Source organism: Streptomyces sp. NPDC003248, assembly GCF_055563235.1.
This window is the reverse complement of sequence record NZ_JBVHDT010000010.1, coordinates 1-57082: the sequence shown is the minus strand read 5'-3', so window position 1 is coordinate 57082 and position 57082 is coordinate 1. Positions and strand designations below refer to the sequence as shown.

The following is a 57082-nucleotide window of genomic DNA, read 5'->3' as shown; positions in this document are numbered from 1 at the left end:
CGGCGGGCGGTCCCCGCGGGGGCGTACGGCGTCCGCGGCGCAGGACCCCCGGTCGGCGCCGCGGGGGGCCGCCGGCCCGCCATCAGCTTCCGCTCCCCCGCCCTGGCCCCCGGCTCACACCACCGCCATGACCTCCCGCTCCAGCCGGACCGCGAGGGTCAGGTAGCGGGGGCGGCGCGGTACCGGGACGAGTCCGCGGATCAGGACGTGCCACATCTCGGCCATACGGCGCGGGAGGCGTGCGTTCGGTTCGCGGGAGCGGCCCACCACGCGGGTGCCGACGAAGAAGCAGACCAGGGAGTGCGCGACCGCGTCCACGTCGACGTCCGGGTGGATGTCCGCTTCCCTGACCGCGCCCACCAGCCGTCGGGAGACCAGGTCCAGCCACTCGGCGAAGGGGTGCGGCACGGGCGGCCGGGCCGGCAGGCCTCCGGTGGCGAGCCGCAGGCCGGCGCGGGCCACGGGACCCTCCACCGACAGCCGGGCGATGGCGAAGGTGAGGCGCATCAGGGCTTCGAGGGAGGGGTAGCCCCGGCCGTCGATCTCGCCGGCCACCCTCAGGGAGGCCTGGGACTGCAACTCCATGATGGCGTGGGCGAGGTCCTCCTTGGCCGCGAAGTGGAAGTAGAGGGCTCCTTTGGTGACTTGGGCGTGCTCGACGATGTCACTCAGGCTGGTCGACTCGTAGCCGTGCCGGTCGAACAGGTCGGCCGCCGCCGTGATGATCGTCGCGCGGGTCTGTTCGGCACGTAGCTGCCTCGCCATCGACTGGATTCTCCCGGGCCGGTAAAGAACGGGTCATGCCGTTTGTTTCTTGCCCCTGGGACACAATAGCTCACCCTCACGCGGTGGCGACGAGGCATTCGAAGACGGCCGACTCGCCCTGCGTTCCGAGGACTTGCACATCCGTTCCCCGCCCTTCCTTCGCTTCGATCCATACCGGTTCGTCCAGTTCCGCGTACCGGTGGAAGTGCGCGTGGTAGGCGACCGGCGCCCGCACGGGGTCCGTTCTCAGCCGGGCCGCCTGGCGGGCGCCCTCCAGCAGCAGCATTCCGGGGACGTGATCGAGGGGGTGATCGAAGAAAACGGGGTGTGCGGTATCTACTCGCAGCTGCCAGCGGTCGGGCCGGCCGGTGGCGGACAGGACCACGTCCGAGGGCAGGGCGCGCCCGACGACGCCGGCGGGCAGGCCCGCCGGCACGGGTACGGCGGTCACGGCGTCCGGGGTGCGGCCGCCGCGGAGCCTGCGGTAGACCGGCCCGCCGACGCACATGAAGGCGACGTCGGCGGTGGCGACGCGCTCGCCCTCGCGCAGGACGTGCGCGGCGTAGCGGGCGGAGGCGGGGCGGCGGCCGCGGTACTGGACGTCGGTGAAGACGACGTCGACCTGCGGTTCCGCGGGCAGCGCGCCCACCGCCAACTTCCCCGGCACCGTGCGGATTTGGAACTCCTGGAGCACGAACTGGTGGTCCAGGGGCACGCCGTACTCGGCATGGGTGATCAGCGTGCCGCTCTGCCGGACCGTCTCGACGACGAGGAGCGGGTCGTACGCGGACCAGTCGGACGACACGTGCAGTCCGTGCGCCCGGGGCCACTGGGCGGTGACCGAGAAGCGGTCGGCCCCGGTGCGCCGCCAGCCGGTGAGGAACGTCTCGGCGACGGCGGCGCGGTGGACGAGTTGGCGTGGCACGGTTGCCGTCAGGGCGGGGGCGTCGGCAAGCTGCCGCGGTCGAGTCATGTCTCTCCCTACGGTCCCCCGAAGGCCACGGCAGACGGCGAACCGCCCGCTCCGGTGAGCGTTAGAGTACGAGGCGACCGGTTTGTTTTCAATGAGATCAGTCGACGGCATCCTATGATCGGGCTGAAACCGCGCGTGATCGCGGGAAGGTGCCGTCTCGGCGCCGTGAAGGGGCTCTTATGGCGAAACAGGAGCGCGCGATCAGGACGCGCAGGGCGATCCTGGAAGCGGCCGGCGCGGTCTTCGACGAGCACGGCTACACGTCCACCACGATCGCGATGGTCCTGGAGCGCGCCGAAGTCACCAAGGGCGCCCTGTACTTCCACTTCCCGTCGAAGGAGTCCCTCGCCCAGGCGGTGCTCGACGAGCAGGTCCCGTTCGGCGCGGTCCCGCCGCAGCCCTGCAAGTTGCAGGAGATCGTCGACATGACGTTCGTGGTGGGCCAACGACTGCTGAGCAATGCCCTGCTGCGGGGCAGCGTACGGCTGGCGGTGGACCAGGAGACACCGTCCGGCGTCGACCACGGCGAGCCGTTCCGGCAGTGGGCCGAGGCGCTGACGGAGCTGCTGGAGCTGGCCCGGGAACGCGGCGAGCTGCTGCCGACGGTGCGGCCGCGGGAGACGGTGGAACTGCTGGTGGGCGCCTTCACCGGGATCCAGTTGATGTCCCGGGCCCTGACCGACCGCGCCGACCTCGCCGGACGGCTGTCGGTCCTGTGGGCGCACATCCTTCCGAGCATCGCGGTGCCCGGTCTGCTCCCCGGCCTCGACGCCCGGGCCGACCGGGGGGAACGCGTGCTGGCCTCGCTGGAGCGGGCGGCTTCCTGAGGACGTGTCCCGGCTCCCGCGAGGGCTCATGGCGCTCAGAGGGCTCCTCACGGGGCTCACGCGGCTCACGGGGCTCGCGAGGCGGTGAACGCGCCGGGCCGGCGGGCCGTACTGCACGGCAGACCGTTCCCGCGCCGGCCGAGGAGACGTCCCCGATGCCCCGCACGACCGCACGCCGGACCGCCGCCCTGGCGGTCGCCGCCCTGACCCCGCTGCCCGCGGTGCTGTGGGGCGCGGGCCCCGCGCAGGCGCACGGCGCGCCCACCGATCCGGTCAGCCGGGTGTACGCCTGCTCCCCCGACGGCGGCGCGCCGTCCCGGTCCGCGGCCTGCCGGGCCGCCGTCGCGGCCAACGGCGCCCCCTTCACGGCCTGGGACAACCTGCGGATCGCCGACGTCGACGGCCGTGACCGGCGGGCCGTGCCCGACGGGCGGCTGTGCAGCGGCGGCCTGTCCGCCTACCGTGGCCTCGACCTCGCCCGCGCCGACTGGCCGTCGACCCGGCTGACGCCGGGCGGGACGCTGCGGATGACGTACGTCTCGACGATCCCGCACACCGGCACCTTCAAGCTGTATCTGACGACCCAGGGCTACGATCCCACGCAGCCGCTGACCTGGGCCGATCTGCCGGCGCGCCCGTTCGCCGAGGTCAGGGACCCGGCGCTGACGGACGGCGCCTACGGCATCACGGCGCGGCTGCCCTCCGACCGGACGGGGCGTCAGGTGCTGTACACGGTCTGGCAGAACAGCAGCACCCCGGACACGTACTACTCGTGCTCCGACGTGGTCTTCCCGGAGGCGCCGGCGAAGACCTCGCCGTCGGCCGCCGCACCGTCGGCCTCCACGGTGGCCGCGACGCCGGGGCGTCCGGCCGGCAGCCCGTCGGACGCCCCGGCCGCCTCCTCGGCCGTACCCGCCGGCGCCCCGGCGGCGGAGGCCGCCGGGGCGGGTGCGGGACCGTCCGCGCCGCTGCTGGCGGGCGGTGCCGGTGCGGTGCTGCTGCTCACCGGCGGTGCCGCCCTGGTGCTGCGCCTGCGGCGGCGCTGAGTCCGGCCGGACGGCGCCCGGCCCGTTCGCCGGGCGCCGGGTCCGGCCGGACGGTGCTCAGTTGACGGTGACGGCCAGGCCGCCGGTGGTCACCGGGGAGTAGTTGGCCGTGAAGTAGGCGTTGGAGAAGCAGAGCGTCGAGCCGGACAGCTTGGTGAACGGCTGGGCGCTGAAGGCGATGCTGTTGCCGCTCGCCGTGCCCGTCAGGCTGGGTCCCTCGTAGACGCAGCTGACGCTGCCCAGCAGGGTGCTCAGGACGACGGTCGTGCGGATGTTGGAGCCGGCGGGCGGGGTCACGGCGAGGGCTCCGCCGGAGGACACGGCCGCGGTGTACGGCAGGTTGTTGACCGTGATGCTGGTGACGCCGAGCACGCCGACGACGTTCGAGGTGCAGCCGGTGAAGGTCTGCGCGGTGAGCGACTCGGTGGCGGTGCCGGGCGCGGTCGGGTTGGCGGTGACGGTGGCGGAGAAGCTGGACGAGGTGCACGAGACGCCGCTGGTGCCGGTGGCGCTGGAGTAGAAGGTGGCCTTGGTGCCGCTGGCCAGGGACGCGGTCAGGACGCTGCCGACGGCGACGTCGCCGCCGGTGGTGGTGAGCACCGCGCCGGCCGCGGAGGCGGGGGTGGCCGCCGTCAGGGACAGGGCGGTGACGATACCGGCGGCGGCGAGGAGTGAGCGGATGCGCATGCGGGTGCCTCTCTTCTTGTGTGGGGTTGCGTGCGAGAGATGCGATGGCGATGAGGGCGCACAGGTGGGGGGTTCGGCGCACTGGTGAGGGTGGTGGTCCCGGGACGCGTCCCGGCGTCCGCCGGTGCCGGCCCGTGACGCCTTCTCCGTACGTGACGGGCCGACAGCGGAAACGGCGTCGGACGCGGCCGGCAGGGGGGAAGCGGCCGTGGCGGCGCCTTGGAGAGATCGGACTCGGGGCGCGTGCGGCCCGTGCTGGATGCCCGGGCTGATGTACCCGTACTGGCGGGCTGAGTACCCGTACTGGCGGGCGGCCCGGCCGCCGGCGAGCGGCGGCCGGGCCTTGGGTCCGGGAGCGCGGACGGTGTCGCCGCGCGGCGGATCCGGCGCCACGGATCCGGGCTTGAGCCACGAGAGTTGTAAACCTGATGTTTCGTCAGAGTCAAGCAGTTGAACGGAAGTTGGGGAAACGACGGACGCGTGCGACCGGGGCGGTGGCGAGTCGCCCCGCAGGTGACACAGAAGGGACACCGTTTTTCCACATCTCCCTTGACCCCTTGGTGTAACCATCGGTAACTTCCGAACTGGCTACTGCCGCGTAACGTGAAAGCCCGCGTGGCTTCCGGGAGTTGCGAGGAGACGTCCGCGGCAGCCGCTGTCCGCGCCAGGACAACGTGCCACTGATGCCCGACACGCAAGACTTTTGCCACTGGGAGCAGTTATGGCCTCGTCCCCGGACGTCACGTCGTCCGCCGACAACACCCCCGAGAACCCGGACAGCGGTTCCGCAGACAGACACGGCCGGGTCCGGCTGCGCCGGGCCGCCGTGATGGCGGTGCCGGCGGCCGTCGTCGCCGCGACGCTCGCTGTCCTCACCGCCCAGGGAGCGCTGGGCGTGCAGTTCGCGATCTCCGGCATGCCGTTCGTGGTCACCGCCGACAAGCTCGAAGGCGACGGCTTCGCACAGTTCGGCTCGCTGGACCACATGATCGAGAACAGCCCCAACCAGGGCGACACCGGCGGTCAGGTGCTCGTCGTCACCTCGGTGGTGAAGAACGGCAAGCTGACCAACCTCTGCCAGAGCGTCGACCTCGGCGGCATCCAGCTCGTCCTCACCGCCGGCGACAAGGACACCAAGGTCAGCGTGGAGAACCTGGCCATCGACTCCGACGACATCACCGGCAACGCCTCGTTCGACAACATCGAGATCGGCCGCGACGCCAGCACCTTCGACAAGGTCGACACCCGCGGCAACCCGGGCGTCTACGGCCAGCAGGCCGACAAGGTCGTCATCACCGACCTGTACCAGCACAACTACGCCGCCACCGCGGCCGTCTTCAAACTGCCCGACCTGCACATGAGGTTCGGAGGCAAGGGTTGCCCGCTGTGACCCGCTTCCGGTGGTGGAGGGGGCGGCGGCCCTTCGCCGGCGGGCTGCTGCTGGTCCTGGGCGGCGCGGAGATCCTGGTGACCATGAAGGCTCCGCTGCCGGTCATCCTGCACATAGGGATGCAGGGCCTGGCGGGATACCTCCTGCCGACCCTGATGCTGCTGGTCGGGCTGCTGATCCTGTTCAATCCGTCGCAGCGCCTCTTCTACTCGATCATCGGCGTCCTGCTCTCGCTGGGCACCTGGCTCACCTCCAACCTCGGGGGCTTCCTCATCGGCCTGCTCCTCGGGGTCGTGGGCAGTTGTCTGGCCTTCGGCTGGCTCCCCGACCAGGAATCGCGCCGGAGCCGTCGACGGCGCCGCAAGGAGGCACGGGCCGCCGCCAAGGCGCGGACCGGCACGGAGACGCTGCCGCTGCCGCGGGCGGGTCGACCCGCCTGAGCGCGCTGCCGCCGGGGCCGGGTACCGGGGCCGTACGATCCGCCGGCCGGCGATCGTCCCGCCCGGACCCGGCTCCCGGCGGCGCCCGGCGGTCACACCGCCCGGAGCCGGCGCCGGCGCCCGCGCGCATCGGGGGCCCGGAGAGCCGACGGTCCGGTGGTCCGGCGCCCGGCCGGCCCTGACGCTCGCTCACCTCACCTGCGGCGCAGGCCTCCTCACCCGCGGACGTCCTCTCGCATCACAATGCGGCAGCGGCACCTCACCCCTAGTGGTTGTTCACTTGACTACCGGCGGTCACACACGGTTGGCTCCGAGCCAGCGAAGCCTTTCACCGGTGCACCCCCTAGGGCCTGGCTCCGGCGGCGCTCGCGCCCGTCCCCCGCTCCGCCGTGCACATCGAGGTGCAGCCCCCCCCCATGAACACTCCTCTCCCCGCGCGGCTCACCGCCCTGGCCGCGGCCTGCTGTCTGCTCCTGGCCGGCTGCTCCGGCGCGTCGTCCGGGGCACGGGCGGCGGACCGGACCGGCGACCGGATCAGGATCGCCCTGGTCACCCACGGCGGGAAGGGGGACGCCTTCTGGGAACTGGTGCGCAAGGGCGCCGAGGCGGCGGCCGCCAAGGACGGGGTGGAGCTGACCTACGCGAGCGACGCCGACGCCGCCGGACAGGCCGAGCTGGTGCGGGACGCCGTCCGGGACGAGGTCGACGGCATCGCCGTGACCCTCGCCAAGCCGCAGGCGATGAAGAGCCCCGTGGCCGAGGCCGAGGCGGCGGGCATCCCCGTGGTCGGCCTGAACTCCGGGATCGACGCCTGGCGTGCGACGGGCCTGCTGGAGTACTTCGGCCAGGACGAGAGCGTCGCCGGCCGCGCCGTCGGCGACAAGCTCGACGCCCTCGGCGCACGGCACGCCCTGTGCGTGATCCACGAGCGGGGCAACGTCGCCCTGGAGGCGCGCTGCGCCGGCGTGAAGAAGTCCTTCGCCGGCACGACCGAGATGCTCTACGTCGACGGAACCGACATGACCGCGATGACCACCGCCGTGACGGCCCGCCTCCGCCAGGAGCCCGGCGTCGACGAGGTCATCACCAACGGCGCCCAGTTCGCGCTCGCCGCGGTGCGGGCGGCCGGCACGGCGGACAGCGAGGCCCAGGTCGCCACCTTCGACCTCAACGAGGACCTGGTCGACGCCGTACGCGACGGCAGCGTGCAGTTCGCGGTGGACCAGCAGCCGTACCTCCAGGGGTACCTCGCCGTGGACGCGCTCTGGCTGTACCGGACCAACGGCAACGTCAGCGGCGGCGGGGTGGCACCCGTGCTGACCGGCCCGGCCTTCGTCACGAAGACCAACGTCGCCGAGGTCGCGCGCTTCGCCGCCGCCGGAACCCGCTGAACCCGCTGAACCCGCTGACTCCGGGCGCCCGCCCCGCCCGTACCACCGAGATCCGGTCCGCCCGGATCCGCTCCCTGCCCCCGTCGCTCCCCCGCCCCCCGCTTCCCGCCCAAGGACGACCATGCCTCCACGGACAGGTGCCCGGCGCCGCCGCCGTCTCGGCTCCATACGTCTCTCCCTGATCCTCCTGGCGCTGGTGCCCGGCGTCACCCTCACCGCGATGTGGGGTGTGACGACGATCCAGATGTTCTCGGAAGGGCTGCGGCTGCGCGCGCAGACCGAACTGAGCCGGTCGACCGGCGCCATGGGCACCGAGGCGACGCTCGCGCTCCAGCAGGAGCGCAGCCTGTCGGCCGTGTGGCTGGCCGATCCCGACGGTTCCCGGGCCCCGCTGGAGGCCCAGCGCAGGAGGACGGACACGGCGGTCGCCCAACTGGTGAGCCGGGCCGACGACATCCAGCAGGCACCCGCCCGGGTGCGGGACCGGATGTACTCGGTCGTCGCCTCCGTGGGCAGTCTGGAGTACTACCGGGGCCAGGTGGACGATCCCACCGACATCACCGCCGCGCAGGCACTGGACCAGTACACGTCGATCATCGACGACCAGATCCACGCCTTCCAGGAGCTCTCCCAGGTCGACGACGGCGACCTCACCTCGCGGGCCGGACCGCTGGTCGCCCTGGAGCACGCGGCCGAACTGGTCTCCGAGGAGGACCTGTACCTCACCCTGGCCGGGCCGGAGCGGCGGATGGACGAGGAGCAGTGGGCCGCGTTCGCCGAGACGGTGCACGCGCGGCGCTGGATCGTGCGGGACCAGATCGTCCCCCTGCTCACCGGAGACGCCAAGACCCAGACCGAGAAAATTCTGGGGAGCGAGGAGTGGCAGACCCTCGAGGCCGTCGAGGACAAGGTGCTCGCGGCGCGCGCGGAACGGCGCGGGAACGGCGACATCGCCCTGCCGGACGTGCGGAAGGAGTGGCGGGCCGCGCTCATCGACGTGTCCGACCAGTACGCGGAGCTGATCCGGCGGCAGACCACGGCGCTGCTGCGGGACAGCGCCGACGAGGCGAGCGCGCTGCTGGTCACGGCCGCGTCCCTGAGCGCCGGCGGACTCGTCGCGCTGCTGCTGTGCGTCGGCATGTCCTGGCGGATCACCCGGTCGCTGCTGCGGCGGCTGCGCGGCCTGCGCAGGGCCACCCTGAGCCTGGCGCACGAACGCCTCCCGGACGTGGTGGCCCGGCTGGAGCGGGGGGAGACTGTCGACGTGGACTCGGCGACCCCTCCGCTGGACTACGGCGGCGACGAACTCGGGCAGGTGGCGGCGGCGTTCAACACGGCGCAGCGCACCGCCGTGCACACGACGGTCGAACTCGCCGACACCCGGCGCGGTTTCCAGAAGGTCATCCTGGGCATCGCCCGGCAGAGCCAGAACCTGGTCAACCTCCAGCTCAGCAAGCTCGACGCGCTCGAACGCCGGCACCAGGACCCGGAGGTCCTCCAGGGGCTCTACGAACTCGACTCCACGGCCAGCCAGTTGCGCCGCTACGAGGAGAACCTCGTCATCATCAGCGGCGGCCGGCCCGGACGCAGCTGGTCGGAGCCGGTGGCGCTCATCGACATCCTGCGCAGCGCCGTCGGCGAGGTCGCCGAGTACCGGCGGGTGGAGGTGCAGACCGAGGAGGAGGTGTCCGTCGCCCCGCCCGCCGTGGCGGACCTGATCCATCTGCTGGCCGAGCTCATCGACAACGCGACCACCTACTCGGCCGCTCCGAGCCCGGTCGTGGTGCGTGCCGTGCTGGTGGCCCGTGGGCTGGCGATCGAGGTGGAGGACCGCGGTCTGGGCCTGTCCGAGGAGGACTACGCCTCGTTCAACGCCCAGTTGGCGGTGTCCCCGCAGTTCGACGTGGTGGCGCTCGCCGACGACCTGCGGCTGGGCATGTTCGTCATCGCCCGGCTGGCCACCCGGCACGGCATCGCGGTGACCCTGCGCCCTTCCCCGTACGGCGGCACCACCGCGATCGTGCTGGTCCCGCACGACATCGTGGTCCCCGGCTGCCCCGACCCCGAACCCCCGGCGACCGGGGTCTCCCGCGCGGCGACGCCCCCGGCGACCGCCACGGCCCGGCGTCTCCCCGGACCGGACCCGGACGGCCCGGCCACCGCCCACGACTCGCCGGCCGCGCGGAACGGTGCGCGCGGCACGGCGGCGGACACGGTGACGGACAGGGAGGCGGACAGGGAGGCGGACAGGGGGGCGGCCCCGGCCGGGACGGGGCCCGACCGCCCCGGCGGTCTCGCCCCGTTGCCCCGCCGGGTGCCGCAGACCAGCCTCGCCGACGAGTTGCGCGAGGCCCCCGGGCCCCCCGAGGCGGACGGCGGCCCCGACGACGACTTCACCGCGGAGCGCGCCGCCTCCTCCCTCGCCGGGTTCCAGCGCGGCACGCTGCGGGCGCGCGACGACTGCGGCACGCCGCCGTCCGGCCCCGGGGAGACGCACCCCGGCGAGACGCCCGCCGCACCTGCCCCGGGACCGCCGGTCACCGCCACCGGCCCCTCCCCGACACCGCCCGCCGACCGCTGACCGCCGACCGCCGACCGCCGACCGCCGATGAAGGACACCGCGATGACACACCCCGCCCCCGCCACGAACACCCAGCTCGACCAGTTGCTCACCGGTCTGGTGGACCGGGTCGCCGACGTGCACCAGGCCGTCGTGCTCTCCGAGGACGGACTGGTGGTCAGCAAGTCCACCGGGTTCCCCCGCGAGGACGCCGAACGGCTGGCGGCGACCGCGTCCGGCCTGATGAGCCTCAGCAAGGGCGTCAGCATGGACTTCCGCGGCGGTCCGGTGCGCCAGGCGCTCATCGAGATGGCCCACACCTACCTCATCCTCACGTCGGCCGGGCCGGGCGCCCATCTCGTCGTGCTCACCGGTTCGAAGGCGGACGTCGGCGTGGTGGCGTACCAGATGAACATGCTGGTGAAGAAGATCGGTGAGCACCTCAGCGCGGCGCCGCGGACCGGGATCGGTCCCGCCGTGCGCACCAACGGCGGGTGAGGTGAGCGGAGAGGACGCAACGGGCCGGCTCGTCCGGCCCTTCACGCTCACCGGGGGGCGGACCCGGCCCAGCCGCGCCGACTTCACCCTCATCACGACGGTGACCGCGGTCGACCCGCCGCCCGAGCGGGCCACGCGGCCGCAGCCGGAGCACACCCGGATCCTGCGGCTGTGCGCCCGGCCGGTCGCCGTGGCGGAGCTCGCGGCCCGGCTGGACCTGCCGGTGAGCGTGGTCGTCATCATGCTCTGCGACCTGCTGGAGGCGGGTCTGATCACGGCCCGCCCGCCGCGTCCCCTCGGCACCGCCAGGGACCTGGAGCTGTTGCAGAAAGTGAGGGACGGCCTTGGCCGCATCTGACGCCACCACCGGGACGGCCGGAACGCACGGCCCGGTCGCCGCGCCCGACACGGTGAAGATCCTCGTCGCCGGCGGGTTCGGCGTCGGCAAGACCACCCTGGTCGGCTCGGTCAGCGAGATCGCGCCGCTGCGCACGGAGGAGCCGCTGACCGTCGCGGGACTGGACGTCGACGACCTGAAGGGCATCGAGGAGAAGCGGACCACCACCGTGGCCCTCGACTTCGGGCGGATCACCATCGGCGGTGACCTGGTGCTGTACCTCTTCGGCACCCCGGGCCAGCAGCGGTTCTGGTTCATGTGGAACGACCTGGCCGTCGGCGCCCTGGGGGCGGTGGTGCTGATCGACGTGCGCAGGCCGGAGTCCAGCTTCTCCGCGATCGACTTCTTCGAACGCCGCGGCATCCCCTTCGTCGTCGGGGTCAACGGCTTCCACGGCCTGCACCCCTACTCCGCGCAGGAGATCCGGGAGTCGCTGGCGCTGCCCGCGGACGTTCCCGTGCTGCTGTGCGACGCGCGGGAGCGCGACTCGTGCCGGGACGTGCTGATCGCGCTGATCGACCGGGTGATCGCCAGCGTCGCGCCCCCGCCGGGAGCGGTGGGCTGACCGCCGTCAGCGGGCTCCCGCGGCGCGCAGCACGGCGACCGTCTCCGGGTGGGGCTCCCTGCTCGCCCACTCCAGTGGCGTCATCCCCGTGCCCTGGTCCTCGCGCAGGCTCGGATCGGCGCCGTGGGCGAGGAGGGTGCGGACGGTGTCGGTGTGGCCCCAGGCGGCGGCCGCGCACAGGGGTGTTCCCTCCGCACCGGGTCCGGCGCTCTCGGCGTCGGGCGGCGCACCGGCGGCGAGCAGCCGTGCCGCGACCCCGGCGTATCCCTGGACCGACGCCAGGTACAGGGGTGTGGTGCCGTCGGCGTCCCCCGCCGCCGGGTCGGCCCCGGCCCGCAGCAGCGCGTCGACCTCGGCGGCGTCGCCGCACAGGGCCGCCGCCACGAGACGCCGCGTCAGTTTCTTCCGTCTGCGCCTGTTCACGCTCTCCTCCGCCCGTCCCTGTTCACGCGTTCACCTGTGTCCTGTCACAACTCCGCCAGCCGCGGCAGCAGTCCGGCGGCCGCCGTCACGTCCGCGGTCAGCGGGCGGTCGTCCAGTCCGTCGGGCAGGGCGGCGTCCGCCACGGTGAAGGCGGCGACCGGCGGCCGCACCGGGTGCAGCCGCAACGCCCGTACGGCGACCACGAGTTCGCAGGCCAGCACGGTGGCGTAGGCGTCGGCCGCGCGCAGCAGCTGGCGGGCGGCCTGGCCGGCGAAGCCGGCGGCCTCCTCCAGGCCGTGCGAGAGGACGGCGTGCCCCGTGGAGGCGGGGGCCGCGCACGCCCGCAGCTCCGCGAGCGCGGAGTTGGCGGTGTACTCCAGGATCATCGTGCCCGAACTGCTCGCGGGGCCCGCCGCGAGGAACGCGGGCAGACCGGTCAGCCGGGGGTCGCCGAGCGCCGCCAGGCGGGCGGCGGAGAGCTGGGCGGTCTGGAGCAGGGCGAGGCCGGCGGCCTCCACGGCCAGGCCGAGCGGTGCGGCGAAGAAGCCGCCGTGGTGGTAGGCCGCGGTGCCGTCGGGCATCACGACGGGGTTCTCCGAGGCGCAGTTGATCTCCACCTCGACGACCTCGCGCAGCCTCTCCCCGGCGTCCAGCGCACAGCCGTGGACCTGGGGGAACGCCCGGAAGCCGTACGGGTCCTGGATACGGCGGCCCGGTCCGGCCGGGCGGTCGGGCAGCCCCAGCAGCCGCCGTACCTCACCGGCGGCGCGGGCGGCGCCCGGGTAGGGCCGCAGGGCGTGCACGGGTGCGGCGTACGCCTCTGCCGCACCGGAGACCCCGGCGAGGGACAGGGCGGCCACGGCGTGCGTGGCCCGCAGCAGCACGTCGAGCGTGTGCCGGCCGAGCGCGGCCTGCGCCAGCGCCAGGGCGTTGCTGCTGAGGAGGGCGAGGGCGTCTCCGGGGCGCAGGGTGACGGGGGCGGGGAGGCCGTCCCTGCCACCGCTCTCCCCACCGCCGTCAGGTTCGTTCCCGGTGCCCGTGCCCGTGCCCGTGTCCGCCTCCCCGACCGCTTCGCCCGGGGTCCGGCCGGCCGGGTCCGGGCCCCGGCGGTCGGCCGGGCGGCTGTCCAGCCAGTCGTACAGCCCCGCGGTGGGGCGGCCGTCGAGGAGGCCGTCCGCGGCGTCCGCCGGGCCGCCGACCGGGCCGCCGGACCGCCGGCGCTCCGGTCCGCCGTCCAGCCAGGGCCGTTCGCCGATCAGGGTCAGCCCCGTCTGGGCCAGGGCCGTGAGGTCGCCGGTGCCGACGGCGCCGTACTCGTTGACGGCCGGGTGGACGCCCAGGCGCAGCGCCTCGGTGAGCGCGTCGACGAAGGAGGGGTGGATGCCGGAACCGCCGGCCAGGAGCTGGTTGGCGCGGATCGCGAGCATCGCGCGGACCTGTCGGGCGGGGAGGAGGGCGCCCGCGCCGCCGGCGTGGCTGCGCAGGAGCCGCAGGCCGTGCGCCGACTCGTCGTCGGCGTCGACGGTCACCGCGCGGTGGGCGCCGACGCCGGTGCCGCGGCCGTAGAGCCGGCCGGCGGCGGCCAGCCGCTGGGCGGCGTGCCAGGAACGGGCGGCCCGCTCGCGGGCCTCGGGGGCCACCACGGGCACGGCCGCGCCGTCGGCGAGCGCGATCAGCCCGCCGACGGTCAGGGTGCCGCCGTTCAGGACGACCCGGGTGTCCTCCGGTGCGGGAGGGACCCGGGCCGGTCCGGGTGCCGTCGTGTCCAACCTGCGTACGTCAGGCCAGGCCGACGGACTTCAGCCACGCCTTGGCGACGTCCAGCGGGTCCTTGCTCTCCATCTGCACCTGGGAGTCCAGGTCCAGCAGGGTCTTGGTGTCCAGCTTGGCGGAGACCGCGTTCAGCGCGGCGACGCCCTCGTCGGAGAGCCCGCTCTTGTAGACGAGCGGGGTCACGTTCGCGAAGCCGAAGAGGTTCTCCGGGTCCTGGAGGACGACGAACTTCTCCTTGGTGATGGTCGGGTCCGTGGTGAAGAGGTCCGCGGCCTGCACCGTGTTCTTCTTCAGCGCGGCCTGGGTCAGCGGGCCGCCGGCGTCGAGGGCCTTGAAGGACTTGAACGTCAGGCCGTACACCTCCTCCAGGCCGACCATGCCCTGCTGACGGGTCTGGAACTCGGGGGAACCGCCGAGGACCAGCTCGGGGGCGGCGTCCTTGAGGTCGGCGAGGGTCGACTCCGCCGTCAGGCCGTACTCCTCCGCGGTCTCCTGGTTGACGGTGACGGAGTCCTTGTCCTCGGCGGGCGAGGACTCCAGCAGCGTCAGCTTGGGGTCGAGCTTGGCCTTGGCGGCGGCGTTGACCGCCTCCAGCGACGTCTGCTCGGCCTTCGCGTCGAGGTAGGCCAGCAGGGAGCCGTTGTACTCCGGCAGGACGGTGATCGAACCGTTCTTGAGCAGGCCGTAGGTGGTCTCGCGGCTGCCGATGTTCGGCTTGTAGGACACCTTGATGCCCTTGGCCTTGAGGGCCTCGCCGTAGATGTCGGCGAGCAGGATGCTCTCGGCGAAGTTGTTGGAGCCGACGACGACGGTGTTGCCGTCGGCCTTCTCCTCGGCGAGCGGGTCGGACGTGTCGTCGGAGGAGGAACATCCCGCCAGCAGGACCGTCGTCGCGGCCAGCGCGACGGCCGCCGCACCGGGGTGGTTCCTGAGGGACCTGCTGCTGTGGGCGTTGGAAGTCACGGTTCCCGTTCCGGGCTCTGGAGGTCGATGGGCAAGTCTGTGGGGGATGTCGGTGGGGGGAGTCTTCGGGGGGAGTCTGTGGGGAGACGGAGGGGGAGAAGTGGAAGCCGAGCCCCCCGACTCGATCCAATCCACCCTCTTCTCGATCAGTCAAGAGCGTTCGGGTCACCGAATGGCTTCGATTCATGGCCAGTTGTGGCCCAGTCAGGCTGGGCTTCGTAATGGATTCTTGACGTGCGGCCACGCCCCTTCGCACAGAGAAGCGATAGTGTCACGGACGTCGACGCCTGCCACAGCGGCGCGCGCACGCCTTGCACGACCCCATGAAGGAGGCCCGGTGTCCACGAACACGGTGGACGCGCCCGCCGGTTCGGCACCCCCGGCGCCCCCGGCGTCCCCGGCACCCCCGGCCTCCTCGTCCGTCCGCCGAGGCCTGCGGGGTGTCACCGACCGGTGGCCCTTCCAGCGCAAGCTGAACGTCCTGGTCGGCGTTCCGCTGACGGTGATCGCCCTGCTGCTGAGCTACCTCATCGTCGACCTGGGGCAGGAGTCCCAGCGCGCCGAGACCGCCGCCCAACTGGTGCGGGACAGCTCCCAGGTCGCCGAACTGGTCGCCGCGGTGCAGGCCGAACACCAGCAGGCCGTCCTCCTGTCCGTACGGCACGAGGCGTCCTTCGACGGGGGCACGCCCTCCACCTCCGCCTACCGGGTCGCCCAGCTCGACGTCGACACCCAGATCCAGGAGGTGCGCGACACCTTCGGCGACCGGTTGCCGGCCGGTGAGGCGCAGGCCCTGAGGGAGATCGAGGGCCTCGCCGGTCTGCGGAGCACCATCGAGCAGGGCTATCTGCCCGCCGACAACATCGACCCGGCGTACGCGGGAGCCGCCGACGGACTCATCGACGGCCTCGGCCTCGACCGCAACTCCGCGCTCGCCACCACCTTCACCGGCAACCTGCTCGACTCGCTGCTGCGCGCCGACGCCGCGCACGGCGCCTTCGAGACCGGCGTCTTCTCCGCGAACACCCGCGACAGCAACGCCCTCATCGAGTTCACCGGCGCGGTCGGCTCCCAGGAGGTGTACGCCTACCAGGCCGAGCGGTTCGCCCGGTTCGCGAGCGAGGCGCAGACCGACGAGTTCGGCGGCATCGAGCACAACACCGCGATGGCGACCATCAGCCAGAACTACGCCGAGATGGCCGTCGACCCCAGCGCGCTCCAGGTCGGCTCCAAGGCGCAGATCCGCACGGCGCTGCGGGAGGTGCTGGACTCCTACCACCTCTACAACGAGCAGGCCGAGACCCGGCTGAAGGTCACCGGTTCGCTCATCCACCAGATCGCCGACCGCGCCGACGCCGCCGCCTCCGACGCACAGTGGCGGGCGGGCCTGCTGCTGAGCCTGGCGCTGCTCGGCTTCGTCGTCTGGATCGCCTTCGCGGTGCTGGTGCGCCGCTCGGTGATCCGGCCGGTGCGGGCCCTGACCGGCGCCGCGCAGGAGGTCGCCGACGTCGCCGGGCGCGAGCTCGCGCGGGTGGCGGACGACGACACCGAGGAGGGCGGGCCGCCGCGGCTGCGCGAGCTGCCGGTCACCGCCGACGACGAGATCGGCGAGCTCGCCGAGGCCTTCAACAACGTCCAGACCACGGCGGCCGCGCTGCTGGAGCGCCAGGTGCTGAGCCGGCGCAACGTCGCCGAGATGTTCGGCAACGTCGGACGCCGCGTCAGCAACCTGACGTCACGTCAGCTGTCGTTGATCGACGCCGTGGAGCGCGGTGAGACCGACCCGGCGCTGCTCGAACGCCTCTACTCCATCGACCACATCGCGGTCCGGCTGCGCCGCAACGCCGACAGCCTGATGCTGCTGGCCGGCATCCGCGAGACCGTCCTCGACTCCGGCCCGGCCGCGCTCACCAACGTGGTGCGCGCCGCGCTCGGCCAGATCGAGGGCTTCCAGCGGGTACGGCTGCACGCCGGCACCGAGGCCATGGTGGAACCGGACATCATCGGCGACCTGACGCTGATGATCGCCGAACTCCTGGAGAACGCGGTGTCGTTCTCCCCCGAGGGCAGCCCGGTCGAGGTGGGCGTCGACGCCGACGACGACGGGGCGACGGTCACCATCGCCGACCACGGCCTGGGCATGAGCGCCGAGCGCCTCGCCGAGGAGAACGCCCGCCTCGTCCGCCGTGAGCGCCTCGACCTCGTCCCGACGAAGGTGCTCGGCCTGTTCGTGGTCGGCGCCCTGGCCCGCCGTTGGGACATCGACGTCACGCTCTCCCGCACGCCCGGCGGCGGTGTGACGGTGGAGGTGGCGCTCCCGTCCCCGCTGCTGCTCACGCCGAGCGGAGCGGAGGCGGCGCCCGCGGGGGTGCCGGAGGCCGCCGTGTCCGCCACGTCCGCCGTGGAGGCGACGGACGCGCAGGAGCCGTCCGCCTCCCCGTCCACCCCCTCGTCCCCGTCCTCGTCCCCGTCCTCCTCCTCGTCCGCCGGACCGTCCCCGGCGCTCGCGGTGCCGCCCGCGTCGGCGGGCGACCGCGAACCGGGCGCCCTCCCCCGCCGGGTGCCCCGGCGCGAGGCGGCCGCGGCCGAGGAACCGCACCGGACGGCGACCGGCCCCACGGCCGGCCCCGGGCCCCACGCGGAGGAACCGCCGGTCCACGCCCGTACGGGTGCGGAACCGGGCGGGAGCGAGACCCAGGCCCGCCCCAAGACGGACACGGACGCGCCCGAGCCCGCGGCCCAAAGCCACGGCAGCCGGACCACCGCCCTCCGCACGGAGGCCACGGAGGCCACGGAGGCAGCAGAAACCGCGGAGACTCCGGAGACCGCGAGGACTGCGGAGACCGCGGAGACCGCAGAAGCCACCGGGGCTGCCGGAGGCGCGGAGACCGCCAGGGCCGGAGAAGCCGCCCGGGGCGCGGAGCCCACCGGAGCCGGAGAAGCCGCCGAGGCGGCACAAGCCCTCGATGCCACAGAGGTCACCAGGGCCGCGGAGACCGCCAAGGCCGCACAAGCCCTCAGGGCAGCAGAGACCGTCGCCGCCTCCGAGGCGCCCGCCGCCCGGCCGACGGCGGCCTCCCGCGCGGAATCCGCCGGAACCGGACGGCCCTCCGCCCAGGGCCTCGACACCGATGCCGTCGACACCGATGCCGTCGGCGGCGCGCGGCCGCTGCGGCGGCGGGTCCGGGGGGCCACGCTGCGGACGACCGTCGACGCGGCCGCGCAGCAGGCCGCGCGCCGCACCGTGCCCCTCGCCGACGCGGACGCCGTCCGCAGCGCGCTGGAGGAGTTCGAGGCGGCCGTCGAACGCGCCCACCGCGACACCGGCGGCGACACGGGGGAACGTCTCCGTCCCCCCGCCCCGCGCACCACCGAAGAGAACGACCGGGCGGCCGCCCCGAACGACCGGACCGCCTCGAACCACCGGCCCGTCCCGAACGGCCGGAGCGACCAGGCGGACCACCGCCGCACCCCCGGGCACCACCAGAACCACACTCCGGAAGGAGCCGAGCAGTGAGCACGTCGACAGGTGAGACTCCCTCCGGAGCCGCCACTCCGACCGATCTGCGGGCCGCCGCAGCCGACTTCACCTGGCTGCTCAACCGTTTCGCCACCGAGACCGCGGGAGTGGTGGACGCCATCGCGGTGTCCTCCGACGGCCTGCTGATCGCCGTGTCGGAGCTGCGTGAGCACGCCGACTCCGAGCGGCTGGCCGCGATCGTGTCCGGCATCACCAGCCTGGCGGCGGGCGCCTCCGGCAACTACGGCCTGGGCGGTCTGAACAAGGTCATCATCGACCTGGAGGGCGGCCATGTGCTGGTCTCCGCGATCGGCTCCGGCGCCGTGCTCGGCGTGGTCACCGACAAGGAGGCCAAGCTGGGCAACATCGCCTACGAGATGACGGTGTTCGCCAACCGCGCCGGCAGCGCGCTCAGCCCCCAGCTGGTCCTGGAGCTGAAGAACAGCGTCGGCGTCACCAGGTCGCGCTGACCGGCAGTCACCGCGAAGACCGCCGGTCCAGAGAGGAAGCGAAGCACCGATGGCGGACGCCCGCACTCCGCGCGGCGCCGGCGAGGACGGCGCCGTACCCGTCGGCCCCGCCCCCGCCGTCCGGCCCTTCCTGGTCACGGCCGGCCGGGTGGCGGGCGCGGGTGCGGCGTCGTCCGGGCGGACCATGCCCGTCGAGACCCAGCTGGTGGCCACCACCACCGGGCTCGACGCCCTCGGCCTGCTCTCCTTCGAACAGCACGACATCGTCGCCGCCTGCCGGGTGCCGCAGTCGATCGCCGAGATCGCGGCCCGGCTGCGGCTGCACCTGAACGTGGTGCGGGTCCTCGCCGAGGACCTGCGCGCGGCGGGGCAGCTGTCGGTGCACGTGCCCGACTCCGGCGCCATCCACGACGCTTCCGTCCTGCGCAGGCTCATCGATGGCCTCCGCGCCATCCCCGACTCCCGGGGGGTACTCCGTGACTCCGACTGAACCGCTGGTCCGGCACACCGCCGGCCAGGTCTCCGTACGGCCGCCGCTGCCGGTGAAACTGGTGATCGCGGGCGGCTTCGGCGTGGGCAAGACCACCGCCGTCGGCGCGATCTCCGAGATCGAGCCGCTGACCACCGAGGCGGCCATCACCGAGGTCGCGGCGGGCGTCGACGACCTCAGCCACACCCCGCGCAAGACGACCACCACGGTCGCGATGGACTTCGGCTGCATCACCATCGACCCGACCCTGAAGCTGTACCTGTTCGGCACGCCCGGCCAGGAGCGGTTCGGGTTCATGTGGGACGACATCGTGGAGGGCGCGGTCGGCGGACTGGTCATCGTCGACACCCGCCGCCTCGACGACTGCTACGCCGCCGTCGACTACTTCGAGCACAAGGGGATCCCGTTCGCGGTCGCCGTCAACGCCTTCGACGGCCGCGTCGAGCACGCGCTGGAGGAGGTCCGCTGGGCCCTCGACGTCTCCGACGGCGTCCCCGTCCTGGTCTTCGACGCCCGTGAACGCGGCTCGGTCCGGGACGCCCTGCTGGTGGTCCTGGAACAGGCCCTGGCGCGCACGGAGGGGTGAGACGGTCCCGGGGGAGCCCGGAGAAAGCCCGGACGGACCCGCCCGGACGGAGGAGACCGTATCGACACCGCGGGCCGTCCGGGGCCGGTCGCGCAGTTCCCCGCGCCCCTTACGGGGCGCGTCCCCCACACGGCATGCCGGCCAGGCCCCGGAACGGCCGGGCCCGGGGGCCCGATGGGTCTACTGGGCCCCCCTCCGCACCCCCGGCGACACCGCGACCCGCCCGACGGCCCAGAACACCGCGAGCGTGACCAGGGCCAGGCCCGCGACCAGGGTGGCGCCCCCCACGACCTTCTCGTAGTCGCGCTGGTAGAGGCCGTCGACGATGTAGCGGCCGAGGCCGCCGAGGCTGACGTACGCGGCGATGGTGGCCGTGGAGACGATCTGGATGGCGCCGGAGCGCAGGCCGCTGAGGATCAGGGGGAGCGCGGCGGGGAGTTCGACCTGGAAGAGGATCCCGGCCTCGCTCATGCCCATGCCCCGCGCGGCGTCCACCGGGGAGGGGTCGACGGAGCGCATGCCCTCGTAGGTGGTGACCAGGATCGGCGGGACGGCGAGGACGACCAGCGGGGTCATCACGTTCACCAGGCCGAATCCCAGCAGCAGGGTCATGAGCACCAGCAGGCCGAACGTGGGCAGCGCCCGGCCGGCGGTGGCGACCAGGGCGAGGGCGTTGCCGCCGCGCCCGTAGTGGCCGGTGACGAGGCCGACCGGCAGGGCGATCGCGGCGGCGATGGCGAGGGCCTCCAGGGTGTACTGGACGTGCTCCCCCACGCGCGTGGGGATGCCGTCGTAGCCCTGCCAGTGGGAGCCGTCGCCGAAGAAGGCGCTGATGAAGTGGAGCAGGTTCATCGGGCTGCGTCCTCCAGGGCTGCGGCGGCCGGGCCGGGCCGGTCGGCCTTCGGTGTCCTGCCCGTCTTCCGTGGCCGGCCCGCGTTCCGTGGCCGGCCCGCGCGGCGCGGCATCCACGGCGTCAGCAGCAGGCGTACGAGGACCAGCAGGCCGTCGGCGAGGATCGCGAGGAGGGCCATGCTGACCACGGCGTTCACCGCGAGTTCCGGCCGGTTGTAGATGTTGGCGTCGTTGATCAGGTTGCCGAGGGCGCCCTGGTTGCCGATGAGGGCGCCGATGCTGACCAGGCTGATGCCGGAGACGGTCGCCACCCGCAGCCCCGCGATGATCGCGGGCACCGCGATCGGCAACTGGACCTGGACGTAACGGCGTACGGGCCCGAAGCCCATGGCGGTGGCGGCGGCGAGGGTCTCCTGCGGCACCGACCGGACGGCGTCGACGATCGCGGGGACCAGGACGACGAGGCTGTAGACGGTGAGCGGGATCATCACCGTGAGCTCGGTCTGGCCGGTGTAGTCGATGAGGAGGACGAAGAACGCCAGCGAGGGGACGGCGTACAGCACCGTCGTCACCCACAGCACCGGCGGGTAGAGCCGGCGGAAGCGCACGCAGAGCTGGGCCAGCGGCAGCGAGATCACGAGCCCGGCCAGCACCGGCAGCAGGGCCTCGCGCAGATGCAGTCCGACCAGGCCGGCCCAGCTGTGCTGAAGGTCGCTGGGGATGTCGAAGACGCGGTCCCAGTTCATCCGGCGGCCTTCGTGGTCGCGCCGGTCCGGCGGCCCTCCGCGTGGGCGCCGCGGATCGCCTCGGCGATGGCCTGCTGGGAGACGACCCCGGCGGCCCGGCCCTCGGCGTCCACGGCGACGGCCCAGCCGGTGGGCGAGAGCACGGCGCAGTCCAGCGCGGACCGCAGCGAGTCCGTACCGGCCGTGAACGGCCGCCCGTACGGCAGCAGCCGGCCGGCGTCGATGCTCCCGGCGGTCAGGTCGCGCGGCTCGCCCCAGCCGAGGGGCTTGCCGTCGACGCCGGTGACGAGGAGGTAGGGCACGTCGTCCGCGGCCCCCCGGGCGGCGATCTTCTCGGCGCTCGCGTCGATCGCGACGATCGGCGCGGTGAGCAGGTCGAGGCCGGCGGAGGAGAAGAAGGACAGCCGGCGGATACCGCGGTCGGCTCCGAGGAAGTCCTCGACGAACGCGTCGGCCGGGTCGGACAGCAGCTCGGCGGGCGGGGCGTACTGGGCGAGCCGGCCGCCGGTGCGCAGGACGGCGACCATCGTGCCGAGCTTGACGGCCTCGTCGATGTCGTGGGTGACGAAGACGATGGTCTTGCCCAGCTCGTCCTGGATGCGCAGGAGTTCGTCCTGGAGTCCCTTGCGGACGACGGGGTCGACGGCCGAGAACGGCTCGTCCATCAGCAGCACCGGCGGGTCGGCGGCGAGTGCCCGCGCCACGCCGACGCGCTGCTGCTGTCCGCCGGAGAGCTGGTAGGGGTAGCGGCGGGCGAGCGAGGCGTCGAGTCCCACCCGTTCCATCAGCTCCCGCGCCCGGAACCGAGCCTTGTCCTTGCTCCAGCCGAGCAGCCGCGGCACGGTGGCGATGTTGTCGACGATCGTGCGGTGCTGGAAGAGTCCGGCGTTCTGGATGACGTATCCCATGGAGCGGCGCAGGGTGTCGACCGGCTGCTGCTGGATGTCCTGGCCGTCGATCAGGATGCGGCCCGCGCTGGGCTCGACCATCCGGTTGATCATCCGCAGGGTCGTCGTCTTGCCGCATCCGGAGGGCCCGACGAGGACGGTGATCGAACGGTCCGGGATGTCCAGGGAGAGGTGGTCGACCGCCACCGTGCCGTCCGGATACCGCTTGGTGACTGAATCTATCCGTATCAAAACGCCGAATACCCTTCGGGTCTGGCAAGTTCCGCCCGTTCTCGACCGGGTGAGGTCGGGCCGTTGCGGGGAGAGTCTAGACCTCTTGTGTTGCGGGGGTTTTGACGAGCCCGACCGGCCCCCTCTGTGACCCGCCTGTGAGTTCGCTGGTTCTCACCCTCCCCTCAGAGCCGGCTCAGGGATCCCCCAGACGCGGCACCGATCGTCACTGCCATGGGGGTGCGCGGACGCGGGAGGCGTCCGGTTCCCTCGTCCCACCGTCCTGCCCGGCCCGGGCGAACGCCTGTTTGGAGTACGCGCCATGACGACCCTCGCCCCGCCGCCCGCCCCCGCCCGGGAGGACGGTGCCCCGCACCGGGCCGGACCGCCCGCCGCCCGCGGACTCGCGGCCCGTGCGCGCCGGCTGCTCACCGGCGCCCCGGACGACCCGCGGTGGGCCCGCCCCGCCCTGTGGGCGATTCTGGTGCTGGCCACGGCCCTGTACGCCTGGAACCTGTCCTCCGTCACCGGCAACTCCTTCTACAACGCCGCCGTCTACAGCGGCACCCAGAGCTGGAAGGCGTTCTTCTTCGGCGCGTTGGACGCGGGCAGCTTCATCACCGTCGACAAACCCCCCTTCGCGCTGTGGGTGATGGGCCTGTCGGCCCGCGTGTTCGGTTACGGCACCTGGCAGTTGGCGCTGCCCATGGTCGCGGCGGGCGTGGGCTCGGTGGCGCTGCTGCACCGGATGGTGAAGCGGGACTTCGGCCCGGTCGCGGCGACGGTCGCCGCCCTGGCGCTCACCCTCACGCCCATCACGGTGGCCATCACCCGGGACACCAACCCCGACCCCGTCCTGGTCTTCCTCATGCTGCTCGGCGCGGCCGCCCTGCTGAAGGCCGTGCGCACCGGGAAGGCGGCGCCGCTGGTGTGGTCGGGCGTCGCGATCGGCTTCGCGTTCAACACGAAGATGATGCAGGCCTACGTCGTGCTGCCCGCGTTCTTCCTGGTGTACCTGTGGGCGGCGCGGGCCCCGCTGGGCAGGCGGATCCGCAACCTCGCCGCCGGCACGCTCGCCCTGGCCGTCTCCAGCGCCTGGTGGATGGTGGTCGTCGATCTGATCCCGGCGTCGTCCCGCCCCTACATCGGCGGCTCCACCGACAACACGGTCTGGGACCTGGTCGTCGGCTACAACGGCCTCGGCCGGATCTTCGGGGCGAGTTCGTCGGCGGGCTCGCAGGGCAACGGCGCGAGCTTCGGCGGCGAGGCGGGCCTGTACCGGATGTTCAACGAGACGATGGGCGGCCAGATCTCCTGGCTGATCCCGTTCGCCGCGGTCGCCCTGATCGGCGGCCTGGTGCTGCGCGGGCGCGCCCCGCGCACCGACGCCCGGCGGGCGGCCCTGATGCTCTGGGGCGGCTGGTTCGTGCTGCACTACCTGACGTTCTCGCTCGCCGAGGGCACCTTCCACCCGTACTACGTGACCGCCATGGCCCCGGGCATCGCGGCGCTGGCCGGTATCGGGGCGGTGATGCTGTTCCGGGCCTTCCGCGAGGGATCGGCGGCGCGGTGGGGATGGGTGCTGCCGGCGGCGGTCGCGGCGAGCACCGTCTGGGCGGTCGTCCTGCTCCAGCGGGTCTCCGGCTCGGGGACGGCCTACACGGTCGCCGAGGTCGTGGCCGGGGTCGCGGGCGCGGCCGCGGTGATCGGGCTGCTGGTCGGACGGTTCGCCCGGCGGCGGCTGACGGTGGTCGCCGCCCTCGCGGCGGTCGTGGCCCTGCTGGCCGGTCCGGCCGCGTACGCGGTGTCCGCGGCCGCCTCCACCCCGAACGGCACCAACCCGACGGCCGGCCCCACCACCGGTGGCGGCATGGGCGGCATGGGCGGTGGGGCCGGCGGCCGGCAGCCGGGCGGCGAGGCGCCGACGGGCACGGGCAGCGGCACGGGCGACGGGCAGCAGCCGGGTCAGCCCCCGTCGGGCGGTGCCGGTCCGTCCTCCGGCACGGAGGCCGGGTCCACCGGCGAGACCGGCTCCACGGACGAGTCCGGGTCCACCGCCGGGGCCGGATCCCCCGGCGGGAGCACGGGCGGCGGCATGGGCGGCGGCAGCCAGGTGTCGTCCGCGATGATCACGTACCTGAAGGAGCACCAGGACGGCGCCACCTGGCTCGTGGCGGTCGCCACCGACCAGACCGCGGCCTCCGTCATCCTGGAGTCCGGCGAGCCCGTGATCTCCATGGGCGGCTGGTCGGGCACCGACGAGGCCATGACCCTCGCCAAGCTCAAGAGCCTGGTGAAGGCGGGCAAGCTGCACTACGTCGTGGTCGGCGACAGCGGCCAGAACTCCGCGAGCAGCGAGATCACGGCCTGGGTGAAGAAGCACGGCACCGCCGTGAGCGACTACAGCGGGCTGTACCGGCTGGACGCCTCCGACGCCAGCTGAGGACGCGCACACGGAAAAGGGGCGGTACGGCATCCCGTACCGCCCCTTTCAGCGGTGCCGCCGGGCACACACCCGGGCGGCCACGACCGCGCCCCGCCCACCTCGCCACGGCAACCAAGGGCCACCGCCGGCACCCGCGCACCCACACGGCCACCGTCAGCACCCGAGCACCCACAGGGCCACCGCCGGCGCCCCGGCACCGGTGCTCACGCGGCGGCGGTCCCCGCCCCCGCCGCCGGGAACCCCGGCGTCCGCAGGACCCGCCGCCCCGCGTCCACCGCGTAGACCTGGCAGCCCTCCTGCCCGGCCGCCCACTCGACGCCCTCCGCGCCCAGCGCGAAGGCGGCGGTCGCCACCGCGTCCGCCACCGTCAGCGTCGGCGCGACGACCGTGACGCTGAGCAGTCCGGTCGCCGGCGCGCCCGTGCGCCCGTCGAGGATGTGGTCGCCGCGCTCGTAGCGCGCGGAGGTCGCGACCGCGCCGTCCGTCAGCTCCAGTACCGTGCAGAGCCGGTCGGCGGTCTCGGGGTGGCGTACGCCGACCCGCCACGGGCCGCCCGCGACGACCACGTCGCCGCCGGCGTTGAGGCAGAACCGGCGTACTCCGGCCGCGGTCAGCAGCTCCGCCGCCCGCTGCACCGACCAGCCCTTGACGACGGCGCAGGGGTCGAAGCCCCGGCCGGGCAGCCGGGCGTCGAAGGCGCCGCCGGTCGCCGCCCGGTACCGCTCGCACAGGCCGATCACCTCGGCCAGGTCGGCGCTGATCCGGGCGGCCGGCAGCTCGCCCCGGCCGTAGCGGGACACCTCGCTGCCGGGCTTGAACGGGCTGAACCGTTCGTCGACCTCCCGCAGCCGGGCGAAGACGGCGTCCGCCGGGCCGTCGTGGTCCCCCTCGTCGTCGATGCGCAGGGAGACCGGGAAGCCCATGACGTGTTCCACGCGGTGCACGTCAGGCGCCCTTCGCGTCGATCGCGGCCTGGAGGGACTCCCGGTAGCCGTCGCTGGTGACGGTCGCGCCGGACACCGTGTCGACGTCCGCGCTCTGCGCCCGGAGCGTCTCCTCGATCAGCGTCGGCACCGCGGCCGCCGTCTGCGGGTGGTCCGGCTGCTTCAGCATCCGCACCGCGGTGATCGTGTCGCCCTCGAAGGTCACCTCGACCTGCACGTCACCCTTCTCGGTGGCGACGGTGGACCCCGCCACGACCTGGGAGGCGTCGGCCTCCGGGGCGGATGCGGACGGGGACGCCGAGGCCGACGCCGCCTGGGCGTCGATCGCGGCCTGGAGGGACTCCCGGTAGCCGTCGCTGGTGACGGTCGCGCCGGACACCGTGTCGACGTCCGCGCTCTGCGCCTGGAGCGTCTCCTCGATCAGCGTCGGCACCGCGGCCGCCGTCTGCGGGTGGTCCGGCTGCTTCAGCATCCGCACCGCGGTGATCGTGTCACCGTCGAAGGTCACCTCGACCTGCACGTCACCCTTCTCGGTGGCGACGGTCGTGCCCTTGACGACCAGCCCCGAGGAGCCGGACGCGGGGGCCGTGGAGGACGCCGCGGGTGCCGACGCCGGTGCCTCGGCCGCCGACGTGCTCGTGGACGGCTCGTAGCGCCACACCGGGACGAGGCCGGCCACGGACAGGACCAGGACAGGTAGTGCTCGCTTCACGTCGTTCTTCCTCGTCTCCGTCATCCCGCCAGGCTGAAGCGTTCGAAATGGATCTGTTGCCGGGGCACGTCCAGCGCGCGCAGGCTGCCCAGGACCGCGTCCATCATCGGCGGCGGGCCGCACAGGAAGACGTCGCGGTCGGCGATGTCCGGCACCAGCCGGGCCAGCTCGGCCGGCGCCAGCCGGTCGGGGACGGGCGGGCCGGTCACCAGGTGCAGCTCGGCGCCCTTGGCGTGGGCGAGGTCGCGCAGTTCGTCGTAGAGGACCGCGTCCCGGTCGCTGCCCACGCGGTAGACGACGACGGCGTGCCCGTGCAGCTCCTCCAGCAGGGCCCGGATGGGGGTGACGCCGACGCCGCCGGCGATCAGCAGGGCCTCCGGGCGGGTCCGGTGCATCGCGGTGAAGGCGCCGTAGGGGCCCTCGGCGAAGACCCGGGTGCCGGGCTTGAGGTGGCGCAGGCCGGCCGAGCCGTCGCCGGCGGCCTTGGCGGTCAGGCGCAGGGTGCGGCCGTCGGGCGCGGCCGACAGGGAGAACGGGTTCGCCTGCCACCAGCGGTCCCGGGTGAGGAACCGCCACAGGAAGAACTGGCCCGCGCGGGCCGGCAGCAGGTCCAGGTCACGGCCGGTGATGTAGACGGAGACCACGGTGTCGGACTCGGCCACGACCTTCTCGACGCGCAGCCGGTGGCGCCGGTTGCGCCACAGCGGCAGCCCCACCCGGCCCACCAGGACGGACCCCAGGGCGACGGCCCACAGGGCGTACCAGTAGCCGGTCGCGGCGGGCGAGGAGGTGAAGGTGGTGCCGACGGCGACCTGGTGGGTGAAGGCCAGCACCACGGCGACGTACGTGTACAGGTGGATGAAGTGCCAGGTCTCGTAGGCCAGCCGGCGCCGGGCCCAGCGGGCGGAGACGGCGCCGATCACCAGGATCAGCCCCAGCGCGACGACCGCGCGGAACACGCCCTCGACGGTCTCGGCGAGGTCGACGAGCTGGTTCACCGGATCCAGGGAGGACGACCGGGCGTAGCCGAAGGTGATGAACACCACGTGCCCGACCAGCGTCCACAGCAGGCCGAACCCGGTCCAGCGGTGCCAGTTGGTCAGCCGGTCCATGCCGATACGGCGGTCAAGCCAGGGCAGCCGGGCCACCAGCAGCAGCTGGAAGGCCATCAGCAGGGCGGCGTAGAGCCCGGTGAAGCGGCCCAGCACCACCAGGGCGTTGGAGGCGAAGCCCGCCTGTACGGCGAAGAGGGTCACGACGGCCGCGTTCGCGGCCAGCACGGCGTACAGGCCGGTGCGGGCCACGACTTTGGGACGTATCGCCGTGGGGGGTACGGGAGGCGACTGCACGGTCGTCACGGACGGGAACTCCTTGGTCTGCTCCTAGGACGATCTGGTCCTAGGACACAGAGCTTCGCCGCCCGGAGCTGTCGATCACCTGTCGTACAACTTTCAAGTGGGTATCGATCGCCCTCCGCGCCGCACCGGGGTCTGGCGCTCGGGAGCGGGTGGCGCAGTATGTGCGGGTGGAAAAAGTACGACTGCTGGTGGTGGACGACGACCCGCCGATCGCCGATCTCGTGGCGACGGTCGCCCGCTACGAGGGCTGGGAAGCGGTCACCGCGAACTCGGGCGAGGAGGCGCTGCGCCGCGCCGCCGAGTTCCGGCCGGACATCGTGGTGCTCGACCTGATGCTGCCCGACGTCGACGGCTTCGGCGTCCTGGACCGGCTGCGCCGCTCCGGGACGATGGTGCCGGTGGTCTTCCTCACCGCCCGCGACGGGGTCGCCGACCGGGTCGCGGGTCTGACCCGGGGCGGCGACGACTACCTGGTGAAGCCGTTCGCGGTGGAGGAGCTGATGGCCCGGCTGCGCACCGTGCTGCGGCGCAGCGCGGGCCCCGCCTTCCAGCGGTCGGTGCTGCGGGTCGGCGATCTGACCATGGACGAGGACACCCGTGAGGTGCGGCGCGGCGAGAGCCTGCTGACGCTCACCCCGACCGAGTACGAGGTGCTGCGCTACCTGATGCGCAAGTCGCCGACCGTGCTCACCAAGGCGCAGATCCTCGACCACGTGTGGGAGTACGGCTTCGGCGGCCGCTCCAACGTCGTCGAGCTGGTCGTCAGCCGGCTGCGCCGCAAGCTGGACGCGACGGGCGCGCCGATGATCCACACCGTGCGCGGGTTCGGGTACGTCGTCCGGCGGGCGGCGGAGTGATCGGGCGGTTCCGGCAGGCGTACCGCAGGCTCCGGCTCGGCACCCGTCTCGCCCTGGCCCTCGGCGTGCTGTCGCTGGTGGTCTTCGCGGTCGTCGGCACGGCCCTGACGACGTACATGCGCGACTACCTGTCGCAGCAGCTCAACGAGCAGCTCCGGATCGCCCAGCTCGCCCAGTCCAAGAGCATCGCGACCTACGGCACGCTGGAGGGCAAGAAGTACTACCGCTGGTACTACGCCGTGTACGACGTGTCGGACGGCACGCCCGTGCTCCGCGCGCCCGAGGACGCCGCCGACGTGCCCGCGGACGTCGAGGACCTCACCGCGGCGGCCCGCGCGCGGGCCGCCGGAGCGTCGGAGGTGCTGCGCACCGAGTACCTGGACGGCGAGGGCCTGTACCGGCTGCGCGCCTGCGAGGTCGAGCCCGGCGTGATCCTGGTGAGCGGCGCGCCCATGGACGACATCGAGGACACCGTCCAGCACCTGATCACGATCCAGGTCGTCACCTTCGCGCTCGCGCTGCTGACCCTCGTGGTGGTCGGCCGGGCCCTGCTGCGGCGCGGGCTGAAGCCGCTGAGCGACATGGCGCACACCGCGCACGGCATCGCCTCGCACGACCTCACCGAGACGGCGGCCCGGCTGCCGCTGCGCGCCGACCGGGCCGGCGGCGGACCGGAGGTGGAGGAGCTGCGCACCGCGTTCAACACCATGCTGGAGCACATCGACGACTCCCTCGCGGTCCGGGCCCGGGCCGAGCAGCGGCTGCGCCGCTTCGTCGCGGACGCCTCGCACGAACTGCGCACCCCGCTGATGTCGGTGCGCGGCTACGCGGACCTCTTCCAGTACGCGGCCGCCAACGCGCCCGAGGAGCGCGACCGGCACCTGGCGCGGCTGCGCGCGGAGGCCGCCCGCATGGGCGTCCTCCTCGACGACCTGCTGATGCTGGCCCGGCTGGACGCGGCGGAGGTCGACACACCGCTGCGGCGGGAGGACACCGACCTGGTGGAGCTGGTCGAGCAGGCGGCCGACGCCTTCCGGGCGAGCCACCCGAACCATCCGCTGACGGTGGCGCCGGGCCCGTCGGCGGTGCGGCTGTGCCTGGACCCGCAGCGCGTCCGGCAGGTCCTGGACAACCTCCTCACCAACGCGGCCGTGCACACCCCGGCCGGCACCCCGGTCTCCGTCACGGTGTCCGCCACCCGGGACGCGGCGCGGGTCGGCGTCAGCGACGAGGGCCCCGGCATCCCGGCCGGCGACCGGGAGCGGGTCTTCGACCGCTTCTACCGCGTCGACAAGGCCCGCAGCCGCGACCGCGGCGGCAGCGGCCTCGGCCTGGCGGTGGCCCGCGCCCTCGTCGAGGCCCACGGCGGCACCCTCGACCTGGACGACGCCCCGGGCCGCACGGTCTTCGCCCTGACACTGCCCCTGCGACCGCCCGGCGACGGCTGACGCCGACGGCCGTACGACAGCTGACGGCTGACAACTGACGCTTACGGCAGACGGCAGACGGCAGACGGCTGACGGCTGACGGCTGACGGCTGGCAGCGCCGCCGGACCGGATCTCGGGCGGCGCCGACCGGACGGTGCCGGGAGCGGGATGAGCGGCGGGCGCCCCGGGCAGAACTCCCACAGCCCTACGCACCGCACCGCGCCGCATCATCGCACCACCCCACACCGCACCGCAGTCGCCCCTCCGCCCTCGCACCGTCGGCTCCCGGACACCGCACCGTCACGCCGGAGGGGAATCTCCTCCCCCGCCCCTTCCCTGCCCAGGGCCCTATTCCGTCACCCCGGCGTCCGCGGAGGTGACGCGGAAGGACGACGTGCGCCGTGTCCCTGCTGCCGCTCGACGGTCCCGCCTCCCCGCTCCCCCGCGCGGACGACCGCCACCCCGAGGACTCCCCGACCGCCCCTACCACCCCCACCGCCCCCACAACCCTCACGGCCCCCGCGGCCCCCGCGGCCCCCGCGGCCCCCGCGGCCCCCGCCGACCGTGTAGCCGCTTCGCCGGTCCGCCGCGTCCTGATGCTGTTCCCGGTCCTGCTGCTGGGGATCTGGGCGGCGATCGACTGGCGTGCCGTACGCGACGGCACCGCCCGTCTCGCCACCGCCGACCCCTGGTGGCTGCTGGCCGGGCTGGTGTTCACCTGCCTCGGCTGGGTCGCCGCCGCCTGTGTCCGCCAGGGCGCGGTCCCCGACCGGCTGCCCAAGGGCCTGCTGCTGGCCTCCCAAGTCGCCGCGGGCGCCGCGAACCACCTCCTCCCGGCGAGCATCGGCGCGCACGCGGTCACCGTCCGCTTCCTGCTGCGCCAGGGTGTCCCGCTCCCCCGGGCCACCGCCTCGATCGCGCTGTACTCCCTGGTCAGAGCGGTGGCGAAGACGCCCTTACTGCTCGTGTTCGTCCTGGCCGCCCCGGCCGCGGTGCCGCCGTCCGCGCTCCTCCCGCGGGGACGGACGCTGGTCCTGGCGGTCGTGGGCCTGCTCCTCGCCCCCGCGGCGGCCGCGGCGCTCCTGGTCCTGGTCCGCGCCTGGCGCGGCCCCGCCCTGGCGTTCGTCCGCACGGCGCTCACCGACGCCCGTCACCTGCACACCCGCCCGGGCCGGTGCCTGCCCCTGTGGTGCGGGGCGATGGCGGCACCGCTGCTCCAGGCCTGCGTGGTGGCCTCGGTCGGCACGGCGCTCGGCGTCCCGCTGTCGTGGCCGCAACTGGTGTTCGCGTTCCTCGCCGCGAGCACCGCGGCGGGCGCCGTCCCGGCCCCGGGCGGCATCGGCCCGGTCGACGCGGCCCTGGTCCTCACCCTGGCCGGCTACGGCACCCCCCTCGCCCTGGCCACGGCCACGGTCGTCGGCTACCGCGCCCTGACCGTCTGGCTGCCCCTGCTGCCCGGGATGCTGGTGCTGTCGGCGCTGGTCCAGCGGAAGGCCCTGTGAGACGGGCCGACGCGCCCGCCGCCGACCCGGAACGGGCCGGCCGGGAGGAGGGCGACGGGCGGAGCCGGGGCGGGCCGGCTCCGCCCGGGGGTCGGTTCTCGGTGGGCGTCAGTCCTCGGCGGGCGTCAGCCGCAGGGAGACGCTGTTGATGCAGTAGCGCTGGTCCGTGGGGGTCGGGTAGCCCTCGCCCTCGAAGACGTGCCCGAGGTGCGAGCCGCACCGCGCGCACCGCACCTCGGTCCGCCGCATGCCGTGCGAGCGGTCCTCCAGCAGTTCCACCGCGTCGCTGTCCTTCGGGTCGAAGAACGACGGCCAGCCGCAGTGGGACTCGAACTTGGTGTCGGAGGTGAACAGTTCGGCGCCGCAGGCCCGGCAGGAGTAGACGCCCCGCGTCTTGGTGTCGGTGTACTCACCGGTGAAGGCGGGCTCGGTCCCCGCCTGGCGCAGCACGGCGTACTCCGCCGGGGTGAGCTCCGCCCGCCACTGCTCGTCGGGCTTTTCGACGTCGTACGACATGAAGGCCAACCCCTTACTCAGATCACTGTGCGAGACGGTCCAGGATGCGCGGGCCGAGGTCGGTGACGTCGCCCGCGCCCATGGTGAGAACGAGATCACCGGGTCCGGCCATTCCCGCGATCAGGGCGGGCACCTGGTCCTTGTCGTGCACCGGCGTCACGTCGGCGCCGGCCGCGCGGGCCGCGTCGACGATCAGCTCGCTGGTGATGCCCGGGATCGGGTCCTCGCGGGCCGGGTAGATGTCGAGGACGAGGGAGCCGTCCGCGAGGGCCAGCGACCGGCCCATCTCCTGGCCCAGTTCCTGGGTCCGGGAGAAGAGGTGGGGCTGGAAGACGACCAGGATGCGGGCGTCACCGGCCGCCGCGCGCATCGCCTCCAGGTCCGCGGTCATCTCGGTCGGGTGGTGCGCGTAGGAGTCGACGACCTGGACCCCCGCCCGCTCGCCCTTCAGCTGGAGGCGCCGCTTCACCCCCGTGTACGCGGCCAGCGCCGGCGCCAGGTCCCCGGCCGGCACCCCGAGGGCCACACCCGCCGCCAGCGCGGCGACCGCGTTGTGCGCGTAGTGGCGGCCCGGCACGGAGACCGTGAAGGTGAGCTCCCGCCCGCCCAGCAGCACGGTCACCCGGCTCTTCAGCCCCTGCGCCTCGACGGCCAGCACCCGCACGTCGGCGTCCTCCGCCTCGCCGTACGTGACCACCCGCACGCCCTCGCCCCCGACCCGCCGGGTCAGCTCCCGCGCGCCCTCGTGGTCGGCGTTGACCACGAGCGTGCCGCCGGGCACGACCTTCCCGACGAACGTCTCGAAGGACTCGTAGATCTCGTCCATGGACGCGTAGTTGGCGTGGTGGTCCAGCTCCACGTTGAGGACGATCGCGACCTCGGGCGCGTACGTGTGGAAGCTGCGGTCCGATTCGTCCGCCTCGGCGACGAAGATCTCGCCCGCGCCGTGCTCGGCGTTGGAACCGGGCGCGTCCAGGTCGCCGCCGATGGCGTAGGAGGGGTCCAGCCCCAGCTCGCCCAGCGACACCGCCAGCATCGATGTCGTGGTGGTCTTGCCGTGCGTGCCGGCGACGGCGATCGGCCGCAGCCCGTCCATCAGCCGGGCCAGGGCGTCGGAGCGGTGCACCACCGGGACGCCCAGCTCGGCGGCGCGGGCCAGCTCGGGGTTGTCCGCCCGGATCGCCGACGACACCACGACACAGCTGGCGTCGTCGGCCAGGTGGCCGGCGGCGTGCCCGATGTGCACGGTCACGCCCAGCGCCCGCAGCGCCTCGGCCGTCCCCGACTCCTTCGCGTCGCTCCCCGCCACCTTGGCCCCGCGCCGGGCCAGGATCTTCGCGATGCCCGACATGCCGGCACCGCCGATGCCGATGAAGTGCGGTCGGTCCATGGCGGTAGGAAGGCCGGGTGCCATGCGAGTTCTCCCAGAGTGCGGTGCATAGGACGATGAGCGTGCCCAGCCTATTGCGTGACGGGACCACCCCCGAACGACAGGCCCTGCGCCCTGCCGAACGACAGGCCCTGCGCCTTGCCGAACGACAGGCCCTGCGCCTTGCTGTGAACGACAGGCCCTACGCCTTGCTGTGGGAGAACAGCTTGAGTACCGGCACCCCCACCTTGTGCCGCGCCCGGGAGGCCCAGTCCCGGTGGAAGAACTCCTCCACGTAGTGCGGATCGGTCAGCACGATCACCTCGTCCGCCTCCACCTCGTCGACGACCGTCTTGAGCGCGTCCAGCGGATGGTCGTCGACCAGCCGCCCCTGCGCCGTGCTGCCCGCGGCGCGCAACGCGGTCAGGGACACCTCCAGGGCTCTCTGGCCGACGCTCTTGGCCTCCTCCCCCTCGGGTGTCTCCCCCTCGCGCACGGCCTCGTCGAGCTCGCCGAGCGCGATGTCGTCGATGGCCCGCAGCAGCCGGTCGGCCTGGTCGCCGCGTGGCTGGAGGAGCACGTGGAAGGAGACCTGCTCGTCCCCGTGCAAGGTGGTGACGAACTCCACGTCGGCGGACGTCAGGGCCTTCTCGATCATCAAAACGCTTGTGAACACCAGCGCCTCATTCTCCTTAGAGGACCCGCGTGGCCCTCAGTCCTCCGTGGCCGTGACCGGCCCTGCGGAAACCATCCTGCCCCGCGCTCGCACGGGTCCTGCCGTCCTAGTCTGCCCGCCCGAAGCCAACCGGAACGGCATATTCCGCCGAATTCGGGACCAGGGCAGCCGTGCCCGCCTTCCCCGGATCCGCCGGGTCACACCTGCCTTTTTCCGTCACGTGCGACACCGGCGTTCCACCCGCCCTTTCTCCTGTCCCCCCGGTTCCGGGCCATGCCGCTCCAGGGCTCCTCGCTCCAGGACCCGTCGCTTCAGGCCCCGTCGCTTCAGGCCCCGTCGCGTCAGGCCCTGCCGTACCGCCCGTAGAGGAAGCCGTCCTCCTCCAGGAGGGACAGCAGGGTGAACCGGCGCGGGACCGCGACCGACGGACCGCCCGCGATGCGCTGCGCGTCCCCGGCGGTGAGCAGCGGCGAGACCGTCAGGCACAGTTCGTCGAGCACCTCGTCTGCGACCAGCTGGCCCAGCAGCCGCGGACCTCCCTCGGTCAGCAGCCGGGTGTGCCCGAGTCCGGCGAGGACCTGGACGGCCCGCGCGGGCTCGACGCCCGCGCCGTCCCCGGCGAGCAGCACGCGGGCGCCGGCCTTCTCCGCGGCCGCGATCCGGTCGGGGGCGGCCCCGGCGCCGGTGAGGATCAGGGTGGGCACCACCGGCGCGGTGAACAGCGGCAGCGAGAAGTCGAGGTCCAGGCTCGCGGTGACGATCGCGATGGCGGGAACGGGCGCCTGACCGGCCGCCTCCCGCCGCCCGGCGAACTCGGCCCGGACCCGGGCGGGGCGGTACCCCTCCTGGCGAACCGTTTCCGCACCGACGAGCACCACGTCGGCGAGGGCCCGCAGGGTGCCGAAGATCCGCATGTCGGTGGCGTTGGAGATGGGCTGTGAGCGCCCGTCGTGCTGGGCGGCCCCGTCGAGCGTGGAGACCATGTTGGCCCGCAGCCAGGGCGCCGGCTCCCCGGGACCGGGATCCGGGTAGGCGTAGGCGTCGGCGATCTCGTCCAGGCTCCACTCCCGGGAGCCGCGGGCCTCGCGGGCCTCGCGGGCCTCCCGAGCCTCTCGGGTGTCTCGCGCCTCTCGGGCCTCGCGCTCCTCGGCGGTGGCGGGGGACCCGGCGGCCCCACCGCCCTCGTCCGGGCTCTCGGCCACTGTCTGGTCGGTCACAGGGAACAGGCGTCGCATACGAGGCAGTCTGGCACGGCGCTTAGCATGGGGAACCGTGTCGTCCTCCACCCCCGCCCCCGGCCTCGGCCCGATAGCCGACGCGGCCCCGCTGTCCCTGTGCGCGCGTGAGCCGCACGTCCCCGCGGACCGGCTGGTCGCCGAGATGGTGCCGCCGCCGCGGTTCGACTCGGTGCGCTTCAGCACGTACATCCCGGACCCGAACCAGCCCAGCCAGACCGCGGCGGTCGGGGTGCTGGAGGGCTTCGCGGCCGGACTCGGCGGGGCGCACGCCGTCGGCGGCGCCCGACGGGGCTTCCTCGGCTTGGGCCGGGCGAAGGCGCCCAAGACCCCGCCCGGCCCGCGCGGCGTCTACCTGGACGGCGGTTACGGCGTCGGCAAGACCCACCTGCTGGCCTCCCTGTGGCACGCGACCCCGGCGGAGCCCGCGCTCAAGGCGTTCGGCACGTTCGTGGAGCTGACCAACCTGGTCGGCGCCCTCGGGTTCCAGCAGACGGTGAAGACCCTCTCCGGCCACCGCCTGCTGTGCATCGACGAGTTCGAACTGGACGACCCCGGCGACACCGTCCTCGTCTCGACCCTGCTCGGCAAGCTCGTCGAGGCGGGTGTCGCGCTCGCCGCCACCTCCAACACCCTGCCGGGCAAGCTGGGCGAGGGCCGCTTCGCCGCGGCCGACTTCCTGCGCGAGATCCAGGGACTGTCCGCGCACTTCCGCGCCCTGCGCATCGACGGCGAGGACTACCGCCACCGCGGCCTGCCGGAGGCGCCGGCGCCGTACTCCGACGAACAGGTGACGAAGACGGCGTACGCCACGGCGAGCGCTTCCCTCGACGACTTCCCGCAGCTGCTGGACCACCTCGCGCGGGTGCACCCCAGCCGCTACGGCGCCCTCACCGACGGCCTGAAGGCGGTGTGCCTCACCGACGTGCGGCCGATTCCCGACCAGTCGACGGCCCTGCGGCTCGTCGTCCTCGCCGACCGGCTCTACGACCGAGAGGTGCCCGTCCTGGCCTCGGGGCTGCCCTTCGACCGGCTGTTCAGCGAGGAGATGCTGAACGGCGGCTACCGCAAGAAGTACTTCCGGGCCATCTCCCGGCTGACCGCGCTGGCCCGCGACGCCCAGCGGCTGATCGAGTCCTGATAGTCGATCATCCCGGCCGGGTCAAGGATCAGTTCGCGCCATCCATCCCTCGCTTTTGAGGCGCACTTCATCTCGAAACGCCGAGTTAACCCTGCAAACGACTTTGCAGGGTTAACGTGTTTCTTGACCAACCGTTGACCAGCACTTGGTCCGGACTAGAGGTGCGAACTGCTCGGAGGGGGGCGCATGTTCCGAGGTGGGGCGGTCCGGACCGCCGTGTCGCTCCTCGCCGCCGTGCTCCTGGCCCTCCCGCTCTTCGCGCCCGCGCCCTCCTTCGCAGACGCGCACACCGTCCGTCAGGCCAAGGCCAAGACCCAGCCTGGAATCACACCCTCCAGCGCGACACCACGTGACGAGACCGTCACGTCCGGCGCATGCGACCGGTCCGGGGCCCCCTACGACCCCTTGCGCACCCGTGACCGCCACCGGTCGGCCTCCACGGCCGACTCGGCACCTCAGCAGCGCGAGCGCACCCTGCCCGCGCGGGATCACGCGGCCGCCCACCGACCCTGCGGGCCGGCCGCGTCGCACCACCGCCCGTCGAGATCCTCGACGGGCCACTCTCCGGCGGCGCTCCAGGTCTTCCGCTGCTGAGAGAGACGCAGACAGCAGTGCCTTCACCTGTCCTGCCCGTCCGACGCGCCCCCCACGGCGCGCCAGGAGGAATCACCACATATGCAGCCCCTCATCGACAACGCCCGTACGTTCGGACAACGCCCTGAGGAGTTCGCCCGCCTCGCGGAAGGCCAGTCCCCCCAGGTCCTCTTCATCACCTGCTCCGACTCGCGGGTCGTGCCCGCCCTGATCACGGGCGCCCGCCCCGGCGAGCTCTTCGAGCTGCGCACCGCGGGCAACATCGTGCCCCCCTACGGCTCCGAGCGCCCCACCGGCGAGGCGGCCACCATCGAGTACGCCGTGGAGGTCCTCGGCGTCCAGGACGTCGTCGTCTGCGGCCACTCCCACTGCGGTGCCGTGGGCGCGCTGGTGCGCGGCGACGACCTCGACGCCGTACCCGCCGTCCGGGACTGGCTCGCGCACTCCGCGGGCCGGCCGCCCGCCGCCGACCCCGACGACCCGACGGTGATGCGGGCGGTGCAGCACCACGTGCTCGCCCAGCTGCTGCGGCTGCGCTCCTACCCGTGCGTGGAGAAGCGGCTGGCGGACGGTCGGCTGCGGGTGCGCGGCTGGTACTACGAGGTGCACACCGGTGCCGTACGCGAACACCGTGCGGACACCGACGCGTTCGAGGCCCTGTGAGCGCCGCGATGACCTCACGGAACACCTCGCGAATATCCCGGTTCCCGCACCTGAAGGAGGACTTCGCCGCCTCCCTCGTCGTCTTCCTGGTCGCGCTCCCGCTGTGCGTGGGCGTGGCCGTGGCCTCCGGCGTGCCGGCCGAGCTCGGGCTCGTCACCGGCATCGTCGGCGGCATCGTCACCGGCCTGATGCGCGGCAGCAGCCTCCAGGTGTCCGGCCCGGCGGCCGGTCTGACCGTGCTGGTCTTCGAGGCGGTGCGGGAGTTCGGACTGCCCGCCCTCGGCGTGATCGTGCTCGCCACCGGCGTGCTCCAGGTCGGCATGGGCCTCCTCGGGCTGGGCCGCTGGTTCCGGGCCATCTCGGTCTCCGTCGTCGAGGGCATGCTGGCCGGGATCGGGCTGGTACTGATCGCCGGCCAGCTGTACTCGATGGTCGGCGCCAAGGCGCCGGACTCCGGCCCGGAGAAGATCGCCGGGCTGCCCGAGGCGCTCGTCGACGCGTTCGGCACCACCGCCGCGGCGGCCTCGCTCGCGCTCGGCGCCGGCACCATCGCGGTGCTGGTGCTGTGGAAGCGGCTGCCGGCGGCGGTGCGCGCGGTGCCCGGCCCGCTCGCCGCGGTGGGCCTGGCGACCCTGGCCGCGCTGGTGTTCTCGCTGCCCGTGGCCACCGTCGAGGTGCAGGGGCTGCTCGGCTCGGTCCAGCCGCCGTCCCTGGACTCCTTCGGTGAACTGGCGGACGTCGGCCTGCTCGCCACCGTCGTCGCCTTCACCCTGATCGCCTCCGCCGAGTCGCTGTTCAGCGCGGCGGCGGTGGACCGGCTGCACGACGGGCCGCGCACCCAGTACGACCGGGAACTGGTCGCCCAGGGCACCGGCAACGCCGTCTGCGGGGTGCTCGGCGCGCTGCCGATGACCGCGGTGATCGTGCGCAGCTCGGCCAACGTCCAGGCGGGCGCCCGCACCAAGGCGTCCCGCGTCCTGCACGGCGTCTGGCTGCTGCTGTTCGCCGCGTTCCTGCCGGACGTGCTCGCGTACATCCCCCTGCCGGCCCTCGCCGGCATCCTCGTGCACGCCGGTGCCAAGCTCGTGCCGGTGCGGGCGATTGCGGGGCTGTGGCGCGAGCACCGGGGCGAGGCGCTGATCCTGGCCGTCACGGCGGTGTCGATCGTCGTGGTCAGCATGTTCGAGGGCGTCCTGATCGGTCTCGCGCTCGCCGTGGTGAAGACGGCGTGGGAGGCCTCGCACATCAGGCTGGACGTCGTCGACCAGGGCACCGGGCCCGTCCGGGCGTCCCTGTCGGGGAACGCGACCTTCCTGCGGCTGCCGAAGATCCTCGACAGCCTGGAGTCCCTGCCGCAGGACCGCCCGGTCGAACTGGACCTGTCCGGCCTGCACCACCTCGACCACGCCTGCCGCACGGCACTGGAGACGTGGGCCGAGCGGCACAGCGCCGTCGGCATCGAGCCGGTGAAGCTGACGATGGCCGCCTAGCGGGCACGCGGTCCGCCTCGGGGTACGCGGTCCGCCTCGGGGCGGGCCGTCCGCTTCGGGGGCGGGCCGTCCGCCCGGCGGTGGGCGGTCCGCCCGGCGGTGGGCCGTCCGCTTCGGGGGCGGGCCGTCCGCCCGGCGGTGGGCCGTCCGTCTCGGGGCGGGTTCCGGGCGATGGCCCGGGACCCGCCCGCGGACATATCGTTACAGGAGCAGGCATTCCGGTCCTCTCAGGGAGGGGGGTCGTCATGCTCCAGGAACTGCTGCCGGCTGTCGCGGCGGTGGCCACCGGGGGGTTCGTGTACTTCGTGGCGGGCGCCCGCGTGGTGAAGCAGTACGAGCGCGGGGTGGTCTTCCGGCTCGGCCGGGTCGCCGGCTCCGTCCGCATGCCGGGGTTCACGATGGTGATCCCCGCCGTCGACCGGCTGCGCAAGGTGAACATGCAGATCGTGACGATGCCGGTGCCCGCCCAGGAGGGCATCACCCGCGACAACGTGACCGTGCGGGTGGACGCGGTGGTCTACTTCAAGGTCGTGGACCCGTCGGCGGCGGTCGTCAACGTCGAGGACTACCGTTTCGCCGTCTCCCAGATGGCGCAGACCTCGCTGCGGTCCATCATCGGCAAGAGCGAGCTCGACGACCTGCTGTCGAACCGGGAGAAGCTGAACCAGGGCCTGGAGCTGATGATCGACAGTCCGGCCGTGGGCTGGGGCGTGCAGATCGACCGGGTGGAGATCAAGGACGTGTCCCTGCCGGACACGATGAAGCGTTCGATGGCCCGGCAGGCCGAGGCCGACCGTGAGCGGCGGGCCCGGATCATCAACGCGGACGCCGAGCTCCAGGCGTCGAAGAAGCTGGCGGAGGCGGCCGAGCAGATGTCCGAGCAGCCGGCCGCGCTCCAGCTGCGGTTGCTCCAGACGGTGGTGGCGGTGGCCGCGGAGAAGAACTCCACGCTGGTCCTGCCCTTCCCCGTGGAACTGCTGCGCTTCCTGGAGAAGGCCCAGCAGCAGCCGCCCCCGCCGCAGGCCGACGCCCGGTGACGCGCGTTCCGTGCGTGGTTCCCGGGGCGCGCGACGGGTGATAGACACGGCGGGTCAGTGTTCCTGTCCGCCAGCAGGAAGGTCACCGCCCCATGCCGGAATTCCGCGTGCCGGAAACCCGTAGCGCCACGACCCGCCGTCAGATCCTCGCCCGCACCGGTGCCCTCGGAGCGGGCATCGTCTTCTCCGGAGCCCTGCCGGAACTCTTCGCGGACACCGCCGCCGCGGAGAACCTCGGCCACACCGGCTACGGCACCCTCGTCCCCGACCCGGACGGCCTGCTCGACCTGCCGGAGGGCTTCCGCTACCGGGTCCTCTCCCGGGAGGGCGACCCGCTGCGCTCCGGCGAGGGCCCGGTCCCCTCCCACCACGACGGCATGACGGCCCTGCCCGGTCCGCGCGGCCGGGTCCACCTGGTCCGCAACCACGAGAACCGCCCCACCGCGCCGCTCGCCGTCCCCACCGTCGAGGGCCTCACCTACGACCCGGCCGGCAAGGGCGGCTGCACGGCCCTGACGCTGGACAGCCGGGGCGAGGTGCTGTCGGAGCGGGTCGCGATCGCCGGGACGGCCGTGAACTGCGCGGGCGGGCCCACACCCTGGAACACCTGGCTGACCTGCGAGGAGACGGAGGACCGGGCCGGCACCAACGGCTACGCCAAGGACCACGGCTTCATCTTCGAGGTCGACCCGTCCGACCCGCACCGCACCGGCGCCGTGCCGCTCACCGCGATGGGCCGCTTCCAGCACGAGGCGATCGCGGTCGACCCGCGGCGCGGGGTGGTCTACGAGACGGAGGACGCGTTCGAGAAGCCCTTCGGCCTCTTCTACCGCTTCCTGCCCGAGAAGCCGCTGGGCGGCACGGGCTCGCTGCGCGCCGGCGGCCGGCTCCAGGCGATGCGCGTGCCGGGCGTGGCGGACCTGTCGTCGATCCAGGAGACGGGCGCCGCCTTCGACGGCATCGAGTGGGTCGACGTACCGGACCCGCTGGCCGCCGGGACCGCCATCCGCTTCCAGGACTTCGGCCCGGGGGGCATCACGCACGCGCAGAAGCTGGAGGGCTGCTACTGGAGCGGGCGGAGCGTGTACTTCGTGTCGTCGTTCGCGCGCGGCGCGGACGGCTCGGCGGCCGACCACTACGGCCAGATCTGGCGGTACGACCCGGAGCGGCGCCGGCTGACCCTGGTGATCGTCTTCGGGCCGGCCACGGACGTGCGGCTGCCCGGCGAGTCCCCCGACAACATCTGCCTCGCGCCCGGCGGCGGCCTGATGGTCTGCGAGGACGGCAACGGCGCGCAGCACGTCTTCGGCGTGACCCGGCACGGCGAGGTGTACGCGATGGCCAGAGGCCGGCAGAACATCGGGACCGCCGAGGAGCCGGAGTGGGGCGAGTTCGCCGGCGTCACCTTCTCCCCCGACGGCCGGACGATGTACGTCAACTGCTACACGCCGGGGACGACGTTCGCGGTGACGGGGCCCTGGCGCCGGTAGGGCAGTGGACCGGGCGGGTGACTGGATGACCGGCGCGCACATATTTACACACAATTAGGGTTCTTCCCTTATAGCGTCACAGGGTGATCGCTCCTGTACGCCGTCTCGCCGCCCTCTGCGTCCTGGGTGCCGCACTCGCCGGCTGCGGCACCGGCCAGGCGCCCCGGCCCGGCCGCCCGGCCCCCGCCCCGCCCTCCTCGGCACCGGCCGGGCCGCCCACGCTCGCCCCGGGTCCGGGCGGCCCGGCCTCCGTCTTCTCGCACGCCCCGCGCACCCACGGCAGGTCCGTCGCCCTCACCTTCGACGCCGACATGACCGCCGGCCAGGGCCCGCGGGCGGCCGCCGGCGAGCGGTTCGACAACCCGGGGCTGATCGCGGCGCTCCGGACGCTGGAGGTGCCGGCCACCGTCTTCATGACGGGCCGGTGGGCCGAGGAGTACCCGGACCAGGCGCGCGCCATCGGCCGCGACCCGCTGTTCGAGGTCGCCAACCACTCCTACAGCCACTACGCCTTCACCGACGACTGCTACGGCCTGCCGACCGTGCCGGAGGACCGGATGCGGGCCGACGTGGAACGGGCGTACACGGCCTTCCGCCGGGCCGGGATCCCCGACGCGCGGCCCTACTTCCGCTTCCCCGGCGGCTGCTACGACCGGCGCGCCCTGCGGGCGGTGAGCGGCACCGGCGTGACGGCCGTGCAGTGGGACGTGGTGGGCGGGGACGCCTTCGCGACGGACGCGGACGCGGTCGCCCGACAGGTCCTGGAGGGGGTGCGGCCGGGCTCGGTGGTCGTCCTGCACTGCACGCGCAGCGCCGCCCCGACCACCGAGCGGGCGGTGCGCGCGATCGTGCCCGAGCTACGCCGACGCGGCTACCGGTTCGTACGGGTGTCCGAGCTGATCGGGACCGCGCAGGGCGGGCGGTGAACGGGCCCGTGGTGGACGGCCCGTGCTCTCGTACGCTGGAGTCATGAGCGACGACGACGGCGACACCGCCTACTGCCTGATCGACGCGGCCCGTCCGCCCCGGGCCGACGGGCCGCCGTACGCCGAGTGCGTGCTGTGCCGCGAGCCGACGGAGTACCCGGAGTCGTACAAGGGGATCACGCTGTGCCCCGTCTGCGAGTGGCAGGAGGCACAGCGCACGGCCTGCTCGGGCTGAGCGGGCTGAGCGGGCTGAGCGGGCGGCTCGGGGCGGCCCGCGAGGGTCTTCAGGAACGGTCGAGTACCCTGCGCCCGTGAGTGAGAGTCCCTTCCAGGCCGAGCCGAACCCGCGCGACGAGGCCCCCCAGTTCGTGCTGCCCCTCGTCGTCCGTCTGGAGCGGGCCGAGCCCCCCGCCCGCACCGACGCGCTGGAGACCGCCGCCCGGGCGGTGCTCGTGCTGCTGAGCGACGAGCGCTCCACCGGCGACGGGGAGTGGGCGGGGGCCGTACGGGACTGGCAGGACGCCCGGATCCGGAAGGTCGTGCGGCGGGCCCGGGGAGCCGAGTGGCGGCGGGCCGGGGCGCTGCCCGGTATCACGGTGACCGGGAAGGCGGCCGAGGTGCGGGTGTTCCCGCCGGTGCCGCTGGACGGATGGCCGAAGGAGCTGGCGAAGCTCCAGGTGTCGGGGACCGAGCTCGACGATCCGCAGGCCCCGGCGGAGGCGGATCCGGGACTGCCGGTGCTCTGGATGAGCCCCGAGGTGCAGATGTCGGCGGGCAAGGCGATGGCGCAGGCCGGACACGGCGCGCAGCTCGCCTGGTGGGAGCTGTCGCCGCAGGAGCGGGCGGCCTGGCGCGCGGCGGGGTTCGCGCTCGCGGTGCGCACCGCGCGCCCGGAGCGGTGGCGGGAGCTGACGGCGAGCGGGCTGCCGGTGGTGCGGGACGCCGGGTTCACCGAGATCGCACCCGGGAGCTGCACGGTGGTCGCCGACCATCCCGCCCTCCGCCGGCCGTAGAGCCGTACGTCCGCGCCGTGGAACCTCAAATGTTGCTCTGAAGGAGGGCGGCGGGCGGTTCGGGCCGGGGTGAGGGGGCGATATCCCCGTCACCACGGAGGGGGACCGGACGGAGGAGGGGACCATGGCACGGCTCGGAACGGGGGCACGGCTCGGAACGGGAATCGGCTGGCGGCCGGAGATCGCGGACGCGGTGGAGCGGATGCCGGGCATCGACTGGGTCGAGGCCGTCGCCGAGAACATCTGCCCCGGCCACCTCCCCGCCTCCCTGCTGCGGCTGCGCGAGCGCGGGGTCACGGTCGTCCCGCACGGCGTCTCGCTCGGCCTCGGCGGCGCGGACCGGCCCGACGAGGGACGGCTGACGGCGCTCGCCGAGCGGGCGGAGGCACTGGGCTCCCCGCTGGTCACCGAGCACATCGCGTTCGTACGGGCGGGCGGCCCGCCGACCGCCTCCGCGCCGCTGGAGGCCGGGCACCTGCTGCCGGTGCCCCGCACCCGGGACAGCCTCGACGTGCTGTGCGAGAACGTGCGCATCGCGCAGCGGGCGCTGCCGGTGCCGCTCGCCGTCGAGAACATCGCCGCGCTGCTCGCCTGGCCCGGCGAGGAGATGACGGAGGGCCAGTTCCTGTACGACCTGGCCGACCGCACCGGCGTGCGCCTGCTCATCGACGTCGCCAACCTCCACACCAACCACGTCAACCGCGGCGAGGACCCGGCCGAGGCGCTCGCCGACCTGCCGCTGGAGGCCATCGCCTACGTCCATGTCGCGGGCGGCTTCGAGCGGGACGGCGTCTGGCACGACAGCCACGCCCACCCGGTGTCCCGCCCGGTCCTCGACATCCTGACCGACCTCACCTCGCGGGTGGCGCCGCCCGGCGTGCTGCTGGAGCGCGACGAGAACTTCCCCGAACCGGCGGAACTGGAACGGGAACTGGCGTCGATCCGGGCGGCCGTGGCCGAGGGCGCCCGGACCCGGACCGCTCCCCGGGCCGCCGGGACCACGACCGCGGGCGGCGGGACCGCGACCGTCGGCGGCCGGACCGCGCATGGTGTCGGCGGGATCGCGACCGTCGTCGGCGGGACCACGTCCGTTGCCGCCGGGACCGCACCCGTTGCCGCCGGGACCACATCCGTTGCCGCCGGGACCGCACCCGTCGTCGGCGGGACCGCACCCGTTGCCGCCGGGAGCACGCCCGCGGGAGAACACGCCGTCGCCGCCGTGCCGGACACGACCCGCCGGCGGCTCGGTCTCGCGCAGACCGCCCTGCTCTCCGCCCTGGTCGCCGGGACGCCGGCCCCCGAGGGCTTCGACCGGGTGCGGATCGGCGTCCAGGCGCGGGCCCTGGCCGCCAAGCGGGCCGACGTGGTGGCCAAGGTGGCGCCGGAGCTGCCGCTGATCCTCGGCGGCGGATACCGGGCCGCGTTCATGGCGTACGCCCAGGGCCGCCCGATGCGCGGCGGGTACCGGCGGGACGCGCTGGACTTCGCGGAGCAGATGCTGCTGGACGGGCCGCCGATGGCGGGCCGGGCCCGGCGGGAGCTGCGCGGGTGGTGGCTGGACCGGTCGGGACCGGCGCCGCGGCCGCGGTCGCGGTGGGCGCGGAGGGGACGGTCGCTGATCCGGCGGTGAGGCGTCCGGGCGGCGGCGCCCGCACCGCGGCGGCACCGCGCCCGCATCTCGTGGGCGCCGCGCCGGCACCGCGCCGCACCGCGTCCGCATCAGGGGCGCGTACCGCGTCCGCATCACGCGGGCTCCGCCCGGTCGCCTGGTCCGCTCGCGCGTTGCGGCGGGCGCCCCGGCGGGACGAACGGAAACGGAACGTCACAGACCGACAACGCTCGGTCCGGATCGTGAACAAGGCATGGCGCTCCCTGTGCGTCTGGCATAGAAACGCGGCATGTTCTGGGTCCTTCTCCTCCTCGTGGCCTGGGCCGTCGCCGGCGCGGCGTGCACCCGGCTGTGCCTGGCCGCCGTACGGGCGGCGGCCGTCGACGTGGACGCGGGTCAGGACCATGACCTGACGCTCTACGAGGCCGCGTTCCTCTCCGGGGGCCCGAGCCGGGTCGCCGACCTCACCCTGGTCTCCATGGCGCGGCAGCGGCGGCTGCTGCTCGCCCACACCGGCTGGGCGACCGTCGTGGACCCGCGCGGGCGCGACGAGATGGAGCGGTCGGTCATCGGGGCCATCGGGCCGGAGGGGCAGTCCCCCATCGCGCCGGTGCGGTCCGCGGCCGCCGCGGCGGACGCGGTGCGCGGCCTCGCCGACCGGCTGGTCGGCGCCGGCCTCGCCGTGCCCGACGGTCTGCGCACGACGGTCGCGGCCGGAGTGCGGCAGGTGCGGGCCGCCGCCGGGGCCGTGCTCGCACTGGGTGCCGCGGCGCTGCTGACGCCCGTCCCCCCGGACATGCCGCGCACCCTGGTCGCACTCTGGTTCGCGCTGCCCCTGGCGCTCACCCTGAGCTGTCTGGCCATAGCCCGGGTCGAGGTGCACCCGTACTCCCGCTGGGCCTCCCCGGCCGGCCGGCGCCTGCTGGGCGCGCTGGCACGGCACGCGGACGGCGCCGGTACGGGCGACGCCGCGGGTGACGACCGCACCTACCTGACCTGCGTCGCCGTCCGCGGGATCCGGGCGGTCGGCGAGCCGGACCTGCGGGCGGCCTTCGGCCACCGCGAGCCGTACGGGCGGACGCAGGCCCCGGGCCGGTAGCCGGACTCCTGGACCGGCCGACTCCCGGACCGGCAGCCGGACTCCCGGGGCAGGGAACCGGACTCCCGGGGCAGGGAACCGGACTCCCCGGACCAGTAATCGGACTCCCGGGACGGTAGCCGGACTCCGGGACCGGTAGCCGGACTCCCGCCGGTCGCCCGGAGGGCCGGGGTCCGCGGCCCGGACTCCTGCCGGACGCCCGGAGGCCCGGGTCCGTGCCCCGGACTCCCGCCGGCCGCCCCGGAGGGCTGAGGCCCATGGCCCGTTACCCCGTCGGCCGCCCGAGAACCGAGGCCCGTGGCCGGCTTCGCCCCGCAGGCCCGCAGGCCCGCACGCCCCACATGCGCACGCCCCGCATGCGCACGCCCCGTATGCCCCGCCTGCCCCGTGCGCCCGGAGGGCCCGGGTGGGAACGGGGCGCATCCGGGTGCCGAGGGGCGCACACGGGGCATTGGCGCCGACACCCCCGGCCGGTGCTTGCCTTCCCCAACCGACGCACCAAACATCCCTTTTGTCGCCGCCGCGCATCGAAGGGACACGCGATGAGAGCTGCCGCCCTCTACCCGGCCGCCGGAGCCCTGCTCCTGACCACCCTCTCCGCCGCTCCCGCGGGCGGTGCCCCGAGTGACGTCGCCGGCTCCGGCGTCGCGCTCGCCGCCGCGCGCGCCGCGCAGGAGGGCATCGTCTTCGGGAAGTGCTCCGGCACGCCCGAGGCCCCGATCGGCGTGCAGTGCGGCACGGTCACGGTCCCGCTCGACTACGCGCAGCCGAACGGCAAGCGGATCCAGCTGACCGTCAGCCGTGTGCGGGCCACCCAGCGCGACCCGCGCAACGCCAAGCGCCGGGTGCCCCGGCAGGGCGCGCTGGTCTTCAACCCGGGCGGACCGGGCGCCTCCGGCCTGCACTTCCCGATGGCCGGAACGCTGCCGGCGTGGAAGCGCGTCGGGGCCGCGTACGACCTCGTCGGCTACGAGCCGCGCGGGGTCGGCCGCTCGGCGCCGCTGACCTGCCAGGAGCCCCGGCACTTCGTCAAGGCCCCTTCCCCGTCGCCGACGCACCCGTCGGAGTCCTACAAGCAGGAGCGCATCGCGCAGGCGAAGGCCTACGCGCGCGGCTGCGCCGAGCGGGCGGGCGGCGCCCTGCGCCACTACACCTCCCTCAACAACGCGCGTGACCTGGACGTCCTGCGGGCCGCGCTCGGCGAGGAGCAGCTGACCTTCATGGGCGCGTCGTACGGCACCTACTTCGGGGCGCTGTACGCCACGCTGTTCCCGGGGCACGTGCGGCGGATGGTGTTCGACGCGGCCGTGAACCCGGACCCCGCGCAGGTCTGGTACCGCAACAACCTCGCCCAGTCGGTGGCGTTCGAGAGCCGCTGGACGGACTTCCGGGAGTGGGTCGCGCGCCACGACGACGTGTACGAACTGGGCGACACCCCGCAGCGGGTGCTGCGCAGCTACGAGCGGGCGCGGGCGAGGCTGGCCGCGGAGCCGGCCGGCGGGACGGTCGGGCCGGGGCAGTTGCAGGCCGCCTTCCTCCAGGCCGGGTACTACGACGACCACTGGCCGTCCCGCGCCCACGCCCTGTCGGCCTACCTGAACGGCGACCCGAAGCCGCTCGTCGCACTGGCCGCGCCGGTGCGGGAGGCCGCCGCCGCGGCGGAGAACTCCAGCGCCGTCTACACGGCCGTGGAGTGCAACGACGCGCCCTGGCCGACGGACTTCCGGGTGTGGGACCAGGACAACACGCGGATCGCGCGCGTGGCGCCGTTCGAGACCTGGGACAACGTGTGGGCGAACCTGCCGTGCGCGTACTGGCAGGCGCCCCGGCAGCAGCCGCTGGACGTGCGGACCGGGCCGGGTGAGCTGCCGCCGACGCTGATCCTGGCCGCCGAGCGGGACGCCGCCGCGCCCTACGAGGGGGCCCTGGAGATGCAGCGGCGTCTGTCGGGCTCGGTGCTGGTGACGGAGCGGGACGCCGGCACGCACGGCATCGCCGGCGGTCCGAACCGCTGCGTCAACGGCCATGTGGAGGCGTACCTGCTGGAAGGGCGGCTGCCCGCGCGGCGCGCGGCCTGCGCGGCGCGCCCGGAGCCGACGCCGGCGGACCACCCCGCGCGGGAGGCGGCCCGGGCGAAGAGCTGACCGGTTCTCCCGGCCGGGCCTCCCCGGCCGGAAGAACCGGTCCCGCGGGGCCGGGCGGAGAACCGGTTACGAGGGGCAGGGCGAAGAACTGGTCACGAGGCGCCGGGCGGAGAGTCGCTCCTAAGGGCCCGGGCGAAGAACCGGTCGCGAGGGCCGGGCGGGAAGCCCGGCCCCGAACCCGGCCGGGAAGCCCGGTCCCGGGCCCGACGGAGCACTCGGTCCCCGAAGGCCCGGTCGGTCCTGTACCGGCCGGGCCTCGGTGTGTGTCAGGCGTCGGTGTGTGTCAGGCGAGGCCGGCGACCAGGTCGGCCACCGACTTGCGGCGTCCCGTGTAGAACGGGACCTCCTCGCGGACGTGGCGGCGGGCCTCGGAGGCGCGCAGGTGGCGCATGAGGTCGACGATGCGGTACAGCTCGTCCGCCTCGAACGCCAGGATCCACTCGTAGTCGCCGAGCGAGAACGAGGCGACCGTGTTGGCGCGGACGTCCGGGTAGCCGCGGGCCATCTTGCCGTGGTCGGCGAGCATGCGGCGGCGGTCCTCGTCCGGCAGCAGGTACCAGTCGTAGGAGCGCACGAACGGGTAGACGCTGACGTAGTCGCGGGGCGTCTCGTCGGCGAGGAACGCCGGGATGTGCGAGCGGTTGAACTCGGCGGGGCGGTGCAGCGCCATGTTCGACCACACCGGCTCCAGCGCGCGGCCCAGCCGGGTCCGGCGGAAGAGGTTGTACGCCTCCTGGAGCTGGTCGCTGGTCTCGGCGTGCCACCAGATCATGAGGTCGGCGTCGGCGCGCAGACCGGACACGTCGTAGGTGCCGCGGACCGTGACGTCCTTGGCGGCGAGCTGGTCGAACAGCTCCTGGACCTCGTCGGCGTAGCCGGAGCGGTCCTCGGGCAGCGCGTCCTTCAGCCGGAAGACGGACCACAGCGTGTAGCGGATGACCTCGTTGAGGTCCTTGGCCAGCTTGCCCTTGTTCGGGATCCTGCCGGGCTCGGTGGTGGGGGCGTCGTCACTCATGGCACTCATTCTCCCGCTCCGCCGTGCAGGCTCGGCACCGGGTGGGCGGTGAGGTCCTGCACACCGCGCGGGTCGCCGCCGATCCGGTCGGCCGCCGCCCGGGCGCTCGCGATGCAGGCGGGGACGCCGACCCCGTCGTACGCGGCGCCGCAGACGGCGAGGCCGGGGAGTTCGGCGACGTGTTCCCTGATGCGGGCCACGCGCGCGTGGTGGCCGACCGGGTACTGGGGCAGGCCGTCGGTCCAGCGGGTGACGCGGGTCTCCAGGGGCGTGGCGGTGAGACCGGTGGCCGCCGCGAGGTCCTGCCGGGAGACGGCGACGAGGCCGTCGTCGTCCCGCCGGAGGACCTCCGTCTCGCCGTACCGCCCGACGGAGGTGCGCACCACGAGCACGTCCGGGTCCTCGTCGGCGATCCAGCCCCACTTCTGGGAGGCGAACGTCGACGCCTTGATGGTGCGGCCGTCGACGGGCGGGACGAGGAAGCCGCTGCCGTCGGGCAGGGCGGCCTCGGAGCGGCGGTAGGCGAGGGTGATCAGGGCCATGGACGCGTACTCGACGGCGCGCAGTTCGGCGGCGGCGCCGGGGGACTCGGTGGCCAGCAGGGCCGCCGCGGCGGACGCGGGCACGGCGACGACCACGGCGTCGGCGTGCAGCACCCGGTCCCCGGCGACCACCCGCCAGGCCGGACCCGGCCCGGCCGCCCGCGCGCCGCCGGCCGGGCCCTCCGGCGCGGTGGCCCTGCGCAGCTCCGTCACCGGCGCGCCGGTCACGATCTCGCCGCCCCGCGCGCGGACCGACTCCGCGACCGCGAGCGGCAGCCGGCCCACACCGCCCGCGATGCCCAGGAACACCGGGCCGGTCCGCGGGTTCGCGGCGGCCTTCTCCTGGATCTCGCGGACGGCCCCGGTGAGCGAGGTGTGCGTGCGCGCCGCCTCGAACAGCTGGGGGACGGCCGAGCGCATCGAGATGCGGTAGGCGTCACCGGCGTAGACCCCGCCGAGCAGCGGCTCGACCAGGCGGTCGACGACCTCGCGGCCCAGCCGCGCCGCCACGTACTCGCCGACCGCCACGTCCTCGCCGACCTCGGTGCGCGGCAGGTCGGCGTCCCGCTCGATGCGGGCGAGACCCTCGGCGGAGAGCACGCCGTCCAGGGCGGCGGCGGTGCCCGGTACGCCCATGACGTGCCCCTTGGGCATGGGGCGCAGGGCGCCCCGGGTCCAGATCGAGGCCGTGGCGGTGGCCGGCGGCTGGAGGTGGCCGGCGAGACCCGCCTCGCGCGCGAGGGCGACCGCCTCGGGGCGGCGGGCCAGCAGGGACTCGGCGCCGAGGTCGACCCGGACGCCGGCGATCTCGCCGGGCAGCAGCTTGCCGCCGACCCGGTCGGACGCCTCCAGCACGGTCACGCGCGCACCCCGCTCCAGCAGCCGGTGGGCGGCGGCCAGACCGGCGATCCCGGCTCCGATGACGACGACGTGCTGCCCCGCAGCCGTACCCGTTGCGCTCATGCCCCCACTCTCTCAGACCCCACCGGCACGCCGGCCGCGCCCCGGTGGCCTTCCCGCGTCCCGACCGTGACCTCATCGGGACCGTCTCCCCCCAACGTCCGGCGCCGCTGCGGCGTCGAAGAGACGTCAGCGGTTCCACGACCCTCGGGGGGTACGCCCAGATGCGCATTCGACGTTCCGTACGGCCGGTCCACACCCTGGCCGGGATCCTGCTCGCCGCCGCGGTCGCGCTCACCGGGTGCAGCGCCGCGGACGACACGGGGGCCGCGAGCTCCGCGGCCGACAAGGCGGCCGCCGGGGACGCCGGCGCCGCCGAGGCGGCCGGGGAGGGCGCGGGCGACGCCGAGCCCGCCGCGGCACCGACCCTGCCCGTGGCGCACGTGATCCGCACCGCGTCCCTGACCGTGCAGGTCGGGGACGTGTCCGAGGCCCTCGGCGAGGCCCGCACCGCCACCGAGAACGCCGGCGGCTACATCGGTGACGAGACCACCACCCGCGACGAGGAGGGCGCCGAGCACACCCGGGTCGTCCTGCGCGTGCCGGTCGAACGGTACGACGACGTCCTCACCGGCCTCCAGGGCACGGGCCGGCTGCTGGAGCGCACGGCGAAGGCGCAGGACGTCACCGACCAGGTCGTCGACGTCGACAGCCGCATCGCCTCGCAGCGCGCCAGCGTCGCCCGGATCCGGGAGCTGATGAACCGGGCCACCGAGCTGAGCGACGTCGTGACCCTGGAGGGCGAGCTGAGCAGCCGCCAGGCCGACCTGGAGGCGCTGCTCGCCCGGCAGGCGTCGCTGAAGGACCGCACCGGCATGGCCACCATCACGCTGACCCTCGCCGAGAAGCCGGTGGTGCGGGAGGCGAAGGACGACGACCCCGGGTTCCTGGACGCCCTCGCGGGCGGCTGGGACGCGTTCGTGACGGTGCTGCGCTGGATCGCCCTCGCGTTCGGCGCGGTGCTGCCGTTCGCCGCGGTGGCCCTGGTGGTCGTGCTGGTGTGGCTGCGGCTGCGGCGGGGCCGGCGCCGGACGCTGCCGGACGGCCCCGGGCGGGACTGAGGTACCGCCCGCCGTAGCGTGTCCGCATGAGCATGAGCGAGAGCGCGCGCCGGGGCGGGCAGGGGCGGGAACGGCTGGTGGTGATCGGCGGGGACGCCGCGGGCATGTCCGCGGCGTCCCAGGCCCGCCGGCTGAAGGGCCCGGAGGAGCTGGAGATCGTGGCCTTCGAACGCGGCCACTTCACGTCCTACTCCGCCTGCGGCATCCCGTACTGGGTGGGCGGCGACGTCCACGACCGGGACGACCTGGTCGCGCGCACCCCGGAGGAGCACCGGGCGCGCGGGATCCAGGTGCGCCTGCGCACGGAGGTCACCGAGATCGACCCGGCCCGGCAGGCGGTACGCGCGCGTGACGTCGATTCCGGCGCCGAGTCCTGGACCGCGTACGACAAGCTCGTCATCGCGACCGGTGCCCGGCCGGTCCGGCCGGACCTGCCGGGCGCCGGCGCGGAGGGCGTGCACGGGGTGCAGACGCTGGACGACGGGCAGGAGCTGCTCGGCACGCTCACGCGCGCGCGGGGCAGGCGCGCGGTGGTGGTCGGCGCGGGGTACATCGGCGTGGAGATGGCCGAGGCGCTCATCAAGCGCGGCTTCCGGGTGACGGTGGTCAACCGGGGCAGCGCGCCGATGTCGACGCTCGACCCCGACATGGGCCGGCTGGTCCGCGAGGCCATGGAGGACCTGGGCGTCACCATGGTCGACGACGCCGAGGTCACCGAGGTGGCGACCGGCGCGGACGGCCGGGTGCGGGCGGTCGTCACCGAGGACGCCGAGTACCCGGCGGACGTGGTGGTCCTCGGCATCGGCGTCCGTCCCGAGACCGCGCTCGCCGAGGCCGCCGGACTCCCCCTGGGCGCGCACGGCGGTCTGCTCACCGACCGGGCGATGCGGGTGCGCGGACAGGAGAACGTCTGGGCGGGCGGCGACTGCGTCGAGGTCCTCGACCTCGTCTCCGGCCAGCAGCGCCACATCCCCCTCGGCACCCACGCCAACAAGCACGGCCAGGTCATCGGCACCAACGTCGGCGGCGGCTACGCCACCTTCCCCGGTGTCGTCGGCACGGCCGTCAGCAAGGTCTGCGACCTGGAGATCGCCCGCACGGGACTGCGCGAGAAGGACGCGCGCCGGGCGGGCCTGCGGTACGAGACGGTCGTCGTCGAGTCCACGAGCCGCGCCGGCTACTACCCCGGCGCCTCCCCCATGACGGTCAAGATGCTCGCCGAGCACCGCACGGGCCGCCTCCTCGGCGTCCAGATCGTCGGCCGGGAGGGCGCGGGCAAGCGCGTCGACATCGCCGCGGTCGCCCTCACCGCGGGGATGACGGTGGAGCAGATGACGGCCCTGGACCTCGGCTACGCCCCACCGTTCAGCCCGGTGTGGGACCCGGTGCTGGTGGCGGCGAGAAAGGCGGCGGCGAAGGTGCGGTCCTCGTAGCCGCGCGGCAGGGCAGTGCCCCTGAAGGGCGCGGGGAACTGCGCGACCGGCGACCGACCACCCGTGCGACGTGGACACCGGGGAGCCGGCCGCGGGCGGCGGCGTGCACCGGTTCGCCGGACGGATCGGGGGCAGAAGTCCCTTGTGGTCATCCCCGTCCATGACGTGAACCCCGCGCGCCGTACCCCGGTGGTGACGTACGCGCTGATCGCCGCGAACGTCTTCGTGTTCCTCTTCATGCCCGGCCTGTCCGGCTCGGTGGCCGGCGACAGCACCCTGGCGCAGACGTGCCATCTGCACGCGTTCCTGGAGCACTACGCGGCCGTGCCCTACGAGCTGATGCACGATCGGCTGCCCCGGCTCGTCCCCACCGGCGAGGTGCGCGACGGCGGCTGCGCGCTGGGTCCGCCCGGGTACGACAAGTCCCCGGTGCTGAGCGTCTTCACCGCGCTGTTCCTGCACGGCGGCTGGCTGCACCTGCTGGGCAACATGCTGTTCCTGATGATCTTCGGCAACAACATCGAGGACCGCATGGGGCACGTCCGCTTCGCGCTGTTCTACGTCGCCTGCGGCTACGCGGCGTCGTACGGCTTCGCCCTGGTGAACGCCGACTCGACGGACCCGCTGATCGGCGCGTCGGGGGCGATCGCGGGGGTGCTGGGCGCCTATCTGGTGCTGTACCCGAAGGTCCGGGTGTGGGTCCTGGTGCCGTTCCTGGTCTTCCTGCCGCTGAGACTGCCGGCCTGGCTGGTGCTGGGCTTCTGGTTCGCGCTCCAGGCCGTGTACTCCTCCGGCGAGGGCGTCTTCGAGGCGGGCACCGTCGCCTACGCGGCGCACGTGGTGGGCTTCCTCGCGGGCATGCTGCTCGCCTGGCCGCTCAAGGCGGGCACGCCCCCGCCGCCGGAGCCGCGCGCGCTCCTGTTCGGCAGGCGGGCCCGGCAGGGCTGGTGACCCGACCCGGCGCGGCTGGAGACCCGACCCGGCAGGGCTCGCGGCCCGACCCGGCGCGGCTGGAGACCCGACCCGGCAGGGCTCGTGACCCGACCCGGCAGGGCTCGTGACCCGACCCGGCAGGGCTCGCGGCCCGACCCGGCAGGGCTCGCGGCCCGACCCGGCAGGGCTCGCGGCCCGACCCGGCGCGGCTGGTGACCAGTCCCGGCAGGGCTGGTGGCCCGTCCCCGGCCGGCGAGGGCATGTGGGGGATCCCCCAATGCTGGTCGTGGCCTTTCAACGGCACAGTCGATCTGCCGACGACCGGAAGGGACCGGCTCCCCGCGCCTCCGGTGTCGCCCTGACCACGCCGTGACCGAAAGGCTGCCCCCCATGATCGTTCGTCAGCGGCTCCGGACCGAAGCGTCCCGGGGCGCGGCCCATGCGTGAGACACCGGTTCCGGACCCCGCCCCGGACCCGGACCCGGACACGAGGGCGGACACGGGCGCGGTGCGGTTCTCCGTCCTCGGTCCGCTCTCGGTCCGGTCCGGGGGCGGAGCGCTCCCCCTCGGTCCCCTCAAGCAGCGGCTCGTCCTCGCCATGCTGCTGTGCCGGCCCAACACCTATGTGTCCGTCGACCGGTTGACCTACGCCGTGTGGGGCGACGAACCGCCCAGGACGGCCCGGAAGAACCTCCAGGTCTACGTCTGCGCCCTGCGCAGAATCCTGGCCTGTGCCGGGGACCGGCTGGTGCACGGGCCGGGGGGCTATCTGCTCCGGGTGGCCGAGCCCGAACTGGACGCCCTCAGGTTCCAGTCCCTCGCCCGGGCGGGCCGCCGGGCGGCCGCGGACGGCTCCCCGCAGACCGCCGCCGGGTTGTTCGACCAGGCCAGACGGCTGTGGACGGGACCCCCGCTGCCCGAACTGGGCTGCTCCGAGCTCGTGCGGGTCCACGCCGACCAACTGGCCGGCCGCTATCTCGCGGTCAGTGAGGACTGGGCCGAGGCCGCGCTGGAGTCGGGGCAGTCCTGGGAGGTCGCCGAGGTGACGGGCGAACTCCTGGCGCAGCACCCGTTGCGGGAACGGCTGCGCGCGGCCCTCATGACGGCCCTGCACCGCTCGGGACGCCGTGCGGAGGCGCTGGCCGTGTACGAGGAGCTGCGGCAGCACCTGTCGCGGGAGCTGGGGCTGGCCCCGAGCCCGGCCCTGACGGCGCTGTACGGGTCGCTCCTGTCCGACGACGGAGGGGACCGGGGAGCGGTCCGCCCCGAGCGGGCGGGACCGCGCCGCGGCCCCGTCGTCCCCACGGTGCTTCCCCCCGACGTCCCCGACTTCACCGGTCGCGAAGAGCAGCTCGGGGACCTGCTGGCGGCCGCCGCGGACGGCGGCGTGGTCGCCCTCGTCTCCGGGCCGGCCGGGGCCGGGAAGACGGCACTCGCGGTGCACGCCGCCCACCGCTCGGCCGACCGCTGTCCCGACGGGCGGATCCACCTCCGGCTCCGGGAACCGGACGGCTCCCGCCGGTCGCCGGAGTCCTTGGCCGCGGAACTCCTGCGGTACACGGGTCGCGCCGGGGGCCCGCCGGGGCACGCCGAACAGGCCGCCGCCCTGTGGCGCGCCTGGCTGGCTCCGCGCAAGGTCCTGCTGGTGCTGGACGACGCACCCGACGAGGCGAGCGTCCGTCCGTTGCTGCCGGGCACGGGGGCGAGCACGTTCGTCGTCACCGCCCGGACCCGGCTCGCCGGGCTCGCCGGGACCCGTCGGGTGGACGTACCGCCGTACTCGGTGGAGGAGGCCCTGGAGCTGCTGGGGCACATCACCGGCCCCGAGCGGCTGCGCGGTGATCCGGCGGCGGCCGAGCGCATCGTCCGGGCCTGCGGCACGCTGCCGCTGGCCGTCCGGGTCGCCGGTCTCAAGCTCACCGTCCTGCGGCACATGCCGTTGGCGGAGTACGCGGACCGGCTGGCCGACCAGCGGAGCGTGCTGGACGAACTCGCGGTCGGGGACCTCGCCGTGAGAGCGCTGGTCGCCGAGGAGTGGCGGCGCCTGGACGACACCCACCGTGCCGCGCTGCTCCGGCTCGCGGCGCCGGACGCGCCGGTCTTCACCGTCGAGCGCGCGGCCGCCGTGCTCGGCTGCGCCCCGGACGCCGCGCTGCGCCGGGTCGAGGGGCTGATCGAGGCGGGACTGGTCCTGTCGCCGACGAGCGAGGTGACCGCGCACGCGGCGGTCTACGCGCTGCCCCACTTCACCCGGCTGCTGGCCCGGGAGCAGGCCCGGGCCCTGTGTGCGGACGGGCAGGTGTGACGGACGACCGGCGGGGCGGGCGCCCCCCGGGGGGCGGGCGGCGGGGGGTGCGGGCCCCGCCGGCCGGGGGGTGGCGCCCCGGCGGCGGTCCGGGGGGGGCGCGC

50 protein-coding genes are annotated in these 57082 nt (G+C 74.1%); 32 read left to right on the top strand and 18 right to left on the bottom strand.

Features of this window, described 5'->3' with window-relative positions; all coding sequences use genetic code 11:
* Positions 1–114 precede the first annotated feature (114 nt).
* Both ACZ3KJ_RS23005 and ACZ3KJ_RS23000 read right to left on the bottom strand, forming a co-directional pair.
* Positions 115–765 (bottom strand): ScbR family autoregulator-binding transcription factor, encoded by a 651-nt coding sequence (locus tag ACZ3KJ_RS23005; protein ID WP_467529553.1) that lies wholly within the window; start codon positions 763–765, stop codon positions 115–117.
* 76 nt (positions 766–841) lie between these two features.
* Positions 842–1738 carry a ScbA/BarX family gamma-butyrolactone biosynthesis protein gene (locus ACZ3KJ_RS23000; RefSeq protein ID WP_467529551.1) on the bottom strand — a complete coding sequence of 299 codons (897 nt, stop codon included), beginning with the start codon at positions 1736–1738 and terminating at the stop codon, positions 842–844.
* Positions 1739–1917: 179 nt separating this feature from the next.
* On the opposite strand from ACZ3KJ_RS23000, the gene ACZ3KJ_RS22995 reads away from it, so the two are divergent.
* The gene (locus ACZ3KJ_RS22995; protein ID WP_467529549.1) at positions 1918–2565 is read left to right on the top strand and encodes a ScbR family autoregulator-binding transcription factor; all 648 of its coding nucleotides are present in this window, start codon (positions 1918–1920) and stop codon (positions 2563–2565) included.
* Between the two features lie 155 nt (positions 2566–2720).
* Positions 2721–3611, top strand: coding sequence for a lytic polysaccharide monooxygenase (locus ACZ3KJ_RS22990; RefSeq protein WP_467529548.1), 891 nt, complete (start codon positions 2721–2723; stop codon positions 3609–3611).
* 57 nt (positions 3612–3668) lie between these two features.
* Here ACZ3KJ_RS22990 and ACZ3KJ_RS22985 read toward each other — a convergent pair whose 3' ends face one another.
* The gene (locus ACZ3KJ_RS22985; protein WP_467529546.1) at positions 3669–4298 is read right to left on the bottom strand and encodes a Tat pathway signal sequence domain protein; all 630 of its coding nucleotides are present in this window, start codon (positions 4296–4298) and stop codon (positions 3669–3671) included.
* A gap of 721 nt (positions 4299–5019) precedes the next feature.
* Between ACZ3KJ_RS22985 and ACZ3KJ_RS22980 the strand changes: the two genes are divergently transcribed.
* The 7 genes from ACZ3KJ_RS22980 (at position 5020) to ACZ3KJ_RS22950 (ending at position 11539) form a co-directional block, all read left to right on the top strand.
* Entirely contained in the window at positions 5020–5688 is a 669-nt protein-coding gene (locus tag ACZ3KJ_RS22980; protein ID WP_467529545.1) for a DUF6230 family protein, read from the top strand.
* Positions 5685–6128 carry a DUF6114 domain-containing protein gene (locus ACZ3KJ_RS22975; RefSeq protein WP_467529543.1) on the top strand — a complete coding sequence of 148 codons (444 nt, stop codon included), beginning with the start codon at positions 5685–5687 and terminating at the stop codon, positions 6126–6128. The genes ACZ3KJ_RS22980 and ACZ3KJ_RS22975 overlap by 4 nt, the downstream gene beginning before the upstream one ends.
* Before the next feature lie 395 nt (positions 6129–6523).
* Complete coding sequence (locus ACZ3KJ_RS22970; protein WP_467529899.1) at positions 6524–7519, top strand: substrate-binding domain-containing protein; 996 nt, start codon at positions 6524–6526, stop codon at positions 7517–7519.
* Positions 7520–7640: 121 nt separating this feature from the next.
* Positions 7641–10100, top strand: coding sequence for a sensor histidine kinase (locus ACZ3KJ_RS22965; protein ID WP_467529541.1), 2460 nt, complete (start codon positions 7641–7643; stop codon positions 10098–10100).
* Between the two features lie 42 nt (positions 10101–10142).
* On the top strand, positions 10143–10577 hold the full coding sequence (locus ACZ3KJ_RS22960) for a roadblock/LC7 domain-containing protein (protein ID WP_401693069.1): 435 nt from the start codon (positions 10143–10145) through the stop codon (positions 10575–10577).
* A gap of 1 nt (position 10578) precedes the next feature.
* The gene (locus tag ACZ3KJ_RS22955) at positions 10579–10935 is read left to right on the top strand and encodes a DUF742 domain-containing protein (protein ID WP_467529539.1); all 357 of its coding nucleotides are present in this window, start codon (positions 10579–10581) and stop codon (positions 10933–10935) included.
* Positions 10922–11539 (top strand): GTP-binding protein, encoded by a 618-nt coding sequence (locus ACZ3KJ_RS22950; protein WP_467529537.1) that lies wholly within the window; start codon positions 10922–10924, stop codon positions 11537–11539. Before ACZ3KJ_RS22955 ends, ACZ3KJ_RS22950 begins: the two co-directional genes overlap by 14 nt.
* A 6-nt stretch (positions 11540–11545) precedes the next feature.
* Here the strand turns inward: ACZ3KJ_RS22950 and ACZ3KJ_RS22945 are convergent, their stop codons facing one another.
* From ACZ3KJ_RS22945 to ACZ3KJ_RS22935, 3 genes are read right to left on the bottom strand one after another with little or no spacing between them, the layout of a single operon-like run.
* The gene (locus ACZ3KJ_RS22945; RefSeq protein WP_467529535.1) at positions 11546–11962 is read right to left on the bottom strand and encodes an ankyrin repeat domain-containing protein; all 417 of its coding nucleotides are present in this window, start codon (positions 11960–11962) and stop codon (positions 11546–11548) included.
* A 44-nt stretch (positions 11963–12006) separates the two neighbouring features.
* Positions 12007–13731 (bottom strand): aromatic amino acid ammonia-lyase, encoded by a 1725-nt coding sequence (locus ACZ3KJ_RS22940; protein ID WP_467529533.1) that lies wholly within the window; start codon positions 13729–13731, stop codon positions 12007–12009.
* A gap of 10 nt (positions 13732–13741) precedes the next feature.
* Positions 13742–14698: an ABC transporter substrate-binding protein gene (locus ACZ3KJ_RS22935; protein ID WP_467529532.1), complete on the bottom strand. Its 957-nt coding sequence runs from the start codon at positions 14696–14698 to the stop codon at positions 13742–13744.
* Positions 14699–15035: 337 nt separating this feature from the next.
* Between ACZ3KJ_RS22935 and ACZ3KJ_RS22930 the strand changes: the two genes are divergently transcribed.
* Genes ACZ3KJ_RS22930 through ACZ3KJ_RS22915 form a run of 4 tightly spaced genes read left to right on the top strand, consistent with a single transcriptional unit; the run spans position 15036 to position 19764 of the window.
* Positions 15036–18215, top strand: coding sequence for a sensor histidine kinase (locus ACZ3KJ_RS22930; protein WP_467529530.1), 3180 nt, complete (start codon positions 15036–15038; stop codon positions 18213–18215).
* Positions 18212–18688, top strand: coding sequence for a roadblock/LC7 domain-containing protein (locus ACZ3KJ_RS22925; RefSeq protein WP_385073746.1), 477 nt, complete (start codon positions 18212–18214; stop codon positions 18686–18688). Before ACZ3KJ_RS22930 ends, ACZ3KJ_RS22925 begins: the two co-directional genes overlap by 4 nt.
* Before the next feature lie 49 nt (positions 18689–18737).
* Positions 18738–19178 (top strand): DUF742 domain-containing protein, encoded by a 441-nt coding sequence (locus ACZ3KJ_RS22920; RefSeq protein ID WP_467529528.1) that lies wholly within the window; start codon positions 18738–18740, stop codon positions 19176–19178.
* Complete coding sequence (locus ACZ3KJ_RS22915; RefSeq protein WP_389515323.1) at positions 19165–19764, top strand: GTP-binding protein; 600 nt, start codon at positions 19165–19167, stop codon at positions 19762–19764. The genes ACZ3KJ_RS22920 and ACZ3KJ_RS22915 overlap by 14 nt, the downstream gene beginning before the upstream one ends.
* Before the next feature lie 180 nt (positions 19765–19944).
* Here ACZ3KJ_RS22915 and ACZ3KJ_RS22910 read toward each other — a convergent pair whose 3' ends face one another.
* From ACZ3KJ_RS22910 to ACZ3KJ_RS22900, 3 genes are read right to left on the bottom strand one after another with little or no spacing between them, the layout of a single operon-like run.
* Entirely contained in the window at positions 19945–20616 is a 672-nt protein-coding gene (locus ACZ3KJ_RS22910) for an ABC transporter permease (RefSeq protein ID WP_467529526.1), read from the bottom strand.
* Complete coding sequence (locus ACZ3KJ_RS22905) at positions 20613–21362, bottom strand: ABC transporter permease (protein ID WP_467529524.1); 750 nt, start codon at positions 21360–21362, stop codon at positions 20613–20615. Before ACZ3KJ_RS22905 ends, ACZ3KJ_RS22910 begins: the two co-directional genes overlap by 4 nt.
* On the bottom strand, positions 21359–22501 hold the full coding sequence (locus ACZ3KJ_RS22900; RefSeq protein WP_467529522.1) for an ABC transporter ATP-binding protein: 1143 nt from the start codon (positions 22499–22501) through the stop codon (positions 21359–21361). The genes ACZ3KJ_RS22905 and ACZ3KJ_RS22900 overlap by 4 nt, the downstream gene beginning before the upstream one ends.
* Positions 22502–22802: 301 nt before the next feature.
* On the opposite strand from ACZ3KJ_RS22900, the gene ACZ3KJ_RS22895 reads away from it, so the two are divergent.
* On the top strand, positions 22803–24923 hold the full coding sequence (locus ACZ3KJ_RS22895; RefSeq protein ID WP_467529521.1) for an ArnT family glycosyltransferase: 2121 nt from the start codon (positions 22803–22805) through the stop codon (positions 24921–24923).
* Positions 24924–25129: 206 nt separating this feature from the next.
* Here the strand turns inward: ACZ3KJ_RS22895 and ACZ3KJ_RS22890 are convergent, their stop codons facing one another.
* From ACZ3KJ_RS22890 to ACZ3KJ_RS22880, 3 genes are read right to left on the bottom strand one after another with little or no spacing between them, the layout of a single operon-like run.
* On the bottom strand, positions 25130–25870 hold the full coding sequence (locus ACZ3KJ_RS22890) for an FAD:protein FMN transferase (protein WP_467529519.1): 741 nt from the start codon (positions 25868–25870) through the stop codon (positions 25130–25132).
* Between the two features lies 1 nt (position 25871).
* Positions 25872–26582: an FMN-binding protein gene (locus ACZ3KJ_RS22885; protein ID WP_467529898.1), complete on the bottom strand. Its 711-nt coding sequence runs from the start codon at positions 26580–26582 to the stop codon at positions 25872–25874.
* Positions 26583–26602: 20 nt separating this feature from the next.
* Entirely contained in the window at positions 26603–27940 is a 1338-nt protein-coding gene (locus ACZ3KJ_RS22880; RefSeq protein WP_467529517.1) for a ferredoxin reductase family protein, read from the bottom strand.
* 167 nt (positions 27941–28107) lie between these two features.
* Between ACZ3KJ_RS22880 and ACZ3KJ_RS22875 the strand changes: the two genes are divergently transcribed.
* From ACZ3KJ_RS22875 to ACZ3KJ_RS22865, 3 genes are all read left to right on the top strand, one after another.
* Positions 28108–28797 carry a response regulator transcription factor gene (locus tag ACZ3KJ_RS22875; protein WP_389515338.1) on the top strand — a complete coding sequence of 230 codons (690 nt, stop codon included), beginning with the start codon at positions 28108–28110 and terminating at the stop codon, positions 28795–28797.
* Positions 28794–30245 (top strand): sensor histidine kinase, encoded by a 1452-nt coding sequence (locus tag ACZ3KJ_RS22870; protein WP_467529514.1) that lies wholly within the window; start codon positions 28794–28796, stop codon positions 30243–30245. The genes ACZ3KJ_RS22875 and ACZ3KJ_RS22870 overlap by 4 nt, the downstream gene beginning before the upstream one ends.
* Positions 30246–30626: 381 nt before the next feature.
* A complete protein-coding gene (locus tag ACZ3KJ_RS22865) occupies positions 30627–31727 on the top strand; it encodes a lysylphosphatidylglycerol synthase transmembrane domain-containing protein (RefSeq protein ID WP_467529512.1) in 1101 nt (366 codons plus the stop codon).
* Positions 31728–31835: 108 nt separating this feature from the next.
* Here the strand turns inward: ACZ3KJ_RS22865 and msrB are convergent, their stop codons facing one another.
* From msrB to ACZ3KJ_RS22845, 4 genes are all read right to left on the bottom strand, one after another.
* Positions 31836–32243, bottom strand: coding sequence for a peptide-methionine (R)-S-oxide reductase MsrB (gene msrB, locus ACZ3KJ_RS22860; protein WP_467529510.1), 408 nt, complete (start codon positions 32241–32243; stop codon positions 31836–31838).
* Positions 32244–32265: 22 nt separating this feature from the next.
* Entirely contained in the window at positions 32266–33657 is a 1392-nt protein-coding gene (gene murC, locus ACZ3KJ_RS22855) for a UDP-N-acetylmuramate--L-alanine ligase (RefSeq protein WP_467529509.1), read from the bottom strand.
* 157 nt (positions 33658–33814) lie between these two features.
* Positions 33815–34288 (bottom strand): indole-3-glycerol phosphate synthase, encoded by a 474-nt coding sequence (locus tag ACZ3KJ_RS22850; protein WP_389515347.1) that lies wholly within the window; start codon positions 34286–34288, stop codon positions 33815–33817.
* A 341-nt stretch (positions 34289–34629) separates the two neighbouring features.
* Positions 34630–35523 (bottom strand): pyrimidine reductase family protein, encoded by an 894-nt coding sequence (locus ACZ3KJ_RS22845; RefSeq protein ID WP_467529507.1) that lies wholly within the window; start codon positions 35521–35523, stop codon positions 34630–34632.
* 37 nt (positions 35524–35560) lie between these two features.
* Between ACZ3KJ_RS22845 and zapE the strand changes: the two genes are divergently transcribed.
* From zapE to ACZ3KJ_RS22790, 11 genes are all read left to right on the top strand, one after another.
* The gene (gene zapE / locus ACZ3KJ_RS22840) at positions 35561–36664 is read left to right on the top strand and encodes a cell division protein ZapE (RefSeq protein ID WP_467529506.1); all 1104 of its coding nucleotides are present in this window, start codon (positions 35561–35563) and stop codon (positions 36662–36664) included.
* Positions 36665–37339: 675 nt separating this feature from the next.
* Positions 37340–37921: a carbonic anhydrase gene (locus ACZ3KJ_RS22835; protein WP_389515353.1), complete on the top strand. Its 582-nt coding sequence runs from the start codon at positions 37340–37342 to the stop codon at positions 37919–37921.
* Positions 37922–37929: 8 nt separating this feature from the next.
* Entirely contained in the window at positions 37930–39411 is a 1482-nt protein-coding gene (locus tag ACZ3KJ_RS22830; protein WP_467529504.1) for a SulP family inorganic anion transporter, read from the top strand.
* A 245-nt stretch (positions 39412–39656) separates the two neighbouring features.
* On the top strand, positions 39657–40448 hold the full coding sequence (locus ACZ3KJ_RS22825; RefSeq protein WP_467529503.1) for a slipin family protein: 792 nt from the start codon (positions 39657–39659) through the stop codon (positions 40446–40448).
* A gap of 107 nt (positions 40449–40555) precedes the next feature.
* Complete coding sequence (locus ACZ3KJ_RS22820; RefSeq protein ID WP_467529501.1) at positions 40556–41938, top strand: alkaline phosphatase PhoX; 1383 nt, start codon at positions 40556–40558, stop codon at positions 41936–41938.
* Positions 41939–42021: 83 nt separating this feature from the next.
* Entirely contained in the window at positions 42022–42864 is an 843-nt protein-coding gene (locus ACZ3KJ_RS22815; RefSeq protein ID WP_467529499.1) for a polysaccharide deacetylase family protein, read from the top strand.
* A gap of 43 nt (positions 42865–42907) precedes the next feature.
* Positions 42908–43099, top strand: coding sequence for a hypothetical protein (locus tag ACZ3KJ_RS22810; protein ID WP_467529497.1), 192 nt, complete (start codon positions 42908–42910; stop codon positions 43097–43099).
* 76 nt (positions 43100–43175) lie between these two features.
* The gene (locus ACZ3KJ_RS22805; protein WP_467529495.1) at positions 43176–43877 is read left to right on the top strand and encodes a peptidyl-tRNA hydrolase; all 702 of its coding nucleotides are present in this window, start codon (positions 43176–43178) and stop codon (positions 43875–43877) included.
* A 124-nt stretch (positions 43878–44001) separates the two neighbouring features.
* A complete protein-coding gene (locus ACZ3KJ_RS22800) occupies positions 44002–45507 on the top strand; it encodes a multinuclear nonheme iron-dependent oxidase (protein WP_467529493.1) in 1506 nt (501 codons plus the stop codon).
* 268 nt (positions 45508–45775) lie between these two features.
* Positions 45776–46585 carry a TIGR04222 domain-containing membrane protein gene (locus tag ACZ3KJ_RS22795; protein ID WP_467529491.1) on the top strand — a complete coding sequence of 270 codons (810 nt, stop codon included), beginning with the start codon at positions 45776–45778 and terminating at the stop codon, positions 46583–46585.
* 542 nt (positions 46586–47127) lie between these two features.
* Complete coding sequence (locus ACZ3KJ_RS22790) at positions 47128–48729, top strand: alpha/beta hydrolase (protein WP_467529489.1); 1602 nt, start codon at positions 47128–47130, stop codon at positions 48727–48729.
* Positions 48730–49012: 283 nt separating this feature from the next.
* On the opposite strand, the gene hemQ is transcribed toward ACZ3KJ_RS22790, so the two are convergent.
* Both hemQ and hemG read right to left on the bottom strand, forming a co-directional pair.
* Positions 49013–49744, bottom strand: a complete 732-nt coding sequence (gene hemQ, locus ACZ3KJ_RS22785; RefSeq protein ID WP_385073826.1) for a hydrogen peroxide-dependent heme synthase — start codon at positions 49742–49744, stop codon at positions 49013–49015.
* A gap of 5 nt (positions 49745–49749) precedes the next feature.
* Positions 49750–51249: a protoporphyrinogen oxidase gene (gene hemG, locus ACZ3KJ_RS22780; RefSeq protein ID WP_467529487.1), complete on the bottom strand. Its 1500-nt coding sequence runs from the start codon at positions 51247–51249 to the stop codon at positions 49750–49752.
* A 161-nt stretch (positions 51250–51410) separates the two neighbouring features.
* On the opposite strand from hemG, the gene ACZ3KJ_RS22775 reads away from it, so the two are divergent.
* The 4 genes from ACZ3KJ_RS22775 (at position 51411) to ACZ3KJ_RS22760 (ending at position 56978) form a co-directional block, all read left to right on the top strand.
* Positions 51411–52307 (top strand): DUF4349 domain-containing protein, encoded by an 897-nt coding sequence (locus ACZ3KJ_RS22775; protein ID WP_467529485.1) that lies wholly within the window; start codon positions 51411–51413, stop codon positions 52305–52307.
* 32 nt (positions 52308–52339) lie between these two features.
* Positions 52340–53740: an FAD-dependent oxidoreductase gene (locus tag ACZ3KJ_RS22770; protein WP_467529897.1), complete on the top strand. Its 1401-nt coding sequence runs from the start codon at positions 52340–52342 to the stop codon at positions 53738–53740.
* Positions 53741–53884: 144 nt separating this feature from the next.
* Positions 53885–54691, top strand: a complete 807-nt coding sequence (locus ACZ3KJ_RS22765; RefSeq protein WP_389515376.1) for a rhomboid family intramembrane serine protease — start codon at positions 53885–53887, stop codon at positions 54689–54691.
* A 421-nt stretch (positions 54692–55112) separates the two neighbouring features.
* Positions 55113–56978: an AfsR/SARP family transcriptional regulator gene (locus tag ACZ3KJ_RS22760; protein WP_467529484.1), complete on the top strand. Its 1866-nt coding sequence runs from the start codon at positions 55113–55115 to the stop codon at positions 56976–56978.
* Positions 56979–57082 lie beyond the last annotated feature (104 nt).

What these genes read in the sequence shown, in the direction of transcription:
- ACZ3KJ_RS22980 (WP_467529545.1), top strand. Translation starts at nt 5,020, where the DNA reads ATGGCCTCGTCCCCGGACGTCACGTCGTCCGCCGACAACACCCCCGAG.
- ACZ3KJ_RS22960 (WP_401693069.1), top strand. Translation starts at nt 10,143, where the DNA reads ATGACACACCCCGCCCCCGCCACGAACACCCAGCTCGACCAGTTGCTC.
- ACZ3KJ_RS22810 (WP_467529497.1), top strand. Translation starts at nt 42,908, where the DNA reads ATGAGCGACGACGACGGCGACACCGCCTACTGCCTGATCGACGCGGCC.
- ACZ3KJ_RS22835 (WP_389515353.1), top strand. Translation starts at nt 37,340, where the DNA reads ATGCAGCCCCTCATCGACAACGCCCGTACGTTCGGACAACGCCCTGAG.
- ACZ3KJ_RS22825 (WP_467529503.1), top strand. Translation starts at nt 39,657, where the DNA reads ATGCTCCAGGAACTGCTGCCGGCTGTCGCGGCGGTGGCCACCGGGGGG.
- ACZ3KJ_RS22995 (WP_467529549.1), top strand. Translation starts at nt 1,918, where the DNA reads ATGGCGAAACAGGAGCGCGCGATCAGGACGCGCAGGGCGATCCTGGAA.
- hemG (WP_467529487.1), bottom strand. Translation starts at nt 51,249, where the DNA reads ATGAGCGCAACGGGTACGGCTGCGGGGCAGCACGTCGTCGTCATCGGA.
- ACZ3KJ_RS22800 (WP_467529493.1), top strand. Translation starts at nt 44,002, where the DNA reads ATGGCACGGCTCGGAACGGGGGCACGGCTCGGAACGGGAATCGGCTGG.
- ACZ3KJ_RS23000 (WP_467529551.1), bottom strand. Translation starts at nt 1,738, where the DNA reads ATGACTCGACCGCGGCAGCTTGCCGACGCCCCCGCCCTGACGGCAACC.
- ACZ3KJ_RS22760 (WP_467529484.1), top strand. Translation starts at nt 55,113, where the DNA reads ATGCGTGAGACACCGGTTCCGGACCCCGCCCCGGACCCGGACCCGGAC.
- ACZ3KJ_RS22965 (WP_467529541.1), top strand. Translation starts at nt 7,641, where the DNA reads ATGCCTCCACGGACAGGTGCCCGGCGCCGCCGCCGTCTCGGCTCCATA.
- ACZ3KJ_RS22985 (WP_467529546.1), bottom strand. Translation starts at nt 4,298, where the DNA reads ATGCGCATCCGCTCACTCCTCGCCGCCGCCGGTATCGTCACCGCCCTG.
- ACZ3KJ_RS22790 (WP_467529489.1), top strand. Translation starts at nt 47,128, where the DNA reads ATGAGAGCTGCCGCCCTCTACCCGGCCGCCGGAGCCCTGCTCCTGACC.
- ACZ3KJ_RS22910 (WP_467529526.1), bottom strand. Translation starts at nt 20,616, where the DNA reads ATGAACCTGCTCCACTTCATCAGCGCCTTCTTCGGCGACGGCTCCCAC.
- ACZ3KJ_RS22895 (WP_467529521.1), top strand. Translation starts at nt 22,803, where the DNA reads ATGACGACCCTCGCCCCGCCGCCCGCCCCCGCCCGGGAGGACGGTGCC.
- murC (WP_467529509.1), bottom strand. Translation starts at nt 33,657, where the DNA reads ATGGCACCCGGCCTTCCTACCGCCATGGACCGACCGCACTTCATCGGC.
- ACZ3KJ_RS22795 (WP_467529491.1), top strand. Translation starts at nt 45,776, where the DNA reads ATGTTCTGGGTCCTTCTCCTCCTCGTGGCCTGGGCCGTCGCCGGCGCG.
- ACZ3KJ_RS22775 (WP_467529485.1), top strand. Translation starts at nt 51,411, where the DNA reads ATGCGCATTCGACGTTCCGTACGGCCGGTCCACACCCTGGCCGGGATC.
- ACZ3KJ_RS22770 (WP_467529897.1), top strand. Translation starts at nt 52,340, where the DNA reads ATGAGCGAGAGCGCGCGCCGGGGCGGGCAGGGGCGGGAACGGCTGGTG.
- ACZ3KJ_RS22990 (WP_467529548.1), top strand. Translation starts at nt 2,721, where the DNA reads ATGCCCCGCACGACCGCACGCCGGACCGCCGCCCTGGCGGTCGCCGCC.
- ACZ3KJ_RS22920 (WP_467529528.1), top strand. Translation starts at nt 18,738, where the DNA reads ATGGCGGACGCCCGCACTCCGCGCGGCGCCGGCGAGGACGGCGCCGTA.
- hemQ (WP_385073826.1), bottom strand. Translation starts at nt 49,744, where the DNA reads ATGAGTGACGACGCCCCCACCACCGAGCCCGGCAGGATCCCGAACAAG.
- msrB (WP_467529510.1), bottom strand. Translation starts at nt 32,243, where the DNA reads ATGTCGTACGACGTCGAAAAGCCCGACGAGCAGTGGCGGGCGGAGCTC.
- ACZ3KJ_RS22830 (WP_467529504.1), top strand. Translation starts at nt 37,930, where the DNA reads ATGACCTCACGGAACACCTCGCGAATATCCCGGTTCCCGCACCTGAAG.
- ACZ3KJ_RS22905 (WP_467529524.1), bottom strand. Translation starts at nt 21,362, where the DNA reads ATGAACTGGGACCGCGTCTTCGACATCCCCAGCGACCTTCAGCACAGC.
- ACZ3KJ_RS22845 (WP_467529507.1), bottom strand. Translation starts at nt 35,523, where the DNA reads ATGCGACGCCTGTTCCCTGTGACCGACCAGACAGTGGCCGAGAGCCCG.
- ACZ3KJ_RS23005 (WP_467529553.1), bottom strand. Translation starts at nt 765, where the DNA reads ATGGCGAGGCAGCTACGTGCCGAACAGACCCGCGCGACGATCATCACG.